Origin of the sequence: Agrococcus sp. TF02-05 (assembly GCF_017565345.1) — a bacterium.
GTDB lineage: Bacteria > Actinomycetota > Actinomycetes > Actinomycetales > Microbacteriaceae > Agrococcus > Agrococcus pavilionensis.
In genome coordinates this window covers 1-54994 of sequence record NZ_JAGEKO010000003.1, presented here as the reverse complement: position 1 = coordinate 54994, position 54994 = coordinate 1, and the positions used below count along the sequence as shown (strand labels likewise).

Annotated in this window: 58 protein-coding genes and 1 pseudogene (1 of these 59 cut by a window edge); 37 read left to right on the top strand and 22 right to left on the bottom strand. The window is 72.8% G+C overall.

The features are described 5' to 3' along the window. Positions 1-237: the start of an iron-containing alcohol dehydrogenase gene (locus JQT67_RS03675; RefSeq protein ID WP_307864194.1), read on the bottom strand. The gene continues 924 nt to the left of window position 1, outside the view; 237 of the gene's 1161 nt are visible here — the first part of the coding sequence; it begins with the start codon at positions 235-237; its stop codon lies beyond the left edge, outside the window. A gap of 135 nt (positions 238-372) precedes the next feature. Here JQT67_RS03675 and JQT67_RS03670 point away from each other — a divergent pair, with 135 nt between their 5' ends. Continuing rightward, positions 373-1269 carry a LysR family transcriptional regulator gene (locus tag JQT67_RS03670; RefSeq protein ID WP_208063564.1) on the top strand — a complete coding sequence of 299 codons (897 nt, stop codon included), beginning with the start codon at positions 373-375 and terminating at the stop codon, positions 1267-1269. A 7-nt stretch (positions 1270-1276) separates the two neighbouring features. On the opposite strand, the gene JQT67_RS03665 is transcribed toward JQT67_RS03670, so the two are convergent. Genes JQT67_RS03665 through JQT67_RS03640 form a run of 6 tightly spaced genes read right to left on the bottom strand, consistent with a single transcriptional unit; the run spans position 1277 to position 6822 of the window. Further along, entirely contained in the window at positions 1277-2218 is a 942-nt protein-coding gene (locus JQT67_RS03665) for a C-terminal binding protein (protein ID WP_208063563.1), read from the bottom strand. Beyond that, on the bottom strand, positions 2215-3036 hold the full coding sequence (locus JQT67_RS03660; protein ID WP_243755647.1) for a fumarylacetoacetate hydrolase family protein: 822 nt from the start codon (positions 3034-3036) through the stop codon (positions 2215-2217). The genes JQT67_RS03665 and JQT67_RS03660 overlap by 4 nt, the downstream gene beginning before the upstream one ends. After that, on the bottom strand, positions 3036-4097 hold the full coding sequence (locus JQT67_RS03655; RefSeq protein WP_208063561.1) for an Ldh family oxidoreductase: 1062 nt from the start codon (positions 4095-4097) through the stop codon (positions 3036-3038). Before JQT67_RS03655 ends, JQT67_RS03660 begins: the two co-directional genes overlap by 1 nt. Next, the gene (locus JQT67_RS03650; protein ID WP_208063560.1) at positions 4094-4375 is read right to left on the bottom strand and encodes a LysR family transcriptional regulator; all 282 of its coding nucleotides are present in this window, start codon (positions 4373-4375) and stop codon (positions 4094-4096) included. Before JQT67_RS03650 ends, JQT67_RS03655 begins: the two co-directional genes overlap by 4 nt. Continuing rightward, on the bottom strand, positions 4372-5904 hold the full coding sequence (locus JQT67_RS03645) for an NAD(P)/FAD-dependent oxidoreductase (RefSeq protein WP_208063559.1): 1533 nt from the start codon (positions 5902-5904) through the stop codon (positions 4372-4374). Before JQT67_RS03645 ends, JQT67_RS03650 begins: the two co-directional genes overlap by 4 nt. A gap of 21 nt (positions 5905-5925) precedes the next feature. Then, entirely contained in the window at positions 5926-6822 is an 897-nt protein-coding gene (locus JQT67_RS03640) for an alpha/beta fold hydrolase (protein ID WP_243755644.1), read from the bottom strand. 221 nt (positions 6823-7043) lie between these two features. On the opposite strand from JQT67_RS03640, the gene JQT67_RS03635 reads away from it, so the two are divergent. The 9 genes from JQT67_RS03635 (at position 7044) to JQT67_RS03595 (ending at position 16363) form a co-directional block, all read left to right on the top strand. Beyond that, positions 7044-7748, top strand: coding sequence for an SDR family NAD(P)-dependent oxidoreductase (locus JQT67_RS03635; RefSeq protein WP_208063557.1), 705 nt, complete (start codon positions 7044-7046; stop codon positions 7746-7748). Beyond that, the gene (locus JQT67_RS03630; protein WP_208063556.1) at positions 7745-9142 is read left to right on the top strand and encodes an MmgE/PrpD family protein; all 1398 of its coding nucleotides are present in this window, start codon (positions 7745-7747) and stop codon (positions 9140-9142) included. Before JQT67_RS03635 ends, JQT67_RS03630 begins: the two co-directional genes overlap by 4 nt. Beyond that, positions 9130-10113 (top strand): NADP-dependent oxidoreductase, encoded by a 984-nt coding sequence (locus JQT67_RS03625; protein WP_208063555.1) that lies wholly within the window; start codon positions 9130-9132, stop codon positions 10111-10113. The genes JQT67_RS03630 and JQT67_RS03625 overlap by 13 nt, the downstream gene beginning before the upstream one ends. Next, positions 10110-10763 (top strand): TetR/AcrR family transcriptional regulator, encoded by a 654-nt coding sequence (locus JQT67_RS03620; RefSeq protein ID WP_208063554.1) that lies wholly within the window; start codon positions 10110-10112, stop codon positions 10761-10763. The genes JQT67_RS03625 and JQT67_RS03620 overlap by 4 nt, the downstream gene beginning before the upstream one ends. Before the next feature lie 160 nt (positions 10764-10923). After that, complete coding sequence (locus JQT67_RS03615) at positions 10924-11937, top strand: tripartite tricarboxylate transporter substrate binding protein (protein WP_208063553.1); 1014 nt, start codon at positions 10924-10926, stop codon at positions 11935-11937. 2 nt (positions 11938-11939) lie between these two features. Next, positions 11940-12488 carry a tripartite tricarboxylate transporter TctB family protein gene (locus tag JQT67_RS03610; protein ID WP_208063552.1) on the top strand — a complete coding sequence of 183 codons (549 nt, stop codon included), beginning with the start codon at positions 11940-11942 and terminating at the stop codon, positions 12486-12488. 4 nt (positions 12489-12492) lie between these two features. Further along, the gene (locus JQT67_RS03605) at positions 12493-14187 is read left to right on the top strand and encodes a tripartite tricarboxylate transporter permease (protein ID WP_208063551.1); all 1695 of its coding nucleotides are present in this window, start codon (positions 12493-12495) and stop codon (positions 14185-14187) included. Beyond that, entirely contained in the window at positions 14184-15386 is a 1203-nt protein-coding gene (locus JQT67_RS03600) for an MFS transporter (RefSeq protein ID WP_208063550.1), read from the top strand. Before JQT67_RS03605 ends, JQT67_RS03600 begins: the two co-directional genes overlap by 4 nt. A 5-nt stretch (positions 15387-15391) precedes the next feature. Then, the gene (locus tag JQT67_RS03595; protein ID WP_208063600.1) at positions 15392-16363 is read left to right on the top strand and encodes an NAD(P)H-quinone oxidoreductase; all 972 of its coding nucleotides are present in this window, start codon (positions 15392-15394) and stop codon (positions 16361-16363) included. Between the two features lie 9 nt (positions 16364-16372). Here the strand turns inward: JQT67_RS03595 and JQT67_RS03590 are convergent, their stop codons facing one another. Continuing rightward, complete coding sequence (locus tag JQT67_RS03590) at positions 16373-17251, bottom strand: LysR substrate-binding domain-containing protein (RefSeq protein WP_208063549.1); 879 nt, start codon at positions 17249-17251, stop codon at positions 16373-16375. 75 nt (positions 17252-17326) lie between these two features. Between JQT67_RS03590 and JQT67_RS03585 the strand changes: the two genes are divergently transcribed. Genes JQT67_RS03585 through JQT67_RS03565 form a run of 5 tightly spaced genes read left to right on the top strand, consistent with a single transcriptional unit; the run spans position 17327 to position 22484 of the window. Further along, positions 17327-18733, top strand: a complete 1407-nt coding sequence (locus tag JQT67_RS03585; protein WP_208063548.1) for an aldehyde dehydrogenase family protein — start codon at positions 17327-17329, stop codon at positions 18731-18733. After that, complete coding sequence (locus JQT67_RS03580; protein ID WP_208063547.1) at positions 18730-19122, top strand: carboxymuconolactone decarboxylase family protein; 393 nt, start codon at positions 18730-18732, stop codon at positions 19120-19122. Before JQT67_RS03585 ends, JQT67_RS03580 begins: the two co-directional genes overlap by 4 nt. Next, positions 19119-20009, top strand: coding sequence for an NAD(P)-dependent oxidoreductase (locus JQT67_RS03575; protein ID WP_208063546.1), 891 nt, complete (start codon positions 19119-19121; stop codon positions 20007-20009). Before JQT67_RS03580 ends, JQT67_RS03575 begins: the two co-directional genes overlap by 4 nt. Continuing rightward, positions 20006-21097 carry a zinc-binding dehydrogenase gene (locus tag JQT67_RS03570; protein ID WP_208063545.1) on the top strand — a complete coding sequence of 364 codons (1092 nt, stop codon included), beginning with the start codon at positions 20006-20008 and terminating at the stop codon, positions 21095-21097. The genes JQT67_RS03575 and JQT67_RS03570 overlap by 4 nt, the downstream gene beginning before the upstream one ends. Positions 21098-21125: 28 nt before the next feature. After that, positions 21126-22484: an MFS transporter gene (locus JQT67_RS03565; RefSeq protein WP_208063544.1), complete on the top strand. Its 1359-nt coding sequence runs from the start codon at positions 21126-21128 to the stop codon at positions 22482-22484. A 60-nt stretch (positions 22485-22544) separates the two neighbouring features. On the opposite strand, the gene JQT67_RS03560 is transcribed toward JQT67_RS03565, so the two are convergent. The 6 genes from JQT67_RS03560 to JQT67_RS03535 all read right to left on the bottom strand — a co-directional run bounded on the left by JQT67_RS03560 (position 22545) and on the right by JQT67_RS03535 (position 27279). Then, the gene (locus JQT67_RS03560; RefSeq protein WP_208063543.1) at positions 22545-23804 is read right to left on the bottom strand and encodes an alpha-hydroxy acid oxidase; all 1260 of its coding nucleotides are present in this window, start codon (positions 23802-23804) and stop codon (positions 22545-22547) included. 46 nt (positions 23805-23850) lie between these two features. After that, entirely contained in the window at positions 23851-25182 is a 1332-nt protein-coding gene (locus JQT67_RS03555) for an MFS transporter (protein ID WP_208063542.1), read from the bottom strand. A 124-nt stretch (positions 25183-25306) separates the two neighbouring features. Beyond that, the gene (locus JQT67_RS03550) at positions 25307-26008 is read right to left on the bottom strand and encodes a FadR/GntR family transcriptional regulator (RefSeq protein ID WP_208063541.1); all 702 of its coding nucleotides are present in this window, start codon (positions 26006-26008) and stop codon (positions 25307-25309) included. Between the two features lie 53 nt (positions 26009-26061). Continuing rightward, the gene (locus JQT67_RS03545; protein WP_307864193.1) at positions 26062-26241 is read right to left on the bottom strand and encodes a type II toxin-antitoxin system RelE/ParE family toxin; all 180 of its coding nucleotides are present in this window, start codon (positions 26239-26241) and stop codon (positions 26062-26064) included. A gap of 74 nt (positions 26242-26315) precedes the next feature. Further along, positions 26316-26576 (bottom strand): type II toxin-antitoxin system prevent-host-death family antitoxin, encoded by a 261-nt coding sequence (locus tag JQT67_RS03540; RefSeq protein ID WP_208063539.1) that lies wholly within the window; start codon positions 26574-26576, stop codon positions 26316-26318. 55 nt (positions 26577-26631) lie between these two features. Beyond that, positions 26632-27279 carry a hypothetical protein gene (locus JQT67_RS03535; protein ID WP_208063538.1) on the bottom strand — a complete coding sequence of 216 codons (648 nt, stop codon included), beginning with the start codon at positions 27277-27279 and terminating at the stop codon, positions 26632-26634. A gap of 151 nt (positions 27280-27430) precedes the next feature. Between JQT67_RS03535 and JQT67_RS03530 the strand changes: the two genes are divergently transcribed. The 6 genes from JQT67_RS03530 to JQT67_RS03505 all read left to right on the top strand — a co-directional run bounded on the left by JQT67_RS03530 (position 27431) and on the right by JQT67_RS03505 (position 34495). Beyond that, positions 27431-28363: an SDR family oxidoreductase gene (locus JQT67_RS03530; protein ID WP_208063537.1), complete on the top strand. Its 933-nt coding sequence runs from the start codon at positions 27431-27433 to the stop codon at positions 28361-28363. 124 nt (positions 28364-28487) lie between these two features. Further along, positions 28488-28886, top strand: a complete 399-nt coding sequence (locus JQT67_RS03525) for a VanZ family protein (protein WP_208063536.1) — start codon at positions 28488-28490, stop codon at positions 28884-28886. Positions 28887-29008: 122 nt separating this feature from the next. After that, the gene (locus JQT67_RS03520) at positions 29009-30037 is read left to right on the top strand and encodes a 3-oxoacyl-ACP synthase III (RefSeq protein ID WP_208063535.1); all 1029 of its coding nucleotides are present in this window, start codon (positions 29009-29011) and stop codon (positions 30035-30037) included. Then, the gene (locus tag JQT67_RS03515; protein WP_374222115.1) at positions 30034-32853 is read left to right on the top strand and encodes an alpha/beta fold hydrolase; all 2820 of its coding nucleotides are present in this window, start codon (positions 30034-30036) and stop codon (positions 32851-32853) included. The genes JQT67_RS03520 and JQT67_RS03515 overlap by 4 nt, the downstream gene beginning before the upstream one ends. Then, on the top strand, positions 32850-33818 hold the full coding sequence (locus JQT67_RS03510; protein ID WP_208063534.1) for an NAD-dependent epimerase/dehydratase family protein: 969 nt from the start codon (positions 32850-32852) through the stop codon (positions 33816-33818). The genes JQT67_RS03515 and JQT67_RS03510 overlap by 4 nt, the downstream gene beginning before the upstream one ends. Positions 33819-33907: 89 nt before the next feature. Then, the gene (locus JQT67_RS03505; RefSeq protein WP_208063533.1) at positions 33908-34495 is read left to right on the top strand and encodes a cysteine hydrolase family protein; all 588 of its coding nucleotides are present in this window, start codon (positions 33908-33910) and stop codon (positions 34493-34495) included. Between the two features lie 11 nt (positions 34496-34506). Here the strand turns inward: JQT67_RS03505 and ctlX are convergent, their stop codons facing one another. Together ctlX and JQT67_RS03495 are read right to left on the bottom strand one after the other, a co-directional pair. Beyond that, a complete protein-coding gene (ctlX, locus tag JQT67_RS03500; protein WP_208063532.1) occupies positions 34507-35505 on the bottom strand; it encodes a citrulline utilization hydrolase CtlX in 999 nt (332 codons plus the stop codon). A 76-nt stretch (positions 35506-35581) separates the two neighbouring features. Continuing rightward, positions 35582-35980: a cupin domain-containing protein gene (locus JQT67_RS03495; RefSeq protein ID WP_208063531.1), complete on the bottom strand. Its 399-nt coding sequence runs from the start codon at positions 35978-35980 to the stop codon at positions 35582-35584. Between the two features lie 55 nt (positions 35981-36035). Here JQT67_RS03495 and JQT67_RS03490 point away from each other — a divergent pair, with 55 nt between their 5' ends. The 4 genes from JQT67_RS03490 to JQT67_RS03475 all read left to right on the top strand — a co-directional run bounded on the left by JQT67_RS03490 (position 36036) and on the right by JQT67_RS03475 (position 39300). Further along, the gene (locus tag JQT67_RS03490; protein WP_208063530.1) at positions 36036-36365 is read left to right on the top strand and encodes a LuxR family transcriptional regulator; all 330 of its coding nucleotides are present in this window, start codon (positions 36036-36038) and stop codon (positions 36363-36365) included. Between the two features lie 4 nt (positions 36366-36369). Then, complete coding sequence (locus JQT67_RS03485; RefSeq protein ID WP_307864192.1) at positions 36370-37350, top strand: NAD(P)H-quinone oxidoreductase; 981 nt, start codon at positions 36370-36372, stop codon at positions 37348-37350. Between the two features lie 110 nt (positions 37351-37460). Next, positions 37461-37607 (top strand): hypothetical protein, encoded by a 147-nt coding sequence (locus JQT67_RS03480; RefSeq protein ID WP_021011530.1) that lies wholly within the window; start codon positions 37461-37463, stop codon positions 37605-37607. 151 nt (positions 37608-37758) lie between these two features. Then, the gene (locus JQT67_RS03475) at positions 37759-39300 is read left to right on the top strand and encodes an SPFH domain-containing protein (protein WP_307864190.1); all 1542 of its coding nucleotides are present in this window, start codon (positions 37759-37761) and stop codon (positions 39298-39300) included. A 67-nt stretch (positions 39301-39367) separates the two neighbouring features. Here the strand turns inward: JQT67_RS03475 and JQT67_RS03470 are convergent, their stop codons facing one another. Both JQT67_RS03470 and JQT67_RS03465 read right to left on the bottom strand, forming a co-directional pair. After that, the gene (locus JQT67_RS03470) at positions 39368-40078 is read right to left on the bottom strand and encodes an SRPBCC domain-containing protein (protein ID WP_208063597.1); all 711 of its coding nucleotides are present in this window, start codon (positions 40076-40078) and stop codon (positions 39368-39370) included. 2 nt (positions 40079-40080) lie between these two features. Next, positions 40081-40437, bottom strand: a complete 357-nt coding sequence (locus JQT67_RS03465) for a helix-turn-helix transcriptional regulator (protein ID WP_021011526.1) — start codon at positions 40435-40437, stop codon at positions 40081-40083. A gap of 100 nt (positions 40438-40537) precedes the next feature. Here JQT67_RS03465 and JQT67_RS03460 point away from each other — a divergent pair, with 100 nt between their 5' ends. From JQT67_RS03460 to JQT67_RS03435, 6 genes are all read left to right on the top strand, one after another. Beyond that, the gene (locus tag JQT67_RS03460; protein ID WP_208063528.1) at positions 40538-41314 is read left to right on the top strand and encodes an SseB family protein; all 777 of its coding nucleotides are present in this window, start codon (positions 40538-40540) and stop codon (positions 41312-41314) included. 68 nt (positions 41315-41382) lie between these two features. Continuing rightward, positions 41383-42447 (top strand): 2,3-butanediol dehydrogenase, encoded by a 1065-nt coding sequence (locus JQT67_RS03455; protein ID WP_208063527.1) that lies wholly within the window; start codon positions 41383-41385, stop codon positions 42445-42447. 174 nt (positions 42448-42621) lie between these two features. Beyond that, entirely contained in the window at positions 42622-42762 is a 141-nt protein-coding gene (locus JQT67_RS03450; protein ID WP_208063526.1) for a hypothetical protein, read from the top strand. A gap of 2 nt (positions 42763-42764) precedes the next feature. Next, on the top strand, positions 42765-43394 hold the full coding sequence (locus JQT67_RS03445; protein WP_021011522.1) for a helix-turn-helix transcriptional regulator: 630 nt from the start codon (positions 42765-42767) through the stop codon (positions 43392-43394). A 171-nt stretch (positions 43395-43565) separates the two neighbouring features. Then, positions 43566-44852, top strand: a complete 1287-nt coding sequence (locus JQT67_RS03440) for an MFS transporter (RefSeq protein WP_208063525.1) — start codon at positions 43566-43568, stop codon at positions 44850-44852. A 133-nt stretch (positions 44853-44985) separates the two neighbouring features. After that, on the top strand, positions 44986-45477 hold the full coding sequence (locus JQT67_RS03435; RefSeq protein WP_021011520.1) for a glutathione peroxidase: 492 nt from the start codon (positions 44986-44988) through the stop codon (positions 45475-45477). Between the two features lie 99 nt (positions 45478-45576). Here the strand turns inward: JQT67_RS03435 and JQT67_RS03430 are convergent, their stop codons facing one another. From JQT67_RS03430 to JQT67_RS03420, 3 genes are read right to left on the bottom strand one after another with little or no spacing between them, the layout of a single operon-like run. Next, positions 45577-46758 carry a thiolase family protein gene (locus JQT67_RS03430; protein WP_021011519.1) on the bottom strand — a complete coding sequence of 394 codons (1182 nt, stop codon included), beginning with the start codon at positions 46756-46758 and terminating at the stop codon, positions 45577-45579. 30 nt (positions 46759-46788) lie between these two features. Further along, positions 46789-47949 (bottom strand): acyl-CoA dehydrogenase family protein, encoded by a 1161-nt coding sequence (locus JQT67_RS03425; RefSeq protein WP_208063524.1) that lies wholly within the window; start codon positions 47947-47949, stop codon positions 46789-46791. Between the two features lie 6 nt (positions 47950-47955). Beyond that, positions 47956-48714 (bottom strand): SDR family NAD(P)-dependent oxidoreductase, encoded by a 759-nt coding sequence (locus JQT67_RS03420; protein ID WP_208063523.1) that lies wholly within the window; start codon positions 48712-48714, stop codon positions 47956-47958. A gap of 241 nt (positions 48715-48955) precedes the next feature. Here JQT67_RS03420 and JQT67_RS03415 point away from each other — a divergent pair, with 241 nt between their 5' ends. The 3 genes from JQT67_RS03415 to JQT67_RS03405 are packed head-to-tail and all read left to right on the top strand — an operon-like array spanning position 48956 to position 51979. After that, complete coding sequence (locus tag JQT67_RS03415) at positions 48956-50134, top strand: acyl-CoA dehydrogenase family protein (protein WP_307864189.1); 1179 nt, start codon at positions 48956-48958, stop codon at positions 50132-50134. After that, positions 50131-51210 (top strand): 3-hydroxyisobutyryl-CoA hydrolase, encoded by a 1080-nt coding sequence (locus JQT67_RS03410; RefSeq protein ID WP_208063521.1) that lies wholly within the window; start codon positions 50131-50133, stop codon positions 51208-51210. The genes JQT67_RS03415 and JQT67_RS03410 overlap by 4 nt, the downstream gene beginning before the upstream one ends. Further along, positions 51203-51979, top strand: coding sequence for an enoyl-CoA hydratase-related protein (locus JQT67_RS03405; RefSeq protein WP_208063520.1), 777 nt, complete (start codon positions 51203-51205; stop codon positions 51977-51979). The genes JQT67_RS03410 and JQT67_RS03405 overlap by 8 nt, the downstream gene beginning before the upstream one ends. A gap of 90 nt (positions 51980-52069) precedes the next feature. Here the strand turns inward: JQT67_RS03405 and JQT67_RS03400 are convergent, their stop codons facing one another. Next, the gene (locus tag JQT67_RS03400) at positions 52070-52603 is read right to left on the bottom strand and encodes a MarR family winged helix-turn-helix transcriptional regulator (RefSeq protein ID WP_031224257.1); all 534 of its coding nucleotides are present in this window, start codon (positions 52601-52603) and stop codon (positions 52070-52072) included. A gap of 63 nt (positions 52604-52666) precedes the next feature. On the opposite strand from JQT67_RS03400, the gene JQT67_RS03395 reads away from it, so the two are divergent. The 3 genes and pseudogenes from JQT67_RS03395 to JQT67_RS03385 all read left to right on the top strand — a co-directional run. After that, positions 52667-53458: an electron transfer flavoprotein subunit beta/FixA family protein gene (locus JQT67_RS03395; protein ID WP_208063519.1), complete on the top strand. Its 792-nt coding sequence runs from the start codon at positions 52667-52669 to the stop codon at positions 53456-53458. Then, positions 53455-54420 (top strand): electron transfer flavoprotein subunit alpha/FixB family protein, encoded by a 966-nt coding sequence (locus tag JQT67_RS03390; RefSeq protein ID WP_208063518.1) that lies wholly within the window; start codon positions 53455-53457, stop codon positions 54418-54420. The genes JQT67_RS03395 and JQT67_RS03390 overlap by 4 nt, the downstream gene beginning before the upstream one ends. 14 nt (positions 54421-54434) lie before the next feature. Beyond that, positions 54435-54994 (top strand): annotated as a pseudogene (locus JQT67_RS03385) (cytochrome b/b6 domain-containing protein); the annotation flags it as partial.

Below are 54994 nucleotides of genomic sequence, written 5' to 3'. Positions count from 1 at the left end.
CCCGGTCTCGAGAGAGTCGGTCGTCGGGTCGGGGATCGTGCCGTCGTAGACCGCGGCCTCCAGGCCCGCCGCCGTGAGCGCATCCGCCACCCTCGCCGCGAGGCCCGTCGAGACGAGGAAGCCGTCGGTCACGACGATCGGCCGCTCGGCCCCGAGGGTCTGGAGCAGCTCGCCGATGCTGTCGACGCCGCCCGCGCCGAATCGGAGGATGGGAGGGGTGTTGATGTCGATGCTCACCGGTTGCACGCCTTCGTGGTCGGACCCGTCAGAGGGTGTGGATGCGTCCAGCATCGCTTGGCACGGATGCAGGCGTCAACGACTAAGCGCGCAGGCGAGACTGCAGAAGTGCAGGGCGGCGGGCACAATGGATGCGTGGATGCCGAGAACCTGAGATTCCTGCTCGAGGTCGCGCGAACCGGACGCTTGCGAGACGCCGCGGCGCGCCTGGAGGTCGACGAGACGACGGTCTCGCGCCGCATCAGCCGGCTCGAGCAGGAGCTCGGTGTGCGCATGTTCGACCGCACGCCGCAGGGGTGGCGCGTCACCGACTCGGCGCGGCTGATCCTGCCGCACGCGGAGGCGGTCGAGTCGAGCGTCGCGCGCGCGCTCGAGGCTGTCGTCTCGCGACCGGGCGAGCTGAGCGGCACGGCGCGGCTCCTCGCGCCGGACGGATTCGGGGCGAACGTGCTCGTGCCGGGACTGCGGCCGCTGCTGGACGCGCACCCCGGCCTCTCGCTCGAGGTCATCACCGCGACGAGCCACGACCTCATCACCGCGCGCGACTTCGATGTCGCCGTCACGCTCGAGAAGCCCTCGCCGCGGGCGGCGGCGGTGCGGCACCTCGCCGACTACGAGCTGCGCGCCTACGCGTCGCGCGACTACCTCGAGCGGCACGGCACCCCCAGCTCGGTCGACGAGCTGCGGCGCGACCACGACCTCATCTGGTACGTCGAGGCCTTGCTCGATGTCGCGCCGCTGCGGATCCTCGACGAGCTGCTGCCGCGCGGCCACGCCCGGCTGCAGACGAACAACATCACCGGTCAGCACAGCGCGACGCGCGCCGGCCTCGGCGTCGGGATCCTGCCGACCTACATCGGCGGCGCCGACCCGGAGCTCGTCGGCGTGCTGCCCAAAGAGTTGCGCATCCAGCGCACCTACTGGCTTGTCGTGCCGCGCGACCTCACCGAGCTGCTTCGCGTGCGGGTGATCACCGAGGCGATCGATGCGCTCGTCGCGGAGCACCCGCACCTGACGTCGGGGGAGCGCTGACCGGCCGTTAGGCCACCCGGTCGAGCACCGGCTCGCCCTGCAGCAGCTGCCTCGCGCGCAGCACCGCGCCGGACTGCAGCGCCGCGAGCGAGCTGCGCGACTTCCACGCGGAGTGCGGCGTGAGCACCGAGTTCGGCGCGTCGCGCAGCGGGTGGTCGACGGGCAGCGGCTCCTGCTCGAACACGTCGAGCGCTGCGCCGCCGAGGTGGCCGCGCTTGAGCGCGTCGGCGAGCGCCGCCTCATCGACGAGGCCACCGCGCGAGACGTTGACGACGGACGCGCCTCGCGGCATGCGCGCGATCGTCGCGGCCGAGAGCAGGTGGCGGGTCGCCTCCGTGAGCGGGACGTGGAGCGAGAGCACGTCGCACTCCTCGATCAGCCGGTCGAGCGGGGCCGCGGGCACCGTGTCGAAGACGGCGATCGGATCGTGCGCGCGCACCTGGGCACCCACGTCGCGCCACCAGGTGGCGACCCGCCGCCCGATGCGCCCCATCCCGACGACGCCCACGCGCAGCTCGCTGAGCACTGGGCTGTCGAACGGCACGCTGCTGGCCCACTCGCCGCGGGCGATCGCCGCCTGCCCCTGGGGGATGCGCCGGCTCAGCATGAGCCCCATGGCGAAGGCATGGGATGCGACCTCCTCCGACGACGCATCCGGCACGATCGAGACGGGGATGCCGTGCTTCTCCGCCGCGCGGACGTCGATGTTGTCGTAGCCGATGCCGTACCGCACGACGCCGAGGCACCGCTGCATGCGGGCGAAGTCGTCGTGCCCGAGGCGCACGTAGGGCGTGACCATGGCGACCGATGCGCGCTCGAGCGCCCCGGCGAACTCGCGTGCGTCGCGCGCGACGACGAGGCGCAGCCCGAGCTCGTCGGCGGGGGCCTCCTCGCGCGCGAGGTCGGGGAACTGGTGGGGCGCGATGAGGAGCGTGTGCTCGGAGCTCACTGCTGCCGTGCTTCCGCTCCGTCGCGCACGCGGTTGCACAGCGTCTCGATCGAGGATCCGCCGCGACCGAGCTCGGTCTCGAGCAGCTGACCGGGCTGCAAGTGGCGCGGCGGCTGCATGCCGTGGCCGACGCCGCCGGGCGTGCCGGTCGCGATGACGTCGCCGGGGCGCAGCCGCACGATGCTCGAGCAGTAGGCGATGAGGTCGGCGACGCCGAAGACGAGCTCGTCGAGCCGTCCCTGCTGCACCGTCTCGCCGTCGACCCGCGTCTCGATCGTGAGGTCGTCGCGCAGCGGCGCGACCATCGAGCCGATGGGCGAGAGGCTGTCGAGCGCCTTGCCCTGCAGCCATTGCGTCGTGCGGTACTGATGGCCTCGCGAGGTGACGTCGTTGAGCGCGACCGCGCCGAGCGCGGCGCCAGCCGCGCCGTCGACGGATGCGCTGCGCACCTCGGTGCCGATGATGACGCCGATCTCGCCCTCCCAGTCGAGCTGGTCGACGTCCGCCGGCCGCACGATGTCGTCGGCCGGGCCCACGAACGAGTCGACGAACTTCGCGAACAGCGTCGGGTACTCGGGCGCCTCGCGTCCCATCTCCTCGATGTGCGGTCGGTAGTTGAGCCCGACGCAGAGGATCTTCGCGCCCTCGCGGAGGAACGGCAGCGGCGTCGTGCCGGCCGCGTCGAGGCGCTCGGCGGCTGCGTCGGGCACGGCGTCGAGGATCCGCCCGCCGTCCCACGGGCCGAGCACCGCCACGGCGTCGCCCTCGCGCCGCACGAGCAGATCGCGGCCGTCGGCGGCCTGCACGCGCTGCAGCATCACGCCGCCTCCTCGATGAACGGGGATGCGACGCCCGCCTCGGCGGCGAGCGCCTCGAGCTCGCTCACGGTCGCGTCGGCGAGCGACAGGCCGGCGCGGTTGCGCTCCGCCGCCGCGCGCTCGAGATCGCCGGGCGCGTAGATCGCGTCGACGCCCGGCGCCTTGCGGCTCGAGCGGATGCGGTCGGAGAAGCGGTCGACGCGCTCGGCGACCGGCGCCTCCGCGGCCGACTCGAAGCGGCTCGCGTCGATCGCGAGGAAGACGTGCGAGCAGTCGTTCGGCTCGTCGACCTGCTTGTAGAGGCTCCGCGCCTCGCCGCCCTCGCCGCCGCCGAGGATGCTCGTGAGCACCTCGATGAAGAACGCGAGCCCGAAGCCCTTCGCGCCGGCGGCCGGCAGCAGCAAGCCCCCGCGCGCCGCGCTCGGGTCGGTCGTCGGCGCACCCGCGGCATCCGTCGCCCAGCCCGCCGGGATCTCGCGCCCAGCGCGCTCTGCCTCGATGATCTTGCCGAGCGCGACGGCCGAGAGCGCCATGTCGGCGAAGGGAGCGCCTGCGCCGCCCGGGGCGGCGATCGAGATGGGGTTGTTGCCGATCACCGGCTCGGCGCCGCCGACGGCGGGCATGAGGGGCGCCGTGCTCGCCGCGACGATCGCGACCAGACCGGCCTCGGCCATCCGCTCGCTGAACGCGGCCGCGCGGCCGAAGTGGTCGGCGTGCCGGGTGACGACGACCGCCATGCCCGACTCGTGGGCCTTCTCGATCACGAGGTCGGTCGCGCGCGACGCCGACCAGGCTCCGAACGAGTGCCCGGCGTCGAGCACGGCACCGGTCGGCCACTCCGACACGACCGAGACCGCGTCGTCGCCGCGCACCGCACCCGAGCGCAGCCGCTCGAGGTAGATGCCGAGTCGTGAGACGCCGTGCGACGCCACCCCGTGCAGGTCGGCGTCCACGAGCCCGTGCGCCACCGCATCCGCCACGTCGTCGGCACAGCCGGCGGCGACGAGGATCTCGCGCACCGCCCGCTCGAGCCGCTCGGGCGAGACCGCGCTGGCCGTCATGCCGCCTGCAGCCTGCCGCGCAGCGCCGCGGCGCTCGCGAACGACTCCGCCGCCGCGAGCACCTGGCGCGCGTAGGGCAGCAGCCGCCGGCCCTCGTCAGTGAGCGTCACCTGCCGCGCGCGGCAGACGAGGTCGTAGCCGAGCGAGAGCTCGAGCTGCTTGATCTGCAGCGAGAGCGCCGGCTGGGTGATGAACAGCCGCGTCGCCGTGCGGCCGAAGTGCAGCTCCTCGGCGAGCGCGACGAAGCACTCGAGCCGCCAGAGGTTGACGCCGCTCACGCAGGCACCTCCGCGAGCTCCCGCTCCTTCGCCGGCACCCCGTCGAAGACGTACTCGTCGGGGCGGAAGGTGCCCGCCTCGCGGCGGAACTTGTGCATGAAGTCGGGCCACACGGTCGTGAGCCGGCCGTAGCGGTGGTCGACGTACCAGGAGTGGCAGCCGCCGTTGAGCCACACGGTGTCCTCGGCGCGCGCGTCGACCGAGTCGATGAAGGCGTCCTGCGCCTCCTGCGTGATCTCGATGACGGATGCGCCGGTGTCGGCCATGTGGTCGAGGGCACCGAGGATGTAGCGGATCTGCGACTCGATGATGAAGATGATCGAGCCCGCGCCGAGGCCGGAGTTCGGCCCGTTCATGATGAACAGGTTCGGATAGCCCGCGACGGTCGAGCACGCGTAGGCGGCGCCGCCCCGCGTCCACGACTCGGCCATCGAGCGGCCGTCCTCGTCGAAGATGCGGTGCGTGATGGGCAGGTCGGCGGCCTCGAAGCCCGTGCAGAGCACGAGCGCGTCGAGCTCGACCTCGCCGTCGTTCGTGACGATGCCCGTCTCGGTCACCTCGACGATGCCGCTCGTCTCGAGCGCGACGTTGTCGCGCAGGAACGTCGGGTAGTAGTCGTTCGAGATGAGGATGCGCTTGCAGCCGATCATGTAGTCGGGCGTGAGCTTGTCGCGCAGCTCGCCCGCCGGCACCTGCGCGTGCAGGTGGTCGCGCGCGGTCGCCTCGATCTTGGCGATGAAGTCGGCGATGCCGCGGCGCTGCGGGAAGCGCGCCTCGTTGCCCCAGTAGAGCTCATCGCGCAGCGCCTGCGCCGTCTCGGGCATGCGGCGGAACATCGACTTCTGCGCGTCGCTGTACTCGTGGTCGACGCGGGGGATGATGTAGGGCGCCGAGCGCTGGAAGACCGTGAGCTGCTCGGCGGTCTTCGCGAGCTCTGGCACGATCTGGATGCCCGAGGCGCCCGAGCCGATCACGCCGACGCGCTTGCCGGCTGGGTCGAACGTGTGGTCCCACTGCGCCGAGTGGAACATCGGGCGCGAGAAGCGCTCGAGCCCCTTGATCGCGGGCAGCTTCGGGTCGGAGAGGTGCCCGGCCGCGGTGACGACGAAGTCGGCCGTGAACGAGCCCGCGGTCGTCTCGAGCGCCCAGCGCTGCTCCTCCGGCTGCCACGTCGACTCGAGCAGCTCGGCGTCGAACGTGATGTGCGGCATGACGCCCTCGTCGATCGCCGCCTCCCGCAGGTACGCGTGGATCTCGGGCTGCGTCGCGTAGACGCGCGACCAGTCGGGGTTGGGGCGGAACGAGTAGGAGTAGAGGTGCGACTGGATGTCGCACGCGGCGCCCGGGTAGGTGTTGTCGCGCCAGGTGCCGCCGACGTCGCCCGCGCGCTCGAGCACGATGAAGTCGTGCTCGCCGCGGCGGCGCAGCTGGATGGCGAGGCCGAGGCCGGCGAAGCCCGAGCCGATGATGGCGATCTTCGCGTGGGTGGTCGAGCGCTCGGCGGCCTGGGGGGCGGATGCGGTGGTCATGTCGTGCTCCTGCTTCTGCATTCAGGCGTGGTCGACGGGGATGATGGTGCCCGCGGGGTGCTCGCGGGGGTCGACGGTGAAGTCGTCGATCGCGACCGCGAGCTGCGCGGGTCGCTCGACCGAGACGGCGTGGCCCGACTCGATCTCGAGGTAGCGCGCGTCGGAGATCGCGCCGAAGAGCACCCGCGAGTGGTGCAGCGGCACCATCGCGTCGTGCGTGCAGCCGATCACGAGCGTCGGCACGTCGATGCGGCTGAGGCCCGAGGTGATGTCGATCTCGCGGTTGAGGCGCATGATCTGGGCGGGGTAGGGGCGCGTGACCGCCTCCTGCAGCTCGGCCCAGTCGCGCGCGTTGCGGCCGATGACGAAGCCGGGGGAGTAGGCCATGAGCAGCGTGAGGCGCTGCAGGCTCTCGGGGTCGCTGTCGTGCAGGCGCTGCCAGAGGTCGTTGCGCACGAGCTGGTGCCGGTCGGTCTTCGACCAGCCGGCGACGAGCGCGAGCGAGGCGAGCGTGCCCGGCTGCTCGGAGGCGTAGGCGGCCGCGACGACCGCGCCGAACGAGTAGCCGACGAGCGCGACGGGGCCGTCGGCGGATGCGTGCTCGACGACCGCGCGGAGCTGGTCGACGGCGTCGGCGAGGGTCAGGTCGCCGTCGTCGGCGGGCAGCTGCAGGTCGAAGGCGACCACGCGGCGCGTGAAGGTCAGGATCGGGTAGACCGCCCAGAAGCTGCCGCGCGCGGTGCCGGAGCTGCCGTGCACGAGCACGATCGTCGCGGCGTCGGTCTCGTTGCCGCTGTCGTAGATCGGGATCGACCGGCCGTCCTGCTCGACGTGCCCCGTCGGCTGCACCAGCAGCGGCTCGCGCAGCGTGCCGTCGACATGCCAGGCGCTCTGACGCTCTGCCTGCTCCGTGACCATTGCCACCTCACTCCATCGTGATCAAGATTCTGAGAGCGCACTATCAAAATGTGCTCTGCCGCGAGCGTACACGGCGCGGCGAGCGGTGCCAATAGGCGGATGTGATTGCCCGCTCTCACTTCTCTTCGTACGATCGGCGCAGCGGCGACGGCGCCTCCTGCGCTGCCGTCCGGCAGGTGCAGAGAGCTGATCGCGGCCGCGGGCCGCAGACGGAGGGGTCCATGGCCGAGTCGAAGGAGCGCGTGCTCGTCACGGGCGGAGCGGGCGGCATCGGCGCCGCGATCGTGGAGCAGCAGCGCGGGCTCGGCCGCGACGTGGTCGTGATCGACAAGCAGCCGGGCGGCATCCAGGCCGACCTGTCTGACGCGGAGCAGGTCGCCGCCGCGCTCGAGGAGGCGCTCGCGGGCGGGCCGATCCACCGCCTCGTCAACAACGTCGGCTACATCCGGGTCGCGAACCTCGAGGACCTCGAGATCGAGGATGCGCTGCGCACCTACGAGATCAACGTCGTCGCGGCCATGCGGTGCGCGCAGGCCCTGCTGCCCGGCATGCGCGACGCGCGCTTCGGCCGCATCGTCAACATCGCCTCGCGCGCCGCGCTCGGCAAGGCCGGCCGCTCGGCCTACTCCGGCTCGAAGGCCGGCATCATCGGCGTCACGCGCACGTGGGCGCTCGAGCTCGGCCAGCACGGCATCACGGTCAACGCCGTGAGCCCCGGCCCGATCCGCACCGCGATGTTCGAGGCGGCGAACCCGGCGGGCGAGCCGCGCACGCAGGCGATCATCGACGCGATCCCGGTCAAGCGCGTCGGCGAGCCCTCCGACGTCGCCGCCGCGGTGAGCTTCCTGCTTGACGAGGCCGGCTTCATCACCGGGCAGAACCTCAACGTGTGCGGTGGCATGACCATCGGCGCCGCGCCGCTGTGAGCGCCGAGCCGGTCACCGCGACGCTCGTCGACCGCGCCGAGCAGCGCGGGGCCGGCGCCGCCGCGATGCTCGCGGACCACGTCGTCGGCGCTGCGCGGGCGCCGCTCGCCGAGCCCGTCCGCCGTGCCGCGAAGGCGGTGCTGCTCCACAACCTCGTCGTCGGGCTCGCCGCGCACGGCATGCCGCTCCCCGGCCTGCCGCGCTCGCACGCGCTCCCGTGGGCTGAGCGGCCGGCGACCGCGCCCGACCTGGCCTTCGCGACCGCGCTGCGGATGGGCGCGCGGGCGCAGCACGACGAGCACCCGCGCTCCGTCACCCATCTCGGCAGCGCGGTGACGCCCGCGGTGCTCGCGGTCGCGCCGCGCGACGTCGACGGCGGGCGGCTGCTCGCCGCGATCGCGGCCGGCTACCAGGTCGGCGGCGGCCTCGGGGTCGCGCTGCTGCCCCACGTCCGCGCTCGCGGCATGCGCGCGACGGGTGTCGTCGGGCCGATCGCCTCGGCCGCCGCGGTCGCCGCCGTGCTGCGGCTCGACCCGGCCGCGGCCGCCGATGCCATCGCGCTCGCGGCGAACCGCGCCGCGGGCTACACGGAGGTGTGGCTCGAGGGCACCGACGAGTGGCGGCTGCAGACCGCGGCGGCCGCGCGCGACGGGCTCGAGTCGGCGCTGTGGGCGGCGGGCGGCGCTCGCGGCGCGACGGCCGCGATCGAGGGCCGCTCCGGGTTGCTGCACGCGCTAGGCGTCGATGACGAGCGCGGCGCCGCGATCGTCGGCGAGCTGCCCGGAGCGCTCGGCGGCGAGTCCGTCATCGCCCAGATGCTGCTGAAGGCCCACCCGGTCTGCGCCATCAACCAAGCGGCGGTCGAGGTCGCGATCGGCTTGCGCCGGGAGCTGTCCGACGCCGACCTCGCGACGGTCGAGCGCGTCGTCGTGCGCTTGAGCGACGCCGACGCCGCCTACCCCGGCATCGACCTCGCGCATCCGCCCGCGTCGTGGGCGCAGGCGATGATGGATGCGCGCCAGGGCGTCGCGATCGCGCTCGCCGACGGGCGCGTGGACGCCAGCGCGCTCCACCCCGGCTCCGCCGAGGCGCTCCGCCTCCGCGCGCTCGTCGACGTCGTCGGCGGCCTGCCGTCGACCGCCGCGCACGGGGCGGCGGTCGAGGTCGAGCTCGCCGACGGGCGTCGCCTCGAGGGTGCGTGCGACGGCGTCGAGGTCGACGCCGAGCGCTCGGCGCGCATGGCGCTCGAGCTGCTGCCCGCCGCCGGGCTGCCGCTCGCGCTCGCGGAGCGGCTGCCGGCGCTCGTGCACTCCATCGACGAGGCCGGCGGCGTCGCGCGGCTCGTCGACGCGCTCGCGGGCATCGCGCCCTGGGAGGCGCTGTGCCGCGCGTGATGCAGGCCGTCGCGGCCACCGCGTGGGGCGAGCCCGACGTGCTGCGGCCGGTCGAGGTGCCGGTGCCGTCGCTGCTGCCGGGGGAGATGCTCGTGCGCGTCGAGGCGGCGGGCGTCAACCCCACCGACTGGAAGTCGCGCGCGACGGGCGGCCGTGGCTACTGGCGCGATCCCGCCATCCTGGGCTTCGACGTCGCCGGGGTCGTGGAGGAGGTCGCCGACGGCTCGCACCGCTTCGCGGTCGGCGACCACGTCTTCGGCATGCCGCGCTTCCCGCTGCCGGCCGAGGCCTACGCGCAGTACGTCGCCGCTCCCGCGCGCCAGCTCGCGCGCATCCCGGAGGGGATCGGCTTCGCGGAGGCGGCGTCGCTGCCGCTCGCCGGGCTCACCGCGCTGCAGGCGATCGAAGACGCCGGCCGCTGCCTGCCCGGGCAGTCGGTGCTCGTCTGCGCAGCCGGCGGCGGTGTCGGACGGCTCGCCGTGCAGATCGCGCTCGCGCTCGGCGCCGAGGTCACGGCGTGCGCCCGACCGGCCCGGCTCGAGGAGGCGGCCGCCGCGGGCGCCGCCGTCGTGGCTGTCAGGGACGACGGGCTGCCCGTGGTGACCTCGCGGCACGACGTCGTCATCGATCCTTTCGGCGGGGATCGCACGGCTGCCCTGCTCGACTGGTGCGCGCCGGGCGGCACCCTCGTCTCGCTCATCCCGCGCACGGCGCCGACGGTCGAGGAGGCCGCGCGAGCGCGGGGGATCCCGCTGCGCCGCGTCGTCGTCGAGGCCTCCGAGGTCGGCATGCAGCGCATCGCCGGCTGGGTCGCCGAGGGGCGCGTGCGGCCGCGCGTCGCGCTCGAGCTGCCGCTCGCCGCGGCGGCGGACGCGCACCGGGCGGGGGAGCGCGGAGGACTCGATGGCAAGATCGTGCTGCGACCGTGGCAGCGCGGCCAGGGCGCGACCGACGAAGAGGTGACGCCGTGACCACTGCACCCGAGATGACCGCGCGCCAGCTCGGCAAGCAGCGCAAGCGCGACGCGATCCAGGCCGCGGCCGCCGAGCTCATGCACGAGAAGTCCTTCGACGACATCACCATGCGCGAGATCGCGCAGCTCGCCGGCGTCGGCGAGGCGACCCTCTTCCGCTACGTGCCCAACAAGCACGACCTGCTGCACATGGTCTTCGGCGACGAGCTCGACGCGGTGCTCGACCGCATCGACGAGCAGGATGCGGCGCTCGTCGCCGCGCAGGGCGACGAGCCGACGGGCACGCACTTCGTCGAGCGCATCCGCGCGATCTACCTCGAGCGCTCCGCCTTCTACCGGCGGAACCCCGAGAACGCCTCGCGCTACCTCCGCGAGGGCTTCAGCATGAGCCCGCTGAGCGCCCGCAACGTCGCGCAGGGCGACCGCACGATCAGCATGACGCGCGCCATCGTCGAGGACGGGCAGCAGCGCGGCCTCCTCGACGTCCGCGCCGACGCGCTGCTCGTCGGCCAGAACTGCCACGCGATCTACATGCACGAGATCGACCGCACCCCCGTGCGCGGCTTCGACCCCGACCGCATCTGGGAGCGGCTCGGCCCGCGGCTCGACGCCCAGCTGCGGCCGCTCGTGCTGCGTCCGCGCGACTGACGCGAGCCCGCCGACGGCCGGTCCGCCGGCCGATCGATCGCCGATGCTTATCGCCGCTTGACGACTCGCCGAGGTCGCCAATAGCGTCGCGTCAGGTCATACTGAGAGTGCACTCTCGAAAGTTGCACTCCTTCACTAACAACGAGGTTAGGAGCTCGCCATGCGCAGCATGAGCAGGAAGCAGAACCGGGCGCTCGTCGCCGCCGGCGCCATGATGGGGGTCGCGCTGCTCGCAGGCTGCAGCAGCGCCGCGGGCACCGACAGCTCGGCCGCCCCCGACGGTGAGGCCGCCTCGTTCCCGTCGGGCGACATCCGCTTCGTCATCCCCTACTCGGCCGGCGGACCGACCGACGTCACTGCCCGCGCTCTCGCCCCGTGCCTCGGCGAGACCCTCGGCACGAACGTCATCGCCGAGAACATCACCGGCGGCTCCGGCTCGGTCGGCCTGCAGGACATGATCTCGAAGCCGGCCGACGGTCAGACCATCGCGATCGTCTCGCCCGGCATGGTCGCGCTCTCGCCGATCGCCAACGGCCTCGACTACTCGCGCGAGGACGTGACGTCGATCGGCGTCATCTCCTACTCGCCGATGATCCTCGCCGTGCCCGGCTCGTCGCCCTACGCGTCGGCGGAGGAGTTCTTCGCCGCCGCCGAGGACGCCCCCGGCACGCTCACGGTCGGCGTCTCGGGCGCATCGACGCCGCAGGCGATCGAGCTGCAGCGCCTCGCCGACGAGTACGGCGTGCAGGTCACGGTCGTGCCCTTCGACGGCAGCTCTGGCGCGATCACCGCCCTGCTCGGCGGCCACGTCGACTCGGTCTTCGTCAACGACCAGGAGGACGTTGTCCAGCGCATTGAGTCGGGCGACTTCAACGCGCTCGCCGTCTCGTCGCCCGAGCGCCAGGCGCACCTCGAGGACGTGCCGACGCTCGCCGAGCTCGGCTACGAGGACCTCACGCTCGCGGTCACGATCTACGCGCTCGCCGCTCCCGCCGGCACGCCCGAGAACGCGGTCACCGCGCTCTCGGACGCGCTCCAGGGCTGCCTGACCGACGAGGCCACGATCGACGCGATCGGCGAGGACTACGTGCCGGCCGAGTACCAGGACGGCGCCGACTTCGACGGCTTCCTCGCGGAGGCCGAGGAGGTCTACTCGACCATGCTCGGAGGCTGACGATGACCGACGTCACCGACCGCATCGAGCCGAGCGCTGAGCCCATGACCGAGCCGAACGCATCCGCACCCGAGCCCCTCGAGGGCATCCGCGGACGCCAGATCGCGCGGTGGAGCGCCGTGGTCGTGCTCGCGGCGGTCGGTGTCGTCGCCATGATCCTCAGCATCGGCTACGGCCTCGGCACCGGCATCCGCCCGGGGCCGGGGCTGTGGCCGTTCATCGCCGCCGTCATCATGGTCGGCTGCACCGTGGTCGTCGCGATCACCGACACCCTCGAGGACTACGAGCCGTGGGGCACGGATGCGGTGCGCACGCTCGTCGCGATCGGCTCGCTCGCGGTCTTCGCCGTGCTCTTCACGCTGCTCGGCTTCACCGTGCCGGCGCTGCTCCTCATGCTCCTGTGGCTGCGGCTGTTCGGCCGCATGCGCTGGGTGACCGCCGCGGCGCTCGCCGCGGGCGGCGCGATCGCCCTCTTCCTGCTGTTCGACGTCGTGCTCGGCGTCCCGCTGCCGCGGGACGTGCTCATGACGCCGCTGACGTCCTGGATGTGATCCCATGTTCGACGGCCTGCTCCATGGCTTCGGCGTCGCGTTCGACCCGATCAACCTGCTCTACGTCTTCGTCGGCGTCGTCATCGGCACCGCGATCGGCGTGCTGCCGGGCCTCGGCCCGACCGCGACGATCGCGCTGCTGCTGCCGCTGACCTACGCGCTCGACCCCGCCACGGCGATCATCATGCTCGCCGGCATCTACTACGGCTCGATGTACGGCGGCACGATCACCTCGGTGCTGCTGCGCATGCCGGGCGAGGCCGCGTCGGTCGTCACGACCTTCGACGGCTACCAGATGGCGAAGCAGGGCAGAGCTGGGCCCGCGCTCGGCATCGCCGCGATCGGCTCGTTCATCGGCGGCATCATCTCGGTCATCGGGCTCGCGATCTTCGCGCCGATGCTCGCCAACTGGGCGCTCGCCTTCGGCCCGGTCGCGATGGTCGCGCTCATGGTGCTCGGCCTGCTGCTCGTCACGTCGCTCGGCACCGGCTCGACCTGGAAGGCGCTCGTCATGGCCGCCGTGGGCTTGCTGCTCGCGAGCGTCGGCCAGGACCAGATCAGCGGCATGCCGCGCTTCAACTTCGGCTCGGCCTCGCTGCTCGACGGCTTCGACTTCGTCGCGATCGCGATGGGCCTGTTCGGCGTCGGCGAGATCCTGCACAACCTCGAGCAGGGCGGCCACCTGCACCAGGTGGCGAAGAAGGTCACGAAGATCCTGCCGACGCGCCAGGACGCGAAGCAGTCGGCGCTGCCGATCGCGCGCGGCTCGATCCTCGGTTTCTTCATCGGCGTGCTGCCGGGCGGCGGCGGCGTGCTCTCCTCGCTCGCGAGCTACGCGCTCGAGAAGCGGGTCGCGAAGGACCCGAGCCGCTTCGGGAAGGGCGCGATCGAGGGCGTCGCCGGCCCCGAGACCGCCAACAACGCATCCTCGACGTCGGCCTTCGTGCCGCTGCTCGTCCTCGGCATCCCCTCGAACGTCGTGCTCGCGCTCATCTTCGGAGCGCTGCTCGTGCAGGGCATCACGCCGGGGCCGAGCCTCATCCCGCAGCACCCCGACATCTTCTGGGGCGTCGTCGTCTCGATGCTCATCGGCAACGCGATGCTGCTCATCCTCAACATGCCGATGGTCGGCGTCTTCGTGCAGATGCTGCGCGTGCCCATGGGGATCCTCGTGACGTTCGCCGTCGCGATCGTGCTGATCGGCACCTTCTCGATCGCGAACGACCCGTTCGACATCTGGATCGTGCTCGGCTTCGGCGTGCTCGGCTGGCTCATGAAGCGCACGGGCTTCGACCCGGGCCCGCTCGTGCTCGCGTTCGTGCTCGGTCCGATCCTCGAGGCCTCGGTGCGGCAGTCGCTCCTCATCTCCGGCGGCGATCCGTCGATCTTCGTCAGCGACCCGATCGCGCTCACGATCTACTCGGCGATCGCGCTCGGCATCGTCGCGGTGATCGTGCGCAGGATCGTCAAGGGGCGCGCCCGCCCGGCGCTGTTCGACCAGGCGCGGCACATCCCGCCTGCCACCGGCCTGCTGACGATCCGCCGCGCGAAGCGCGCGAAGGCCGAGGCGACGGATGCGTCGAGCGGTCCCGCGCCGGCCGACGAGACGTCGTCGGCCGCGGGCGGCGAGGCCGAGGTCCGCGACGGTTCGGCCGAGCTGAGCGAGGAGGAGCGCGCGACCGACGCGCGCAAGCCGTGAGCGCCGACGGGCGGGAGCGACGGCTCGTCGTCGCCCTGTTCGTCTCGGGATTCGCGACCTTCGCGCAGGTCTTCGACGCGCAGGCGATCCTGCCGAGCCTCTCGCGCGACCTGGGGATACCGAGCGCGACCGCGGCGCTCGCGGTGTCGGCGACCACGCTCGGCATCGCCGCCTCCGTGCTCGCCTGGGCGTGGCTCTCCGACCGCATCGGCCGCACCGCCGTCATGCGCATCAGCCTCGTCGCGACGACCGTGCTCGCGCTCCTCGCGCCGGCCGCGCCTACGCTCGAGGTGCTCATCGGGATGCGGGCGCTCACGGGCGTCGCGCTCGGCGGCATCCAGGCGGTCGCGATGGCGCTGCTCGTCGAGGTGCTGCCGCGGCACCGGGTGCCGCCCGCCGCGGCGATGTACATCATGGGCAACACCGTGGGCGGCGTCACCGGCCGCGTGATCGCCGGCCCGGCGAGCGAGCTGCTGCACTGGCGGGTCGGCCTGCTGGTCGTCGCGGCGATCGGCGCCGTCGCCTGCCTGCTGTTCTTCGTCCTGCTGCCGCGGGGGCTCGAGGATCGCGCCGTGCGCACCGCCCCGTTCCGGATCGCGCTCGCGCACGTCGGCCATCACCTGCGCCGCTGGACGACGCTGTCGGTCTACCTGCAGGGCTTCCTCATCATGGGGTCGTTCACCGCGATCTACAACTACCTCGGCTTCCACTTGACGCGCGAGCCGTTCTCGCTGCCCGTCGCCCTCGCGAGCCTGTTCTTCCTCGTCTACTTCGTCGGCGCCGCGAGCGCGCGCATCGCGGGCGGCCTCGCCGTCCGCATCCCGCCGTGGTCGGTCGTCACGTGCGGCGGACTGCTCGTCGGCGTCGCCGCCCTGCCGATGCTGGCGGGCCAGCTGTGGGTGCTGTTCGCCGGCGTCACGCTGCTGACGATCGGCACGTTCATGTCGCATCCGCTCTCGAGCACGCTCTCGGGGATGGACGCCGATCGAGGCCGCGCGCAGTCGACGGCGCTCTACCAGCTGAGCTGGCTGACGGGTGCGGCGCTGTGGGGCTGGTTCGGCGGCGTGCTCTACGACCGCTTCGACTGGACGGGCGTCGTGGCGATGTCGACCGCGCTCGCGCTCATCGCCGTGGCCATCGCGGCGAGCCGGGCATGGGCGACGAGGACAGGATGGACGGGAGAGGGGAGGGCCGCGTGAAGGCGATGAGGTTCGAGGTCGAGGGGCCGATGGAGTGGGCGGATGCGCCCGACCCGGTCGCGGGGGAGGGCGAGGTGGTCGTCGAGGTCGCCGCCGCCGCCGTGAACCGCGCCGATCTCATGCAGCGGGCCGGCAAGTACCCGCCGCCCGCGGGGGAGTCGGAGGTGCTCGGCCTCGAGTGCTCGGGCACGATCGTGGCGCTCGGCGAGGGCGTCGAGGGCTGGGCCGTCGGCGACGAGGTGTGCGCGCTGCTCGCGGGCGGCGGCTACGCCGAGCGGGTCGCGGTGCCCGCGACGCAGCTGCTGCCGGTGCCCGAGGGCGTCACGCTCGTCGAGGCGGCGGCGCTGCCCGAGGCCGCGTGCACGGTGTGGAGCGCGATCCGCGATCTGCCGGAGCCCGAGCCGGGTGAGCTCGCCCTCGTGCACGGCGGCTCGGGTGGCATGGGCACGATGGCGATCCAGCTGCTGCGCGCGCTCGGCTGGCGCGTCGCGGCGACCGCGAGCGCGCGCCACCGCGAGCTCTGCGCATCGCTCGGGGCGGAGCTCGTCATCGACTACCGCGGCGAGGACTTCGTCGACGTGGTGCTCGGCGCGACCGACGGCCGCGGGGCGGGCTTCGTGCTCGACGTCATCGGCGCGAGCTACCTCGACCGCAACCTCCAGGCGCTCGCGCTCGACGGCGCGATGACCGTCATCGCGGTGCAGGGCGGCACGAAGGCCGAGGTCGACCTGCGCCGGCTGATGCAGCGGCGCGTGACGCTCCGCGCGATGACGCTCCGCGCGCGCCCTCGCACCGGTGGCCGAGGCTCGAAGGCGGAGGTCGTGCGGCAGGTGCGCGAGGTCGTCTGGCCGCTCATCGCGGCCGGGGAGGTGAAGCCCGTGATCGGCGAGCGCGTGCCGCTCGCGGAGGCGGCCCGCGCGCACGAGCTCATGGGCTCGCCCGAGGCGCCGGGCGGCAAGCTGCTGCTCGTGCGCTGAGGATGCTTCCTACGCGGCGACGCGAGCCGGAGCGGTCGCTTCAGCGACGTGGCTGACGAAGGCACGGAGGTTCGCCGAGCCGGCGTCCTTCCGCCAGGTCAGCCACGTCTCGGCCCTGCCGAGGTCGCCGATCTCGCGGATGTGGACGCCGGCTGCGCCCGGCAGCGATTCGAGCAGCGACTGCGGGATCATCGCGATGCCGGCACCCGACGCGACGCACGCGACCATCGAGTAGTACGAGGAGATCTCGACGGCCCTCGACGGGACGACTCGTGCAGCCGCAAGCCAGTCCTCGAAGCGCTGGCGGTAGGAGCAGTGGAAGCCGAAGACGAAGGCGGTCGGGTTCGAGTCCCAGTACGCGTCGTCGTCACCACGAGTGCTGGGGGGTGCGATCACGACGAGCTGCTCGTCGAACGCCTTCCGGCCGACGAGCAAGGGGCTCGCGGGCGCCCCGTCGGTGAAGACCGCGCTGAGCTTGCCCGACATCACCTGGTCGAACATCCGGCCCGACGGGCCAGCCTCGAGCTCGACGTCCACGTCGGGGTAGGCCAGGTGGAAGTCGGCGAGGATCGATGGGATGCGCACCGCCGCGGTGCTCTCGAGCGCGCCGATCCGGAATCGTCCTCGCGGCCGCTGGCCGCTCGCGACTCCCTTGGCCTCATCGACGAGCTCCAGGATGCGCCTCGCGTAGTCCAGGAAGACCATCCCGTCGGCCGACAGCGACGACTGGCGCTTGTCGCGGACGAGCAGCTGCAGCCCGAGCTCCGCCTCGAGCTGCCGGATGCGCGTCGAGACGTTGGACGGCGCTCGCAGCATCGCGTCGGCCGCTCGGGTGACGCCGCCGTGGTCCGCCACTGCGACGAAGGTCTCGAGGTGGACGAGCTCCATCGTTCTCGCTTTCAGAAGTGATCGTTCGGAAGATGCTACTTCATCGAACAGTCCGAGCCTCGTACGGTCGATCGCATGGCATCGACGACGATCACTGAGCGCGTCCGCGGCGCGCTGACCAACCCGGCCACCGGCGAGCCGCTTCCAGAGCGGCCGCGACTGGACGATGCCGCACTCGACGCCCTCATCGAGCGTGCCGTGGCGGCCCAGCGGACCTGGGCCGCCGTGCCGGTCGCCGATCGCGCGGATGTGTTCCTGCGCATGGCGTCGCTCATGCGACGCGATGCGCGCGTCATCGCCGAGACCGTGACGACCGAGATCGGGAAGCCGATCACCCAGTCGCTCGCGGAGGTCGAGAAGGCGGCGTCGGCTCTCGACTGGTACGCCGAGCGCGCCGAGCGGCTGCTCGCGCCCGATGCGACCGAGGTCCCGGAGGCCGTGATCGAGCACCGACCGCTCGGCGTCGTGCTCGCGGTCGAGCCGTGGAACTTCCCCGTCTGGCAGGTCCTGCGCGGCGGAGCGGGCATCCTGCTCGCCGGGAACGCGCAAGCGCTCAAGCCGGCGCACACGACGGTCGGCTCAGCCGAGCACCTCGAGCGGCTCTGGTCGGAAGCCGGGCTCCCGGCCGGCGCGTTCTCGGTGCTGAACATCGCTTCCGAGCAGACGCACCGGTTGATCGCCGACGACCGAGTCGCTGCCGTCACGCTCACGGGCGGAGGCGCGGCGGGCGCTGCGGTCGCCGAGTCCGCCGGTCGCCACCTCAAGCGGGTCACGCTCGAGCTCGGCGGCAACGATGCGCTCATCGTCATGCCGGACGCCGACCTCGCGGCTGCCGCGCAGGCGGCTGTCGACAGCCGGTACGCCAACACGGGCCAGGTGTGCATCGCCACCAAGCGCATCATCCTGCACCAGCAGATCGCCGAGGAGTTCCTCGCGGAGTTCCTGCCGCGAGTCCGCTCGCTGGTCGTGGGCGATCCGATGGAGCCCGCGACGCAGATCGGACCGCTCGCGCGCGCCGACATTCGCGACGACGTCGTCGACCAGATCGAGCGATCGCTCGAGGGCGGTGCGACGCTGCTCCTCGGCGGCACGCAGAGCGACCACGGCCGGAACTACGTCGAGCCGACGGTCCTCGGGGACGTGCGTCCCGGCGTCGTCGCCTTCGACGAGGAGATCTTCGGGCCGGTCGTCGCGGTGGTGGTCGCGGAGAGCGCCGAGGAGGCCGTCGCGCTCGCGAACCGCTCGCCGTGGGGTCTCAGCGCCTCGCTCTGGACCGCGGATTCCGCCGCAGCCCGAGCGATCGCGGCGCAGCTGGAGGTGGGCAGCGTCTTCGTCAACAAGGGCACCGTGTCGGACGTACGCGTGCCGATCGGCGGAGTGAAGGCGAGCGGCTTCGGTCGCGAGCTCGCCGAGCACGGCGTCAAGGAGTTCACGAACCCGCAGACGGTGTGGGTGGTCGAGACCGAGGGAGGTCGGCGGTGAAGGACGAGCTGTTCGAGCGGGGGCTCGCGACCCGCAAGTCCGTGCTGGGCGAGGCCCACGTCGAGAAGAGCCTCGGCAGTTCCGACGAGTTCTCGATGCCGATGCAGGAGATGGTGACCTGCTACTGCTGGGGCGACATCTGGAACCGGCCCGGCCTCGAGCGAGCAGAGCGCAGCCTCATCAACCTCGCCATGATCTCGGCGCTCAACCGTCCGCACGAGCTCAAGGTGCACGTGCGCGGCGCCATCAACAACGGCGTCATGAAGGAGCAGATCCAGGAGGTCTTCCTCCAGGTCGCGATCTACTGCGGCGCGCCCGCGGCACTCGAGTCGTTCCGGCTCGCTCGCGAGGTCTTCGCCGAGATGGAGCGCGAGGCGGCCGACTCATGACTCGCATCCGCTTCATCGGACTCGGCAACATGGGCACGCCGATGGTGCGCCGCTTGGCCACGGCAGGGCACGAGGTCGCCGTCGACGACATCGATCGCGACCGCGTCGCCCAGCTGGCGGCAGCGACGCCCGGTGTGCACGTGGCCGCCGACCTGGCACGCGACTGGGCGTCGGTCGTCATCACGATGCTCCCGACCTCTGCGATCGTCGAGTCGGCGCTCGAGGCGACCGGCCTCGTCGACGAGCTCGAGCGCGGGACGCTCGTGATCGACATGTCGTCCTCCGAGCCCGCTCGCTCTCGATCGCTCGCTGAGCGACTCCGGGCGAAGGGCCTGCGCTACCTCGACGCGCCGGTCTCCGGCGGCGTCCGGGGCGCGGAGGCCGGCACGCTCGCCATCATGGTCGGCGGCGACGCGGAGGCGCTCGAGTCGGCGATGCCGATGCTGGAGGCGATGGGCCGCCGGATCGTGCACGCAGGCGGCGCGGGCGCCGGACACGCTGCCAAGGCGCTCAACAACCTCGTCTCCGCCGCATCGATCGTCGCCACCGTCGAGGCGATGCGCGCTGCGGAGGCGTTCGGCATCGATCCCGCGACCTTCGTCGAGGTGCTGAACGGCTCGTCCGGGCGCAGTGTGACGAGCGAGCAGAAGGCCGCGCAGTTCATGCTCTCGGGCTCGTTCGGCTCCGGCTTCCCGATCGGCCTCATGAGCAAGGACGTCTCGATCGCGGTCGACCTGGCTACGTCGCTGGATGCGCCGATCGAGCTCGGCGCGCACGTCGCCGGGCTCTGGCGTGCCGCCACAGAGCGCTTCGCCGATGAGGACCACACCCGCATGTACGAGCTCCTCACCGAGGTGGAGCTCGCCGCACAGGAGGCAGGGCGATGACCGAGACAGGACGCGTCGCGGTGATGACCGCGCCGGGCGAGCTCGCGTACCAGGAGTATCCGGTGCCCACGGCAGCGCCCGACGAGCTCGTGCTCGAGATCGCGCGCGCCAACGTGTGCGGCAGCGAGCTGCACATCTGGAACGGGAAGCACCCGGTGAAGAAGCGGGGCGGGCTCGGGCACGAGATGCTCGGCGTCGTCCGAGAGCTCGGTGCGCGCCGCCAGGTCGACAACCGTGGTGAGCCGCTCGCGGTCGGCGACCGCGTCGTGGTGACCTACTTCCAGACCTGCGAGGAGTGCTTCCAGTGCCTGCAGGGCGACCGGAACCTCTGCGATCGCGCCTACGAGTTCTTCGCGAAGCAGCCCGAGGAAGCGCCGCACTTCCACTCGGCGTTCGCGACGCACTACGTCGTGCACCCGAAGCAGCACGTGTTCAAGGTGCCCGACGCCATCCCCGATGCGGTCGCCGCCGGTGCGAACTGCGCGCTCTCGCAAGTGATGTTCGGCATCTCCAAGACGCCCCTCGGCTACGGCGCGACCTTCCTGATCCAAGGGGCGGGCGGGCTCGGCCTCAACGCGATCCCGGTCGCGAAGGAGCTGGGTGCACGCGTCATCGTCATCGACGGAGTCGCCTCGAGGCTCGAGCAGGCGAAGGCGTTCGGCGCCGACCACACGATCGACATGTCTGAGGTCACCGACGTGGATGCTCGGGTCGAGCTCGTGCGGTCCCTCACCGACGGGCGCGGACCCGACGTCGCCCTCGAGGTGACCGGCGTGCCGGCCGCCTTCGGCGAGGGGCTGGAGCACGTGCGCCGCGGCGGTACGTACCTGGTGATGGGCAACCTCTCGCCGGGTGCGACCGTTCCCTTCGACCCGGGCTACGTCACCCGCAAGGCGCTCACGATCCGCCACGTCGACCGCTACGAGGGCCGCTGGCTCGCGAAGGCGATCGACTTCCTCGCCGCCAACCTCGAGCGGTACCCCTTCGACCACCTGGTCGACGCCGAGTTCGGCTTCGACCGGATCCAGGATGCGCTCGACCAGTCCCTCGCGCGCACCGTCACCCGCGCAGCCGTCGTGCTGCGCTAGTCCCACCACCACACAGATCGGAACAACGATGTCCCAGACCATGTCGGCACCGCCGGCGCAGTTCAGCGAAGCGGAGCTCAAGACCGCGCGTCGCAAGAGCCTCTTCTCCGGCACGATTGGCGCCGTCATCGAGTGGTACGAGTACACCGTCTACGCGACCGCGGCGGCGCTCGTGTTCGGCACGCTCTTCTTCCCGAGCGACCAGCCGGGCGTCTCGCAGATCGCGGCCCTCGCGAGCTTCGGCGTCGGATTCCTCGCCCGCCCCGTCGGCGCGTTCGTCGCTGGCCACCTCGGCGACCGGATCGGTCGCAAGGCGACCCTCATCCTGACGTTCCTCATCATGACCGGCGCGACCGCCGCGATCGGGCTGCTGCCGACCTACGCGACGATCGGCATCTGGGCACCCCTGCTGCTGTGCATCCTGCGGCTCGCGCAGGGCTTCGCGATCGGCGGCGAATGGGGCGGCGCGGCGATCATCGCGGTCGAGAGCGCCGAGAAGGGTCGCCGAGGGTTCTTCGGCGCGTGGCCGCAGATCGGCGTCTCGTGCGGATTCCTGCTCGGCACCGCCGCGGTCGCGCTCTCGCAGTGGATCTCGGGCGACGCATTCAGCGACTGGGGCTGGCGCATGCCGTTCCTCATCAGCATCGTGCTCGCGGCAGTCGGCATGTACATCCGCCTCAATGCGATGGAGAGCCCGGCCTTCCTCGCCGCGAAGGAGGAGGCTGAGCGCCGCCAGGAGAAGATGAAGGCACCGATCCCGGAGCTCTTCAAGCACCACCGCAAGCCGCTGTTCATCGCGCTCTTCTCGCGCTTCGCGGAGGCGGGCAACTACTACCTCTTCACGGTCTTCCTGCTCTCGTACGTCGCCACGACGCTCGAGCTGCCTGCGCACTACGGGCCGATCGCGGTCATGGTGGGCTCGGCCCTCAACATCATCGCGATCCCGTTCTTCGGTCACCTCTCCGACCGGATCGGCCGCAAGAAGACCTTCCTGTTCGGTGCCGCGGTCATCATCGCGAGCGCGTGGCCGATCTTCGAGCTCGTGCGCACTGGCGAGCTCTGGGCCATCGTGCTCGGCGTCGCCATCTTCCTCGCCGTCGGCCACGCCGCCGTCTACTCGGTGCTGCCCGCGTTCTACAGCGAGCTGTTCCCGACCGAGGTGCGCTACACGGGCATCTCTGTCGGCTACCAGACGGCGGCGATCCTGCTCGCCGGCTTCACCCCGGCGATCGCGGCCTGGCTCGTGCAGGTCTTCGGCGGCACGTGGCCACTCGTCGTGATCATCATCGTCACGACGGTCATCGCGGCGATTGCCGTCATGGCGGCCCGGGAGTCGAAGGACTTCGACCTCGACCGGATCGGCCAGGCCGACCCGTACGAGCGCTGATCGACAGCAGAAGGGCCCGGGTGCATACCCGGGCCCTTCTGCATGCGTGCGATCGTGAGGTCAGCGCACCGACGGCACCGACGCATCCGTCTGCACCGGCATCAGCCGGCGCAGCTGCGTGACGTGACGCGGCTCGAGCTCCTCGAGCGACGAGACGCCGAGCAGCGCCATCGTGCGCGCGATCTCGGAGCGGAGGATCGCGATCGTGCGGTCGACGCCCTGGCGGCCGCCGGCCATGAGGCCGTAGAGGTAGGCGCGGCCGATGAGCGTGAACTTCGCGCCGAGCGCGACCGACGCGACGATGTCGGCGCCGTTCATGATGCCCGTGTCGATCATGACCGTCGCATCCTTGCCGACCTCGCGCACGACCTGGGGCAGCAGGTGGAACGGCACGGGGGCGCGGTCGAGCTGGCGGCCGCCGTGGTTCGACAGGATGATGCCGTCGACGCCGAGGTCGATGAGCTTCACCGCGTCGGGCACGTTCTGCACGCCCTTCACGACGAGCTTGCCCGGCCACATGCTGCGGATGACGTCGAGGTCCTCGTACGAGATCGTCGGATCCATCGCCGAGTTCAGCAGCTCGCCGACCGTGCCGCCGGTCGTCGAGAGCGATGCGAACTCGAGCTTCGGCGTCGTGAGGAAGTCGAACCACCACCACGGCCGCGGGATCGCGTTCGCGATCGTCTTGATCGACAGCTGCGGCGGGATCGAGAAGCCGTTGCGGGTGTCGCGCAGGCGCGCGCCGGCGATCGGGGTGTCGACCGTGAACATGAGGGTGTCGAAGCCCGCCGCCGCCGCGCGCTCGACGAGGCCGTAGGAGATCTCGCGCTGGCGCATGACGTAGAGCTGGAACCAGTTGCGGCCGTGCGGGTTGACCGCCTTGACGTCCTCGATCGTCGTCGTGCCGAGCGTCGAGAGCGTGAAGGGGATGCCCGCGGCGGCCGCGGCGCCGGCGCCGGCCGTCTCGCCCTCGGTCTGCATGAGGCGCGTGAAGCCCGTCGGGGCGATGCCGAAGGGCATCGCGCTCGGGCCGCCGAGCACCTCGGTCGACATGTCGACGCGCTCGGCCGGGCGCAGGATGTCGGGGTGGAACTCGACGTCCTCGAACGCCTGCCGGGCGCGGGCGAGCGAGACCTCGCCGTCGGCGGCACCGTCGGTGTAGTCGAAGGCGGCCGCGGGGGTGCGGCGCTTCGCGATCGCGCGCAGGTCGTCGATCGTGAGCGCGGCGTTCAGGCGCCGGCGGCGACCGTCGAAGTCGGGCTTCTTGAACTGCATGAGCTCCATGAGCTCGAGCGGCTTGGGCAGTTGGCGCTTCACCATGGTGTGCCTGCTGTTCCTTCCGGGATGAGTGGATGCGTTCGGTCGCTCAGCGCGCGTCGGCGTCGGCGGGCACGTCGAGGTCGCTCGGCTCGTGGTGCGCGACGTGCTTGATGAAGAACGAGGCGATCACCGAGAGGCCGGCGCACGCGGCGACGTAGACGGCGATCGGCCACCACTGGCCGCCACTCGCCTCGAGCAGCCACGCGGCGATGAGCGGCGCGGTGCCGCCGAAGATCGCGGCGCCCACCTGGTAGCCGAGGGTCGCGCCGGTGTAGCGCACCTCCGGGCTGAAGCTCTCGGCGATGAGCGTGCCGAGGATCGCGTTGACGCTGCCCCACAGGATGCCGAAGGCGACGATCGTCGCGGCGAAGACCGCCCACGTCTCGCCGATGTTGAGCACCCAGTAGTACGGCACGACGAGCACGATCGTGGTGATCGCCGAGAAGCGGTAGAGCACCGCGCGACCGACCTTGTCGGAGAGGTGGCCGAAGAACGGCATCCAGATGGTCGCGACGAGCGCGGCCGCGGCGACCGCGAGCAGCACCGTGTTCTGCCGCACGTCGAGGATGTTCGTCGCGTAGGCGATCACGTAGGTGCCGAAGATGTAGAACGGGCCGGTCTCGGCGGCCTTCGCGCCGATCGAGACGAGCACAGCGCGCCAGTGCTTCGTCAGCACCTCCTTGATCGGCAGGCGCAGGCGCGCGCCGGTCTCGCGGATGCGCTTGAACTCGGGCGTCTCGTCGAGGCCGTTGCGGATCCACAGGCCGATGAAGACGAGCACGATCGAGCCGACGAACGGCACGCGCCAGCCCCACGAGAGGAACTGGTCCTCGGGCAGGAGCGTGAGCAGCGCGACGACGGCCGAGGCGAGCAGGAGGCCGAGCGAGATGCCCATCTGCGGCACGGCGCCGTACAGGCCGCGGCGGTGCTTCGGCGCGTACTCGTAGGCGAGCAGCAGCGCGCCGCCCCACTCGCCGCCGATGCCGATGCCCTGCAGGATGCGGAACAGCAGCAGCAGGATGGGCGCCGCGATGCCGATCGCGGCGTAGTCGGGCAGCAGGCCGATCGCGACCGTGCCGCCGCCCATGAGCATGAGCGTGAGGAAGAGGGTCTTCTTGCGGCCGATGCGGTCGCCGATGTGGGCGAAGACGATGCCGCCGACGGGGCGGAAGAAGAAGGTGAGCGAGAACGACGCGTAGGCGAGCATCGTCGACAGGAACGGGTCGTCGGTCGGGAAGAAGGTCTTGTTGAAGACCAGCGCCGCGACGGTGCCGTAGACGAGGAAGTCGAACCACTCGATGACGGAGCCGGAGAGGCTGCCGATGAGGACGCGGTAGTTGAGGCGCTCCGGCGGGGCCGCCGTAGTCGTGCTGGACAAGAGTTCTCTCCCTCGAGAAGGTGCACGGGATGTGGTCAGACCATGTGGTCGAACCACAGAGACAGTACGCGCACGGCGTTGCGGCGGTCAAGCGGCGGATGCGTCGGCCCGCGCGCCGCTCGGATCACGCGTCGGGCGTCGGCGCGCTCTGCGAGGTCTCGCGGTAGTAGCCGCGGATGTGGGCCCGGATGCGCTCGGCCGCGCCGTCGGGGTCGTCGGCGCGCAGCCGCTCGAGGATCCCGCGGTGCTCGCTCCGCAGCCGCACGGCGGTCGACGGCCAGTCGGGGAGGGCCTCGGCGCGCTCCCGCGTGTGGTCCGCGATCGAGGTGCGCAGCGCATCCATCAGTGTCGACAGGAGCGGGTTGTGCGCGGCGCGCGCGATCGTGACGTGGAACTCGGCGTCGAGCTCGAGGAAGTCGGGCACGGCGAGCGCCGGGTCGTCCATGCGGTCGAGCAGCGCCTCGGCGGCGGCGACGTCGCGCTCGTCGAGCTGCGCGTGCTCGGCGCTCCACGTCTCGAGCAGCAGCCGCGCCTCGTAGATGTGCGCGTGCTCGACGTGCCGGGTCGCGAGCTGCATGCTGAGGGCGAGCGCGAGGGCTTGCTCGGGCGCGGCGGTGAGGATCGTGCCGGAGCGCGGGCCGGAGCCGGTCGACGTGCGGATGGTGCCGAGCGCCTCGAGCACGCGCAGCGCCTCGCGCAGCGACCCCCGCGAGATGCCGAGCGCCTCGGCGAGCGCGCGCTCGCCGGGCAGGTGATCGCCGATCGTGAGTCGGCCGCTCTGCAGCTCCTCGGTCACCCACGCCATCACGCGCTCGTGCGTCTTCATCGCTCCCGAGTATCCCAGCGGTGCTGCGCTGTGCTCGCCGTGCCTCGCCTCGCTCAGCGGTAGACGGTGTCGCGCCTGCCCAGTGTCACGACGATCACGAGCAGACGATCGTCCTCGATCGCGTAGATCACCCGGTAGTCGCCGCTGCGAACCCGCCACTCCGGCCGCCCGGTGAGCTTCTTCGCGGCCGGCGGCCGCGGATCGTCGGCGAGCAGCTCGAGGATCGCCTGCACGCGGCGCTTGCCGTCCGGTGGCAGCTTCCGAAGGGCGCGAGCCGCTGCGCCAAGCAGCTCGACGCGGTAGCGACTCACGAGAGGCCGAGGTCGCGCTTCACCTCGTCCCACGGCACGGGCACCTCGTCGAGGCGCTCGGCCTCGTCCTCTGCTGCCGCCGCCGCCCTGATGTCGGCCAGCTCCTCCGCGTCGTCGAGCAGCCGTCGCAGCACGTCGGCGTCGACGATCGCGGCGACCTCGCGATCGCGGCGCGTGAGGTAGACGGGTGCGGTCCGCGCCCGGTCGACGAGTGTCGAGAGCCGGTCACGCGCGGCGGTGATGGTGACCCGATCCATGGCGCGAGGGTAGCGCCGCTGCCCGAGAATGGGAAGAAAAGCCGGTCTTGCCATGTCAGCCCACGAGGCCGGACGGGAGCATCGGCTTGGCGGAGAGCTCGCCCGGGCGCATGCCGACCGAGAGCAGCAGCGCCATCATCACCTCTTCCGCGACGGTCCACACCGAGCAGCCCGGCACCAGCGAGACCGCTGGGTTGCCGTGCTCGCACCGCTCCCACTCGAGCTGGGCGAAGCGCTGCGGGAGCGGTGTGAAGTGCATCAGGCGCAGCTCCCAGCCGCCGTCCTCCTCGACGCAGACGGTGACTCCGGCGGGCGCATCGACCGGCACCCGGCCGTCCGGCCACGGCTCGTGCTCGTGCTCCGAGCACGGTTGGATGCCGCGCGCGGCGATGTCCTCCGGGAGGAGCGCGGCGACAGGGACGACCGAGGCGGCACCACCGCACATGCGCACGTGGTCGAGCACTTGCACGAGCTCGTGCAGATCGTGCTTCCAGACCGGGTTGCCGAGGCGCGAGCCTCTCAGCATCCGCCTGGCCGCCGCATCGCCCTCGCGCGGGCCGAGCGGCGTCTGTGCTCGCAAGCGCACCGGTGCGCCGGCGTGCCGCGCGACCTGCTCGGCCTCGGAGCGCGTGCGCGCGATGCACTCGAACGAACCGCCTCCCGTGACGTCGAAGGTGAACCGGTGGGTCGCATCCGCTCTCATGTCCGCAGGATGCGCGCGGTGGGCGCGGCTTCGTGCGACCCGGACGACTGCCTGTGGAGAACTGCCACCTCCACACGCGCTGTGCGCGAGCCGGACGCCGCGCTCAGCCCCGCTGGTTACCGTGCTGACCCCCGACGCGAAGGAGCCAGCCATGACCGACCAGACGCACGCCGACGACGCGCACCTCGAGACCACCGACCAGCTGACGTTCCAGAACCCCGTCGACCGCTACCCCGCGATCGAGCCGCCCGAGCAGCACCAGGAGGAGCCGGGGCTCGACTCCGAGATGACGCCCAAGAGCGACCGCGGCGAGCACTCCTACCGCGGCACCGGCCGCCTGCAGGGCCGCAAGGCGCTCATCACCGGCGCCGACTCCGGCATCGGTGCCGCGGTCGCGATCGCCTTCGCGCGCGAGGGCGCCGACGTCGCCATCAACTACCTGCCCGCCGAGGAGTCCGACGCGCAGTGGGTCAAGGGCATCATCGAGGCTGAGGGCCGCACGGCCGTCCTCCTCCCCGGCGACCTCACCGACGCATCCTTCTGCGAGACCCTCGTGACGGATGCGGTGCAGGGCCTGGGCGGGCTCGACATCCTCGTGAACAACGCGGGCAAGCAGATCGCGCGCGAGAGCCTCGAGGAGCTCCCCGACGAGCAGCTCGTCGAGATTTTCCAGGTCAACATCCTCGCGATGTTCCGCATCACGAAGGCGGCGCTCAAGCACCTCAAGCCCGGCTCGACGATCATCAATACGACGTCGATCGTCGCCTACATGGCGCCGCCCGTGCTGCTCGACTACGCGTCGACGAAGGCAGCGATCAACAACTTCACGAAGGGGCTCGGGCAGCAGCTCGCGCCGAAGGGCATCCGGGTCAACGCGGTCGCGCCGGGCCCGATCTGGACGCCGTTGCAGCCGACCGACGGCCAGCCGAAGGAGGAGCTGCCGGAGTTCGGCAAGTCGACGCCGCTCGGCCGCGCCGGCCAGCCGACCGAGCTCGCGCCCGCCTACGTGTTCCTCGCCTCGCCCGAGTCGAGCTATGTGATCGGCGAGACGCTCAACGTGAACGGCGGCATGCCGACGCCCTGACGCTGCGACAGGTATGTGGCGGTCGGCTGCCATCCGCTCCGGATGAGCGCCGATCGCCATATGTCTGTGCTGCGGAGAAGCGCGATGGGCGGGCGCGGCGCTCGCGGGATGCGACGATCGACGCATGAGCGGACGGGGGTGGCGGCGCGCGGCGGCGGTGCTCTTCGCGCTCGCGCTCGTCGCGCAGCTCGTCGTGCTCTACGTGCCCGACCCGCCGTCCGACATCCCGGCGCCGCCCGGCTCCGACAAGCTCGTCCACTTCGCGGTGTTCGCCGCGCCGGCGCTGCTCGGCGTGCTCGCGGGGCTCCGGCCGCTCTGGCTCGGCGCGGCGCTCGTGGCGCACGCCGTGCCCTCCGAGCTCGTGCAGCACGTGCTGCTGCCGGGCCGCTCTGGCGACGCGTGGGATGCGGTGGCCGACGTCGCCGGCGTCGCCGTCGGCCTCGCGGTCGGCTGGCTCGCGCGCCGCGATGCGCGCGGCACGATCCGCACGGCGGATCGCGACCCGATGCATCCCCCGTCCTGACGCGTCCACATCCCGACGCCGGATGCGGCGATCCCGACGCACCCATGCAGATCGACCACAGGTCGCGTCGATACCGTTATCGATGCGCGACCGCGCCCAGCCGCCTCCCACGGAGACCCCATATGACAGGCAACGCGACCACCCGCTTCGACAACGTCGCCCTGCTGTCGGTCGCGAGCACCCTGCCCAGCCGGGTGACGACCTCCGAGGACATCGAGCACCGCCTCGGTGACGCGCTCTCGCGGCTGCGCCTCAAGGGCGGGCTGCTGCGCCGGGTCGCTGGCGTGCTCGAGCGCCGCAACTGGGATGCGACGGCGGGGGAGTCCGCTGACGCCGCGACCGTCGACGCGGGTCGCCGCGCGCTCGCCGAGGCGGGCGTCGAGCCGGGCCAGGTGGGCCTGCTCATCAACACGAGCGTCACACGCAAGCACCTCGAGCCCTCCGTCGCCGTGCGCCTGCACCACGAGCTCGGGCTGCCGACGAGCGCGATCAACTTCGACGTCGCGAACGCGTGCCTCGGCTTCGTCAACGGCATGAGCCTCGCGAGCGGCATGATCGAGTCAGGTCAGATCGACTACGCGATCGTCGTCAACGGCGAGGATGCCGACGACATCCAGGTCAACACGATCGACCGGCTGCTGCGCGACGACGTCGACCGGACGAGCTTCTTGAGCGAGTTCGCCACTCTCACGCTCGGCTCCGGCTCCGCCGCCGCCGTGCTCGGCCGCGCCGACAAGCACCCGGACGGCCACCGCATCCTCGGCGGCGTCACGCGCGCCGCGACGCAGTTCCACGACCTGTGCGTCGGCAGCGTCGACGGCATGTACACGAACGCGAAGGAGCTGCTGAAGGGCGGCCTCGACCTCGTCGTCTCCGCCTGGCGCGAGGCGGCGCCCGAGTGGAACTGGTCGAAGATGGACCGCTACATCACGCACCAGGTCTCCTCGGTGCACACGAACGCGATCATCAAGGCGGCGGGCCTCGACCCCGCCCGCGTGCCCACGACCTTCCCGCGCCTCGGCAACGTCGGCCCCGCATCCATCCCCATCACGCTCGTCGAGGAGCGGAAGCACCTGCAGCGCGGCGATCGCGTGCTGCTCATGGGCGTCGGCTCGGGCCTCAACACGGCCATGATGGAGCTCGCCTGGTGACTGCTCCCGCCGCCCCCGCCGCGCTGCCGCCGACGGGGCTGCCGGGGCTCGAGCCCGCCTGGAGCCGGCTCGTCGCCGTGCCGGGCACGGGGGCGGATGCGGGACGCACCCGCACGTGGCACGTCCTGGACTCAGGCGCCGAGCTCGAGCGCCTCGGAGCAACGCCCGTCGGCACGATCCTCGCGGTGCACGGCAACCCGACGTGGAGCTACCTGTGGCGATCGATGCTCGCCGCGTCGGTCGCGGCGGCGTCGGCCGGGGAGCCGGCGTGGCGCGTCATCGCCGTCGACCAGCTCGAGATGGGCTACTCCGAGCGCACCGGGATGCACCGCCCGCTCGCGCAGCGCGTCGCCGACCTCTCGGGGCTGACGGATGCGTTGGGGCTTGAAGGCCCGGTCGTCACCCTCGGGCACGACTGGGGCGGCGTCGTCTCGCTCGGCTGGGCGGTCGACCACCCGCAGCTGCTCGCGGGCGTGGCGCTGCTCAACACGGCGATCCACCACCCGGAGGGCGTGCCGATCCCCGCGCCGCTGCGGCTCGCCGGCGCTCGCGGCGTGCTCGCCGCATCGACGGTCGCGACGACCGCGTTCCTCGACACGACGCTCACGCTCGCGAGTCCGCCGCTGCCGGCCGAGGTGAAGGACGCGTACCGTGCCCCCTATCGCTCGGCCGACCGGCGCGGCAGCATCGGTGGCTTCGTCGCCGACATCCCCGCCGACGCCTCGCACGAGAGCCGACCGGAGCTCGACCGCATCGCCGCTGGCGTCGCCGCGCTCGAGGTGCCGGCGCTCATGCTGTGGGGGCCGAAGGACCCGATCTTCGGCGACCGCTACCTCGACGACCTCGTCGACCGGCTGCCGCACGCCGACGTGCACCGCTTCGAGGGCGCGAACCACCTCGTCGCGGAGGAGCGCCCCTACGCGGCCGCGATCCTCAACTGGCTCCCCACCGGCCCCACCCCCGCTCGTCGAGTAGGCGCCCCCATTCCCGCTCGTCGAGTAGGCGCCGAAGGCGCCGTATCGAGACGGGAGGGACAGGTCTCGATACGTCGTCCTGCGGACGACTACTCGACCAACGGGGGACTGCCGGACGACTACTCGACCAACGGGGGACTGCCGGACGACTACTCGACCAACGGGCCGGACGCGTTCCGCCCCCTCTGGTCCGGCCTCGACGCCCGCGCCACCGACGACGACGTCGCCGTCATCGACATGGCCACGAAGCGCGGCCCCGCCCGCCGCGTCACCTGGCGCCAGCTCCACGACCGCGTGCTCGACCTCGCTGCGGGCCTCGCCGAGCTCGGCGTGCAGCGCGGCGACCGCGTCTCGCTCCTCGTCCAGCCCGGGCCGACCCTCACCGCCGTCATCTACGCATGCCTGCGCATCGGCGCGGTCGTCGTCGTGGCCGACGCCGGCCTCGGCGTCAAGGGGCTCACGCGCGCCGTCCGCGGCGCGTGGCCCGACGTCATCATCGGCGAGCGGCTCGGCCTCACCGCCGCCCGCACGCTCGGCTGGCCGGGCATGCGCATCTCCGCCGAGCGGCTGCCCTACGCCGCGAAGGCCGCGCTCGACGTCTCGCACAGCCTCGGCCAGGTCGCCGCGCTCGGCGCCGCGATCCGCTCGAGCGGTGAGGCGCCGCCGCCCGAGCCCGGCCCCGACGACGACGCCGCGATCCTCTTCACCTCCGGCTCCACGGGCCCCGCGAAGGGCGTCGTGTACCGCCACGGCCAGCTGAGCGCGCTCCGCGACGTGCTCGCCCGCCACCTCGAGATCACCCCCGAGACCGGCCTCGTCACGGGTTTCGCCCCCTTCGCGCTGCTCGGGCCCGCGCTCGGCACCCGCTCGGCGACGCCCGACATGGACGTCTCCGCGCCCCGCACCCTCACCGCGACCGCCGTCGCCGCGGGGGTCCGCGCGTCCGAGGCGGGCATCGTCTTCCTCTCGCCCGCGGCGGTGCTCAACGTCGTGGCGACGGCGGATGCGCTCGGTCCCGACGAGCGCGCCGCGCTCGCGCGCGTGCACACGTTCCTCTCCACCGGGGCACCGATCGGCGAGGCACTGCTCGCCTCGGCCGCCGAGGTGATGCCGAACGCGACGCCGCACACTCCCTACGGCATGACCGAGTGCCTGCTCGTGACCGACGTGACGCTCGACGGCATCCGGGCCGCCGCATCCGCACCCGACGCCGGCGTGTGCGTCGGGAAGCCCATCGGCGACAACCGCGTGCTCGTGAGCGCGCTCGACGCCGACGGCCTCGCGACCGGTGAGCCGAGCGCCGAGCCCGGCGTGCTCGGCGAGATCGTCATCGCCGCGCGGCACCTCAAGGACCACTACGACCGCCTCTGGCTCACCGACCGCATGGCGGCGCGCGACACCGAGGCGCTCGTCGACGCGGACGCGCCCCGCTGGCACCGCACCGGCGACCTCGGCCACCTCGACGCCGAGGGGCGCGTGTGGATCGAGGGCCGCACGCAGCATGTCATCGTCGCCGCCGACGGCCCGATCGCGCCCGTCGGCCCCGAGCAGGACGCCGAGTCGGTCGACGGCGTGCGCCGCGCGGGCGTCATCGGCGTCGGCCCGCACGGGCTGCGGCAGGCCGTCGCGGTCGTCGAGACCATCCCGCCCGTCGCGCGCCCCGGCCTCGCCGAGCCGGAGCTCGCCGCCGCCGTGCGCGAGCGCTCCCGCGTGCCGCTCGCCGCCGTGCTCGCGGTGCCGCAGCTGCCGACCGACATCCGCCACAACTCCAAGATCGACCGCTCCCGCCTGTCGGGCTGGGCCGAGCGCGTGCTCGCGGGCGAGAAGCCGAGCGCGCCGTGATCGTCGTCGTCACCGGCGCATCCGGCTTCCTCGGCCGCGCCGTCGCCGCAGAGCTCGTCGCCGCCGGCCACGAGGTGCGCACCCTGCAGCGGCGCGCGTCGCAGGTGCCCGAGGCGACGGATGTCCTGGGCTCCGTCACCGACGCATCCCTCGTCGCGCGCGCCCTCGAGGGCGCCGAGGGGGTCGTGCACCTCGCCGCGAAGGTCTCGCTCGCCGGCGACCCGGCCGACTTCCGCCGCGTGAACGTCGACGGCACCCGCACGATGCTCGACGCCGCCGAGCGCGCGGGCGTCTCGCGCTTCGTGCAGGTCTCGTCGCCCTCGGTCGCGCACGCGGGCGCGGCGCTCGCGGGCGTCGGCGCCGAGCCGGCCTCGCCCGAGCACGCGCGCGGCGACTACGCGCGCACCAAGGCGGAAGCCGAGCTGCTCGCGCTGTCCCGCGACTCCGCCTCGATGCGGGTCGTCGCCGTGCGGCCGCACCTCGTGTGGGGCCCGGGAGACCCGCAGCTCACCGAGCGCATCATCGACCGCGCGCGCCGCGGCACGCTGCCGCTGCTCGACGGCGGCACCGCGCTCATCGACTCGACCTACGTCGACAACGCCGCGAGCGGGATCGTCGCGGCCCTGGGGCGCGCCGACGCCGCCCACGGCAACGCCTACGTCATCACGAACGGCGAGCCCCGAGCGGTCGGCGACCTCATGGCCGGCATCTGCCTCGCCGCGGGCGTGCGGCCGCCGCGCTTCAGCGTGCCGGCCGCGCTCGCGAAGGCCGCGGGCAGCGCGATCGAGCGGGCGTGGGCGGTCCGGCCGGGGCAGGACGAGCCGCCCATGACGCGCTTCCTCGCCGAGCAGCTCTCGACCGCCCACTGGTTCGACCAGCGCGACACGCGCCGCGACCTCGATTGGACGCCGAGCGTCTCGATCGACGAGGGCCTCCGCCGCCTCCAGGCGCACTACCGCCGCTGACCGCGCTGATCGCCGCCTGGCGGGATCTTGCGCGAGATCGGCAGTCCCGCCGCTGGCCCCTCCGGCCCGCCGACCCCCACACTCGGAGCATGAACACCGCCCTCATCGTCATCGACGTGCAGGAATCGTTCCGCCGCCAGTCGCGGTGGGACCGCATCTCGAACCCCGGCATCGCCGCCGACGTCGCCCGGCTCGTCGAGCACGCCCGAGCCGTGGGCGACCCGGTGCTGTGGGTGCTGCACGCCGAGCCGGGCTCGGGCGGCGCCTTCGATCCGGAGTCGGGCGCGGTGCGCCTGCTCGACGGGCTCGAGCCGGCCGCCGGAGAGCCCGTGCTCGTCAAGCGCGTGCACAACGCCTTCACGACCACCGACCTCGAGCAGCAGCTCGAGCGGCGCGGCATCCGCTCGGTGCGGCTCGCCGGCATCCGCACCGAGCAGTGCGTCGAGACGACCGCCCGGCTCGCGAGCGACCTCGGCTACCGGGTCGAGGTCGTGCTCGACGCGACCGCGACGCATCCGCTCGCCCTGCACGACGGCTCGGGCGAGCTCTCCGCCGACGAGGTGATCGCCCGCACCGCCGCCGCCCTGGCGGGGAGGTTCGCGACGATCACGACGATCGCCGAGGTGCTCGGCGCCGCCGTCCCCGTCGAGCCCGCGGGCGCGCCCGGCGCCGCGTAGCGCCCGCAGACTCAGCCGAGCGCGGTCGCCTCGGCGGCGAGCGCGTCGTCCGCCGCCGCGTGCCCGGGCCGCACGCCCGGCCGCGGGTCGAGGTGGATGCCGGCGATCATGCAGCGCACCGAGCCGCCCGAGAGCTCGAGCGTCGGGATGTCGACCGCGACGATCTCGGCCGAGCGCTCGATCGCGGCGACCTGGTCATCGCGCAGCGAGCGCCGCGCGCGCGCCGACATCGCCACGATCGGCCGCCAGCTGCCGTCGGCGTGCCGACCGGTCAGCTCGATCGCGTTGCCCGCGAACTCGCCGACCTGCGCCTCGGTGAGCTCGACGACCTGCCGACCGTGCACCGACAGGCGCTCGCGGAGCGCTTCACGACGCGACGCATCCGGCACCATCTCGAGCGCGAACATCGCCATGCGGGTGCCGATCCAGCCGAGCACGTTGGTGTGGTAGACCGGCAGGCCGCCCGAGTCGAAGGCGTCGAACGCCATCGGCTCGTAGGCGAAGTCGGCGCAGAAGCGCTCGAGCGCGACCTGGTCGGCGCGGTGGCTGCGCGCCATGTAGGCGACGCGCGAGTCGTGGTCGATCACCATCGCGCCCGTGCCCTCGAGGAAGATGCCGTCGGCCTCGAGGCCCGAGTAGTCGACGATCGTCTGCACCCGGTAGTGCGCCTTGAGCATCTCGAGCACGTCGCCGCGGCGCTCGTGCCGCCGGTTCGCGGCGAACATCGGGAAGACGCCGACCATGCCACCCGGATGCGTCGAGATCCAGTTGTTGGGGAAGACGCTGTCGGGGCGCGTGGGGTCGTCGTCGTCGAAGACGTGCACCGTCACGCCCGCCGCACGGAGCGCGTCGGCGACCGCGTCCATCTCGCGCGTCGCCTGCGCCGACAGGGCCGCGGGGTCGACCGCGGGCGGGTCGGCCTGGAAGGCGTTGTCGGCGGCCGTCGCGGGGTTCACGCGGAACCGGCGCGAGCGTACGAGGATGACGGCGGAGGGGGCGACGTTGCTCACGAGAGCCGAATGTAGCGCGCGCCGACGCCCCAGGCGGGCACCGGGCGAGCGATCTTGATCGAGGGCTGAGCGCGCGTCAGTCGGCGGGCCGCGCGCCGATGCCCAAGCCGCCCTTCCGCCGGTGCACCGAGAGGTAGCGGAGGCCCTCCTCGCCCGCGGTCACCGCGCGCCGCGAGCCGCGCGGCAGCCACACGATCGCGCCCGCTCGCAGCGCGACCGGCTCGCCGTCGGTCTCGAGCGTGCCGGCGCCCGCGAGCACGTGCCACAGCACGTCCTCGGCCGGCCCGTCGTGCGGCTCGATGCGCCCGAGCGGCGGGAGCGCGATGACGTTCGCGTCGAGGTGCCGCTCGGGCTCCGCGAGCCGCCACACCGCGCCGCGCTCGTCGGCCGCGCCGGTGCGCGCGGCGAGCGCTGCGCCGTCGGCCACGACGCGAGGCGCGCCGAGCGCGCCCTCGTGACCCACCGCATCCGCCATGTCCGCCTCCGCGGCCAGGCTAGAGCCCCGGCGCGATCCCCGGCATGCTGGGGGCATGGACGCCGTGCACCTGCCCACCCTCGCCGACGAGCTGCTCGCGACCGCGCGCGAGGCCTCGAGCGGCCGCGCCGGGCGGTCGACCCGCTCGGGCCGCGGGCTCTCGCTGCGGCAGACGGTGCTCGCGCTCACCGAGGGCAACGGCATGGACGACCACTCCGCGAACGGCGAGGGCACGCTGCACGTGCTCGTCGGCCGCGTGCGGCTGCGGTGGGGGAGCGCGTCGGTCGAGCTCGCGGCGGGCGACCTCGTCGACATCCCCGACGAGACGCACGCGGTGGATGCGCTCACCGACGCGGTGCTGCTGCTCACGATCGCGGTGCGGTGACGACGTGAAGGCGATCCGGCAGCGCGCGGCGGGCGCGCCGCTCGAGTGGGCGGATGCGCCCGATCCCGTCGCGGGGCACGGCGAGGTCGTCATCGACGTCGTCGCGACCGCCGTCAACCGGGCCGACGTCATGCAGGCGGCGGGCAAGTACCCGCCGCCGCCCGGCGCCTCCGAGATCCTCGGGCTCGAGTGCTCGGGCACGATCACGGCGCTCGGCGAGGGCGTGGAGGGAATCACGCTCGGCGAGCCGGTGTGCGCGCTGCTCGCAGGCGGCGGCTACGCCGAGCGGGTCGCGGTGCCGGCGACGCAAGTGCTGCCCGTGCCTGCCGCCATCGCGCTCGACGAGGCGGCGGCGCTCCCCGAGGCGGTCCTCACCGTCTGGACCGCGATCCGCGACGTGCCGCCGTCCTCGCCCGACGGCCTCGCGCTCGTGCACGGGGGCTCGGGCGGCATCGGCACGATGGCGATCCTGCTGCTGCGCGCCCGCGGCTGGCGCGTCGCGACGACCGCGAGCGCGCGCCACCACGACCTCGTGCGATCGCTCGGCGCCGAGCTCGTGATCGACTACCGCTCGGAGGACTTCGTCGAGGCGGTGCTCGGCGCGACCGAGGGCCGCGGCGCCGAGCTCGTGCTCGACGTCATCGGCGCCGACTACCTCGACCGCAACCTCGACGCCCTCGCGCTCGACGGCGCGCTCACGATCATCGCCGTGCAGGGTGGCTCGAGGGCCGAGGTCGACCTGCGACGGCTCATGCAGCGCCGGGTGACGCTCCGCGCCATGACGCTCCGCGCGCGCCCGATCGAGGGGCGCGGCTCGAAGGCGGATGCGGTGGCCCAGGTGCGCGAGCACGTCTGGCCGCTCTTCTCGACCGGCGAGATCCGCCCCGTGATCGGCGCGACGATGCCGCTCGCCGAGGCCGGCCGAGCGCACCAGCTCATGGGGTCGGCGGACGCCCCTGGCGGCAAGATCCTGCTCGTGCGGTAGGGGCCTCGCGGGCCGTCCGCACCGCCGCGACGGCGCGTCGCAGCGCCTCTCCCATGTGGGTGGCCGGTGGTGGGATCGAGCCCAAGGGTTCGATTCGAGGAGGCATCACCATGGCACGCAGCGAGCGCAGCACGCGCTTCGGGACGGCGAAGACATCGTGGCTCCAGCGCCACACGGTCGCGGTGGAGGCCGAGCACCAGCTGCTCGAGCACGACCGACTGCGAGCGCAGGTGCAGGCCACGCGCGGCCTGCTCTAGCAGCGCGGCACACCATCGGCGAGCGGCGGCCGGGCCGCCCGCCGCGCCTCGCGGTCTGAGGTCTTCTCACGAGACCGCCGCGCCGTGCGAGCACGAGCGCCGCGCCCCCGTACGGTGCGAGTGTCACGCACCACGCACCTAGGGAGCCTCCGTGCCCGATCTGCTCAGTCCCGTCGTCATCCTGATCGTCATCGCGGTCGTCGTCATCGCGATCCTCATCGCCGCTGCCGTCCGCCGCTACCGCATCGCCGAGCCCGACGAGGCCATCATCGTCACCGGCCGGAAGGGCAAGACGACCGTCGACGCATCCGGCCACTCCTTCACCGACCTCTCGGGCCAGAAGGTCGTCACGGGCGGCGGCGTCTTCGTCATGCCGTTCGTGCAGAAGTCGTTCAAGCTCTCGCTGCGCTCGCGGCGGCTGCTGTTCAACACGACCGCGCAGACCAAGAACGGCATCACGATCCACGCGCAGGCGGTCGCCGTGATCAAGGTCGGCGGCACCGAGGAGATGATCCGCAACGCCGCCCAGCGCTTCCTCTCGCAGCAGGAGGAGATCGAGTCGTCGACGCAGGAGGTGCTGTCGGGCTCGCTCCGCGGCATCATCGGCCAGCTGACGGTGCTCGACATCATCCACGACCGCAAGGCACTCGCGGATGCGGTGCTGCAGGCCGCCGAGGACGCCCTCACGAAGCAGGGCCTCGTCGTCGACACGCTGCAGATCCAGGAGATCAACGACAACCAGAACTACATCTCGAACCTCGGCGTGCCCGAGTCGGCCGCCGTGCAGCGCGCCGCGGCGATCGCGAACACCGAGGCGCAGAAGGCCGCCGAGCAGGCGTCGATCGAGGCGAAGAAGCAGATCCTCGAGGCCAACCGAGTGCTGCAGCTGCAGGAGGCGGCGGTGCGGGCCGAGACCGACAAGGCCGTCGCGCAGGCCGCGGCGGCGCAGCCGCTCGAGGAGGCCGTGCAGCGGCAGGCGATCGTCGCGCAGGAGGAGATCACCGCCCAGCGCGAGGCCGAGCTGCGCGAGCAGCAGCTCAACGCCGAGGTGCGCAAGGTCGCCGACGCCGAGGCCTACCGCATCCAGGTCACCGCCGAGGCGAACGCGAAGGCGAAGGCCACCGAGGCGAACGCCGAGCGGGCAGCGCGCGAGGCGCGCGCCGAGGCCGTGAAGGCGGAGGGCAACGCCGAAGCGGCCGTCACCGAGGCGCGCGGCGCCGCGCAGCGCACCGCGCGCATCGCAGCGGCCGAGGCCGCGAAGGCCGAGGGCGAGGCCGAGGGCGTCGCGACCGCCGCGCGCGGCCGCGCCGAAGCCGAGTCGATCGGCGCGAAGGGCCTCGCCGAGGCGCAGGCGATCGAGGCGCGCGCGAAGGCGCTCACCGAGAACGCGCAGGTCGTGCTCGCGCAGGAGCTACTGAAGGTCATGCCCCAGGTGGCGGATGCGTTCGGCAAGGCCTACGCGTCGTCGCAGATCACGGTCGTCTCGGCCGACGGCACCGGCAAGCTCACGGGCGACATGGTCGGCAACATGGCCTCGATGACGCAGATGATGAAGGACGCGACCGGCATCGACCTGCAGGCGATCGTGAACGCGACCGCGCAGGGCCAGGCGGCCGGCTCGGCGATGGCCTCGAAGGGGCAGGCCGGTCCGCTCCTCGCGCCGGGGCACCCCTCGGCGCCCGAGTCGGCGTAGCGCCGAGCACGACAGCGGCCGAGCCGGCACCGCGCCGGCTCGGCCGCTCCGCGCGTCGGGGCGAGCGTCAGCCCGCCGCGTGCGCCGGGTCGCCGCCCGTCGGATCGGCGCCCTCGCCGCTCGTGCCCGGCTCGCCGGCGTAGAAGCCGAAGGTCGCGGCGGCTTGCCGACGCGCGGTCTCGCGGTCGGTGCCGGCGAGGATCGACGCCTCGGCCCACGCGTCGGCCGCGCCGCGGTTGAAGGCCATGCCCTCGTCGCTCAGCGCCCACGCCTGCCCCTGCTCGGGCGTCATCGCCGTGTCGGGCGCGGAGAGGTGCAGCGCGAGCCCGAGGAGTCCGCCGTCCCAGCCGACGCCGGTGGCGCCCGGGCCGAAGGTCTCCCACATCTCCGCCGGCACGTCCGCCTCGCGCGCGACGTGCTCGAGCTCGAAGCGGGTCGAGTCGCCCTCGCCCGTCAGCCGCACCTCGAGCCACGACATCCCGCCGCCGAACTCCCACGTCACGCGGTAGCGCGCGCGGTCGCCGGCGGGCGGATCGCACTCGAGGATCTCGCCGCCCGCGTTGCCCTCGGTCTGGTAGCGGCCGCCGAGCCGCAGGTCCCCCGAGACCGGCAAGAACCACCGCGCGATCCGCGCGGGATCCGTCACGGCGCTCCACACGTCGTCGATCGGGGAGGGGTAGCGCTGCGCGAGCGACTGCACGCGCGCGGGCGCGCCGTCGACCTCCGTGCTCCCCACCGTGCGCTCGACCGCGCCGAGCTGCGCCTGCACATCCACCATGGTCATCCCTCACTTGTGTCGCGCTCCGCGTCGAGCCGCCGCTGCCGGCGCCCCCGCGCGAGCTCGGTGTCGAGCGCCGCGAGCCGCGGCGCCCAGTAGCGGTCGAACGCGCTGAGCCACTCGCTCGCCTCGCGCGGACCGGCCGCATCGACCGCGTAGAGGCGCCGTCGCCCCTCGGGCCGCACGCTCGCGAAGCCGTGCTCGCGCAGCACCCGCAAGTGCTGGCTCACCGCCGGCTGGCTGATGCCGAACTCCTCGCCGATCGCCTGCGCGAGCTCGCCCGCGCTCGACTCGCCGTCGGCGAGCAGCTCGAGGATGCGTCGCCGCACCGGGTCGCCGAGGACGTCGAGCGCATGCATGCGAGCACTGTTGCACCGTCGCTTATATAAGTCAAGAGTGAAGTGTGCGTCTTCTGCAGATTCTCGGCCGAGGAGGGCGCGTCGTCGGTAGCGTGGGCGCATGGCAGAGCTCGTGGACAACGACCGGGTGCGGCGCGCGGCGGCGGCCTTCGCCGCCGAGCCGAAGCACGAGACGATGCTCGACGTGCTGCGGGCATGCCTCACGGGGGAGCTGCTGCTCGACGTGACGGGCTCCGAGCTCAACATCTCGGAGGGCCGGCTGCACACGGGATCGAAGCTGCGCATCAACCAGCGCGTGGGCCCTGACGGGCAGCGGGCCCTGCTCGCCTTCACGAGCAACGACGAGATCGCGCGGATCCACCCGGAGGGCACGCGCTACCAGTCGATCGGCCAGCCCGCGGCCGCGGTGCTCGAGCTCGCGCGGCGCCAGGGCGCGGCGTGGCTCTACATCGACCCCGCCGAGAAGACCGCGGCGCTCTCGGCCGCCGACATCGACTTCGCGCTGCGGCACCCGCGCAACGACCGGCTGAGCGCCGCGATCGCCGCGGTCGATGCCGGGACGGCGCCGCGCGCCGAGGCGATCACCGCGCTCGTCGCCGAGGGGCCGCTGCTGCTCGCCGGTCAGCGCGCCGAGGGGCAGGGTGACGACGAGCCGCCGCAGCTGCGCGTGACGCGCCGCGACGACGGGAGCATGGCGCTGCTCGCCTTCACCTCCGCGCCCGAGATCCTAGCGCGCGACCCGGAGGACGGCATCGTCACGACCACCACGACCCACGTGCTCGAGCAGCTGCAGCAGGGGCCGTTCGCCTCGATCGTCATCAACCCCGCTGGCCCGTGGATCGAGCTGCGCCGCGAGGAGCTCGTCGCCGCGGGCTGAGGTGCGTCCAGCGCGCTCGGATGCGCGCGCGCCATGGTGGAGGCTCCATCGACGAAGGGAGTCGCACCATGAAGGCAGCGATGTACTACGGCAAGGAAGACATCCGGGTCGAGGAGGTGGACGAGCCGGAGACGCGCCCCGGCACCGTCAAGATCGCGCCCGCGTTCAACGGCATCTGCGGCAGCGACCTGCACCTGTACCACGACGGTCCCATCCCGCCCGCGCCCTCGGCCGACCAGCCGCATCCGCTCTCGAAGGAGACGCTGCCGGTGGTCATGGGCCACGAGTTCTCGGGCGTCGTCGAAGAGCTCGGCGAGGGCGTCGACGGCCTCGAGGTCGGCGATCGCGTCGTCGTCGAGCCGCTCATGGTCGACGGCACGTGCCCGGCGTGCGTGGCGGGCAAGTACAACCTGTGCGAGCAGATGGGCTTCATCGGCATCTCGGGCCTCGGCGGCGGGCTCAGCGAGCGCATCGTCGTCGACCGCCGGTGGGTGCACCCCGTCGGCGACCTGCCGCTCGACCAGGCCGCGCTCATCGAGCCGCTCGCCGTCGCGCTGCATGCCGTGAAGCACGCGGGCGCCGAGGAGGGCCAGACGGCCGTCGTCGGCGGCGCGGGCCCGATCGGCCTGCTCCTCGCCGCGGTGCTCAAGGCGAGGGGCCTCCGCGTCATCGTCTCCGAGATGTCGACCGCGCGCCGCGAGAAGGCGCGCGACACGGGGGTCGCGGATGTCGTGGTCGACCCCGCGAAGCAGGACCTCGCCGAGGTCGTGCGCACCGAGACCGAGGGTGCCGGTGCCGACGTCGCGTTCGACGCGGCGGGTGTGGGTGTCGTCGTGACGCAGCTGCTCGACGTGCTCGGCCCCGGTGGCCGGCTCGAGATCGTCGCGATCCACACGAAGCCCTACGAGCTCGACATCACCGCGGGCCTCACGATGCAGGATCGCGTCATGGGCGCGTCGATCGGCTACGCGAACGACCACGGCGAGGCGATCGAGCTCGCGCGCAGCGGCGCGGTCGACCTCGCGCCCTTCATCACCGGGCGCATCGTCGTCGACGACATCGTCGAGCAGGGGTTCCGGCAGCTCATCGACAACAAGGAGCACGAGGTCAAGATCCTCGTCTCGATGCGCTGACGCGCAGCGCCCGAAGGCCCTCGCCCGCTCGGCGAGGGCCTTCTCCATGCCCCGCGACACGCCGAAGCAACCTTTTCGAAAGAACTCTTGCGAAGCGATCCCTTTGAAAGTAGTCTTTCGGATGTCGGCACCCGAAGCCATCGCACCGCCGACACCGACCGAGGAGGGAATCCCATGGGACGCACCGAACGCATCCGCCACCGCATCGGCGTGCGCGTCGAGGAGCGGCACCGCGCAGGCCTCGAGGCCGAGCGCGCGCAGCGCCGCTTCGAGCGCATCCGCGCCCAGGCCATGAGCCAGCGTGGTTGGATCTGATCGTGGCTGAGGAGACCGACGTGCAGGGAGCGGCCGAGCAGGCCGCCCGGCGGAAGGCGGACATGCCCGACCTCCGCTCGAGCGACCCCGCGCTGCTGCGGGCGCTCGCGCACCCCCTGCGCGTCGAGATCCTCTCTGTGATCGACGAGCTCGGCGAGGCGACCGCGACCCAGATCGCGGAGCGCGTGGGCGAGAGCCCCTCGAACTGCTCGTTCCACCTGCGCACGCTCGCGAAGGTCGGCTTCATCGAGCGCTGCGAGGCGCAGGGCACGTCGAAGCCCTGGCGCGCCGTGCACCGCAGTCGCGACCTCCGGCCCGACCCGGCCGACCCCGCATCGATCCGCACGTCCGCGACCATCGGCGCGCTCTACGTGCAGCACGAGGCCGCGCGCGTCGTCGACTTCTTCACGAAGCACGGTGCCGAGGGGGAGTGGATCGAAGGGACGACCGTCAACCTCTCGACCTTCTGGGCGACGCCGGCAGAGCTCAAGGAGCTCGCCGAGGCGATCGCGAAGGTCACGGAGCGGTTCCACGGCCGCGAGGCCGACCCGGCGACCCGGCCCTCCGGCAGCCGCAAAGCCCACTTCTTCGCCACCCTCAACCCCGACCTCGACGGCGAGCCGACGCCGTAGCGGCGCGCTCCCGTCGAGCAGTCCACGCCACCCCACGTCCGTCGAGCAGGCGCGCACCTCCCGTTCGTCGAGCAGGTCCGCACCTCCCGTTCGTCGAGGAGGCCCGAAGGGCCGTATCGAGACGCCTCTCCGGCGCGCGATGGCGCGCGCCCGCCCCCAAGGAGCCCCGCGATGACGACCACCGCATCCGCCCCCGCCGCCCGCAAGCCGCCGTCGCCCATTCGGCGCCCCGCCTACCGCCGCCTCATGGTCGGCTGGGTCGCGACGAACCTCGGCGACAGCGCCCTCTACCTCGTGCTCGCCATCTGGGTGCGCGAGCTCACCGGCTCCGATGCCGCGGGCGCGCTCGTGTTCCTCTTCATCGGCCTGCCGGCGCTGCTCGCGCCGTTCGCCGGCCAGCTCGCCGACCGCGTGCACCGCCGGCCGCTCCTCATCGGCACGAACCTCGGCACCGCCGCCGTCGTGCTGACGCTCCTGCTCGTGCAGGGCGCCGAGCAGGTCTGGCTCATCTACGCCGTGACCTTCGGCTACGGGCTCGCCGCCTACCTGACCGCCGCGGCGCAATCGGGGCTCCTGCGCGACCTGCTGCCCGACGAGGAGCTCGCGGGCGCCAACGGCATCTTCACCTCGATCGACAACGGCATGCGCATCGTGAGCCCCGCGCTCGGGGCCGCGCTCTACGTCGCCGCCGGACCCGCCGCGGTCGTCGTGCTCGCCGCCGCCGGCTTCCTCACGATGGCGGTGCTGCTCACGACGATCCGCATCCGGGAGTCGGAGCCCGAGCCGCGCCTCGAGGGCGAGACCTACTGGCACGAGCTCTCTGGCGGCTTCCGCGCGCTGCTCGCCGACCCGCTGCTGCGGCTGCTGACGATCGCGACAGCGCTCGGCTTCGGCATCACGGGGCTCCTGAACGCGACGATCTTCCCGCTCGTCGAGCACGGCCTGCAGGAGGGGCCGGCTGCGCTCGGTCCCGCGCAGGCGATCCAGGGCGTCGGCGCGCTGCTCGGCGGCCTGTGCTCGGCGGCGGTGCTGCGGCGGCTCGGCGAGCGACGGCTCGTCGCGGCGGGGCTCGCGCTCCTCGGGCTCGGCACGGTCGTCGCGTTCGTCGCGGTGCAGTGGCCGCTCGCGGAGGCGTGGATGCGCTGGGGCGCGATGGGCGGCGCGCAGGCCCTCATCGGCTTCGGCGTGCCGTGGATCATCGTCGGCGTCGTCACGCTGCGCATGCGGCTCACGCCGCCGCGGCTGCAGGGCCGCACGTCGGCGGCGCTCAACGTCTCGATCAACGTGCCGCAGATGCTCATGCTCGCGCTCGGCAGCGCGCTGCTGACGGTCGTCGACTTCCGCTGGCTCGTCGCGGTCGCTGCCGCCGGGGTGCTGGTCGCGGCCTTGGCCGCGTGGTCAGGCCGGCGCCTCGACGCACCAGCCCCGCCCACCGCATCCGCCACCCCGCCCGCCTGAGCCGGCCGGGTCGCAGAGTTCCCGCACTCTGCCGTCCTGAGGCCCGGAGATCGCAGAGTTCCGGCACTCTGCGGGGAGCGAGCGGGTGCGCGGCTCTCGGGGCGCGCATAGCAACGCGCGGCAGAGTGGCGGCATGACGACGCTCAGCGACTTCCAGGCAGAGGCCCTCACCGGCGAGCAGGTCGACCTCAAGGACTTCGAGGGCAAGGTCGTGCTCGTCGTCAACACCGCGAGCCAGTGCGGGCTCGCGCCGCAGTTCGAGGGGCTCGAGCAGCTCTACCGCGAGCTGCAGGACGAGGGCCTCGTCGTGCTCGGCTTCCCCTCCGACACCTTCAAGCAGGAGCACGACTCGGCCGACCAGATCGCCGAGGTGTGCCAGAAGAACTACGGCGTCAGCTTCCCGATGTTCGCACCGATCGAGGTCAACGGCCCGTCGACGCATCCCGTCTTCCAGTGGCTCAAGGACGAGAAGAAGGGGATGCTCGGGGGCGCGATCAAGTGGAACTTCACCAAGTTCCTGGTCGGGCGCGACGGCCGCGTGATCGAGCGCTTCGCCCCGACGACGACGCCCGACGAGCTGCGGCCGCAGGTGGAGCAGGCGCTCGCCGCACCGTCGGTCGAGTAGCCGCCGGAGGCGGCGTATCGAGACCGGTCTGCTCCGTCTCGATACGCGGGCTGCGCGCGCTACTCGACGAGCGGGGGCGCGCGCTGCTCGACGAGCGGGTCAGTCGAGGCGCTCGATGATCGTCGCGTTCGCCATCCCCGCGCCCTCGCACATCGTCTGCAGGCCGTAGCGGCCGCCGCTGTGCTCGAGCTCGTTGACGAGCGTCGCGAGCAGCCGCGTGCCGGATGAGCCGAGCGCGTGGCCGAGCGCGATCGCGCCGCCGCGCGGGTTGAGGCGCTCGAGGTCGGCGCCGGTCTCGCGCAGCCACGCGAGCGGCACCGACGCGAACGCCTCGTTCACCTCGAACGCGTCGATCTCGTCGATGCGCATCCCGGCCCGGTCGAGCACCTTCGCCGTCGCCGGGATCGGGCCGGTGAGCATCATGATCGGGTCGTCGCCCACGACCGAGAACGCGACGAAGCGGGCGCGCGGTCGGAGGCCCAGCGCATCCGCCTTCTCGCGCGACATGATGAGCGCCGCCGAGGCGCCGTCGGTGAGCGGCGAGGAGTTGCCGGGCGTGATGCTCCACTCGATCTGAGGGAAGCGCTCCGCGTAGCGCGGGTGCTCGAACGAGGGCTTGAGCTCGGCGAGCCCCTCGCGCGTCGTCGAGGCACGCACGGTCTCGTCGCGCACGTGCTCGCCCGCCGGGGTCGCGATCGGCACGACCTCCCCGTCGAAGCGGCCATCGGCCGCGGCCGCCGCCGCGAGCTCGTGCGAGCGGGCGGCGAGGTCGTCGAGCTCGGCGCGGCTGAAGCCCCACTTCGCGGCGATGAGCTCGGCCGAGATGCCCTGGTGCACGAGCCCGTCGGGGTAGCGCTCGGCGAGCCTGGCGCCGTGGATGTCGCGCTCGATCGCGGCGGTGCCGAGCGGCAGCCGGCTCATCGACTCGACGCCGCACGCGATCACGACGTCCTGCGAGCCGGCCATGATCGCCTGCGCCGCGAACGTCGCGGCCTGCTGGCTCGAGCCGCACTGCCGGTCGATGGATGTGCCGGGCACGTGCTCGGGGAAGCCGGCGGCGAGCAGGGCGTTGCGCGTCACGTTGCCCGACTGCTCGCCGACCTGCTGCACGCAGCCGCCGATGACGTCGTCGACGATCGCGGGGTCGATGCCCGTGCGCGCGACGAGCTGCTCGAGCACGCTCGCGAGCAGGTCGACCGGGTGCACGCCGTGCAGCGCGCCGCCCGGCTTGCCCTTGCCCGACGCGGTGCGCACCGCGTCGACGATCACTGCCTCACGCATCCGTCATCCCCTCCGCCGCCGCTGCATCGCTCACGCCTTCGAGCGCTTCGCGATGTCGCGCGCGATGATCTCCTTCATGATCTCGGTCGTGCCGCCGTAGATCGTCTGCACGCGCGAGTCGCGGAACGCGCGCGAGATGGGGAACTCGTCCATGAAGCCGTAGCCGCCGTGCAGCTGCAGGCTGCGCGTGATGACGCGCTGCTCGAGCTCGGTCGCCCACCACTTCGCCTTCGAGGCGTCGACGGTCGTGAGGTGCTGCTCGTTGAGGGCCAGGATGCAGCGCTCGACGTAGGCGCGCGTCACGTCGAGCTCGGTCTCGAGCTCGGCGAGCGTGAAGCGCACCGTCGGCAGGTCGCCGACCGCGCCGCCGAACGCCTGCCGCTGGAAGACGTACTCGCGGCCCCAGTCGTAGGCGGCCTCGGCCGACGAGAGCGCACCGCACGCGATCGACAGCCGCTCGCGCGGCAGCCGCTGCATGAGGTAGACGAGGCCCTGGCCCGGCTCGCCGACGACGTTCGCGGCGGGGATGCGCACGTCCTTGAAGAAGAGCTCCGCCGTGTCCTGCGCGTGCAGGCCGAGCTTCTTGAGCTTGCGGCCGCGCTCGAAGCCCGCCATGCCGTCCTCGACCAGGAAGAGCGTGAAGCCGCGCGAGCCGGCCGCCGGGTCGGTGCGCGCGAAGACGAGCACCTTGTCGGCGTGGAAGCCGTTCGTGATGAAGGTCTTCGAGCCGTTGAGGATCCAGTCGTCGCCGTCGCGCACGGCGTTCGAGTGGATGCCCTGCAGGTCGCTGCCCGCGCCGGGCTCGGTCATGCCGATCGCGCCGATCGAGGTGCCGTTGGCCATCGGCGGCAGCCAGCGCTCGAGCTGCTCGGGTGTGCCGAGGTCCATGAGGTAGGGGAGCACGATGTCGTCGTGCACGCCGAGCGTCGCGTTGACCGAAGCGGCGCCGATGCGGGCGAACTCCTCGCTGATGACCATGCGGAAGCGGTAGTCGTCGACGCCCATGCCGCCGTGCTCCTCGGGCACGGCGATGCCGATGAGCCCCGCCTCGCCCATGAGCGGGTAGAGCTCGTCGCCGATCATGCCCGCCTCCTCCCACTGCGCGTAGTGGGGCGCGATGTGGCGGGCGGTGAACTCGCGCACGCTCTCGCGGAACGCGTCGTGCTCGTCGTCGTAGAAGCTCGAGCGCATCGTGACCTACCTCGCTGCCATTCGGATGGAGCCGTCGAGCCGGATGGTCTCGCCGTTGAGCATGGGGTTCGCGACGATCTGCGTGACGAGGAGCGCGTACTCCTCGGGCTTGCCGAGCCGGGCGGGGTGCGGCACCTGCTGGCCGAGCGAGACCTGCGCGGCCTCGGGCAGGCCCGCGAGCATCGGCGTCTCGAACAGGCCCGGCGCGATCGTCATGACGCGGATCTGCAGCGCCGCGAGCTCGCGCGCGAGCGGGAGCGTCATGCCGGCGACGCCCGCCTTCGACGCGGAGTAGGCGGCCTGCCCGATCTGGCCGTCGAAGGCGGCGACGGATGCGGTGCTCACGATCACGCCCCGCTCCTCACCGATCGGCTCGAGCGCGGCCATGCGCTCGGTGGCGAGGCGGATGACGTTGAACGTGCCCACGAGGTTGATGTCGATGACGCGCTGGAAGGTCTCGAGCGGGAAGACGCCGCGCTTGCCGAGCACCTTCGCGGCGTCGGCGACGCCGGCGCAGTTGACGACGAGGCGGAGGTCGCCGAGCTCGGCGGCGACGTCGAGCGCCGCGGCGACCGCGCCCTCGTCGCGCACGTCGGTGGCGGCGAAGCGCGCGCCCTCGAGCTGCTCGATGGCCTGGGCTTGCGGAGTGCCGCCGAGGTCGGCGACGACGACCTTCGCGCCTGCGGCGAGCAGCGCGCGCGTGGTCGCGAGGCCCAGCCCCGATGCTCCGCCGGTGACGAGGGCGACCTGCCCGGTGATGTCCATGCGCACCCTTCGCGGCGCCGCCATCGGCACCATCGCCCCTGAACCTAGCGAGCGCATCCGCCCACCTCAACTGAGAGGTCTTCAACCGGATAGCCGGTGGGGCGCGACACATATCTCCTCGCCCCACCGCCTGTCCGGTTGAAGACAGCGCGGGGTGGCGCGTCGGGCGCGGCGAGTGGTAGATATGTGGACGTCCATCGAACTGAGTGGACGCGCAAGCATGCGACGAGGAGGTCGTGCCGTGAGCACCGCCAGCCTGACCCATCCCGCCGAGACGACCTCGGCGATCAGCGCGGAGGAGCGCGCGGCGCTCGTCGAGGCGGTGCGCGACTTCGCCGACGCCCGCCTCGCGCCGTTCGCGAACCAGCGCGACGCCGAGCACGAGTTCCCCGTCGAGACGCTCCGCGAGGCGGGCTCGCTCGGCCTCGGCGCGATCGTCGTGCGGGAGGACGTCGGGGGATCCGGCCTCGCCCGCGTCGACGCATCCGCGATCTACGAGGAGCTCGCGCGCGGCGACATCGCGATCGCCGCCTACATCTCGATCCACAACATGGTCGCGTGGATGATCGACACCTTCGGCACCGACGAGCAGCGCCGCGCGTGGCTGCCGGGGCTGTGCTCGATGGAGCAGCTCGCGAGCTACTGCCTCACCGAGCCCGGCGCGGGCTCCGACGCCGCGGCGCTCGCGACGAGCGCGGTGTGCGACGGCGACGACTACGTGCTCACCGGCACGAAGCAGTTCATCTCGGGCGCGGGCACCTCAGCGGTCTACGTCGTCATGGCGCGCACGGGCGAGCCGGGCGCGCGCGGCATCTCGGCGTTCATCGTGCCGGCCGACGCGCCGGGCCTCTCGTTCGGGCCCGACGAGCACAAGATGGGCTGGAACGCGCAGCCGACGAAGCAGGTCGTGCTCGACGGCGTGCGCGTGCCGGCCGCCAACCGGCTCGGCGAGGAGGGCGACGGCTTCGGCATCGCGATGCGCGGCCTCAACGGCGGTCGGCTCGGCATCGCCGCGTGCTCGATCGGCGGCGCGCAGTTCGCGCTCGAGCGCACGATCGCCTACGTCAAGGACCGCTCGACCTTCGGCGCCCCGCTCGCGACGCGGCAGCACGTGATGTTCCAGCTCGCCGACATGGAGACCGAGCTGCAGGCGGCGCGGGCGCTGCTCCTGCAAGCGGCGGCGAAGCTCGACGCGAAGGCGCCCGACGCCCCCGCCGCGTGCGCGATGGCGAAGCGATTCGCGACCGACGCGGCGTTCAAGGTCGCCGACGAGGCGCTGCAGCTGCACGGCGGCTACGGCTACCTGCACGAGTACGGCATCGAGCGCGTCATGCGCGACCTGCGCGTGCACCGCATCCTCGAGGGCACGAACGAGATGATGCGCATGATCGTCGGCCGCTCGCTCCTGGGTGCCCGATGACGGGCGGCGTCGCGAGCGAGCACGTCCGCACCGAGGTGCGCGGCGCGCTCGGCGTCGTCGAGCTCGACCGGCAGGCGGCGCTCAACGCGCTCACGCACGACATGGTGCTCGAGATCGCGGATGCGCTGCGGCAGTGGGCGGACGACCCGCGCGTCGAGCGCGTGGCGATCACGGGCGCGGGGCGGGCGCTCTGCGCGGGCGGCGACGTCGTCTCGCTCGTCGACGACATCCGCGCGACGGGCGGCGAGGGCGCCGGCCGCTTCTGGCGCGACGAGTACGCGCTCAACGCCGCGATCGCCCGCTACCCGAAGCCCGTCGTCGCGATCCAGCACGGCATAGTGCTCGGCGGCGGCGTCGGCCTGTCGGGGCACGCGAGCCACCGCGTGGTCACCGACTCGACGCGCATCGGCTTCCCCGAGGTGACGATCGGCTTCGTGCCCGACGTGGGCGCGACGTGGCTGCTGACTCGCGAGCCGGGCGAGCTCGGCACGCGCGCCGCCCTCACGGGCGATCACTTCGGCGCCGCCGACGCGATCCTCCTCGGCCTCGCCGACACCTACGTGCCGGAGGATCGGCTCCCCGCGCTCCTCGCGGCGCTCGAGACCGCCGAGCCCGACGAGGCGATCGGCCGGTTCGCGACCGAGGCGCCGGAGGGCCGGCTCGAGGGCGAGCGGGCGATGCTCGACGAGGCGCTCGCCGGCGGCGACGTGACGGCCCTGCTCGAGCGGCTCGACGCATCCGGCCCCGAGGGGCAGGCGATCGGGGCCACGATCCGCAAGCGCTCGCCCTTCGCCGTGACCGTGACGCTCGCGGCGCTGCGCCGCGCGCGCGAGCTGCCGAGCCTCGAGGCCGCGCTCGCGGAGGAGTACCGCGTCTCGCGCGCGACGACCCTGCAGCCCGACTTCGCCGAGGGGGTGCGCGCCCAGATCATCGACAAGGATCGCGCGCCGCAGTGGCGTCCCTCCTCGCTCGCGGACGTGACGCCTGCCATGGTGGAGGCGAGCTTCGCAGCGCCGCCGGAGGGCGACCTGCAGCTGCCCGCCGTCACCGAGCGCTCGAGGAGCACGCATGACTGAGCACGAGACCATCCGCGTCGAGCGGCAGGACCGCGTCGCCTGGATCCACCTCGACCGGCCCGAGGCGCTCAACGCGCTCAACGCGCAGCTCATGCGCGAGGTCGTCGCGGTCGCGAAGGAGCTCGACGCCGACGACGGCGTGGGCGCGATCGTCGTGACCGGCTCGGAGCGCGCCTTCGCCGCCGGCGCCGACATCAAGGAGATGGCGGGCAAGTCGACCGCCGAGATGCGCGCCGACGGCCACTTCGACGCGTGGCTCGAGTTCGCGGCCGTCGAGAAGCCCGTCATCGCGGCGGTGTCGGGCTACGCGCTCGGCGGCGGCTGCGAGCTCGCGCTCATGTGTGACATCATCCTCGCCGCCGACACCGCGACGTTCGGCCTGCCCGAGGTCGGCCTCGGCGTGATCCCGGGCATCGGCGGAACGCAGCGCCTCGTGCGCGCCGTCGGCTACCCCAAGGCGGCCGAGATCATCCTCACCGGGCGGCGGGTGGGCGCCGAGGAGGCCGAGCGCATCGGGCTCGTCTCGCGCGTCGTCGCGGCGGATGCGCTGCTCGAGGAGGCGGGGAAGGTCGCCTCCGGCATCGCGGCGAAGTCGCTGCCGGCGCTCCGCGCCGCGAAGGCGGCGATGGATGCGGCGCTCGAGGTGCCGCTCGCCGAGGGGCTCGCCATCGAGGCCGAGCGCTTCACCGGCCTGTTCGACACGGCCGACCAGAAGGAAGGGATGGCGGCGTTCAGTGAGAAGCGCGAGCCGAGGTTCCAGCACCGCTGAGCTGCTCCCGAGCCGCTCCGCGGACCCCTTCGACCGAACCGGACCCGGTGCACCGGGTCCCGCTAGGCAGAACGGGTCCCGGTGGCGTGCTCACAGCGGCTCCGCCACCGGCCGCGGGTCCTCGAAGTCGCCCGCGCGCTTCCGCATCCGCGCGATGAGCCGCACGAGCTCCGCCGCGTCGTCCTCGTCGATGTCGAGCCCCGTGAAGGCCCGCTCGTTGAGCGCGACCGTCGCCCGCTCGACGAGCTCGCGCCCCGCATCCGTGATCGCCAGCACCGTCGCCCGACCGTCGGTCGGGTGCTGCTCGCGCATCACGAGCCCGTCGCGCACGAGCCGGTCGACCGTGCTCGTCACGCTCGTCGAGTGCACCTGCAGGCGCTTGACGGCCGACTTCATCGGCAGCCGGCCGTCGCGCGTGAACGCGAGCAGCCGCAGCACCTCGAAGCGCGCGAACGACAGCGAGAAGGGGCGCAGGGTCGCTTCGACCGGCGCGACGAGCAGCTGCTGCGCGCGGTTCACGGAGGTCACGAGCGTCATGCCCGGGACGGCATCCGTCCAGCCGTGCTCGATCCACTGGCGGCGGGCCTCGGCGATCGGATCCATCGGCATCGGCCTGTGCGGCATCGGCTCCTCCTCCTCGATCACCGTACCGTTGCCTCAGCACCCCACCATGAAGGGAACCGCTCGATGAAGATCGTCGTGCTCTTGAAGCCCGTCCCCGACACGTACGGGCAGCGCGTGCTCGACCTCGAGACCGGTCTTGCCGATCGCGCGGCGAGCGAGACGGTCATCGACGAGATCGGCGAGCGCGCCCTCGAGGCCGCGCTGCAGCACGCCGAGCAGGCAGGCGACGCCGAGGTCGTCGTGCTGTCGATGGCGCCGACCGAGTCGCAGTCCGCGCTCCGCAAGGGGCTCGCGATGGGCGCCGCCTCCGCCGTGCACGTCGCCGACGAGCGGCTCGCGGGCGCCGACTACGTGCGCACCGCCGAGGTGCTCGCCGCGGCCCTGCGCAAGACGGGCTTCGACCTCGTCATCACGGGCGACGCATCCACCGACGGCACGGGCGGCGTGATGGCCGCGATGCTCGCCGAGATGCTCGACGCGCCCGGCATCACGCGGCTCGAGTCGCTCGAGATCACGGCGGATGCGGTGCGCGGCACGCGCGCGACCGACGGCGGGACGATGGTCGTCCAGGCGGCGCTGCCGGCCGTCGTCTCGGTGACCGAGGCGCTGCCCGACCCGCGCTTCCCGGCGCTGCGGGGCATCATGAACGCCAAGAAGAAGCCGGTCGAGCAGCTCACGCTCGACGACCTGCCGCTCGACGAGGTCGGCGCGGCGCTCGACGAGACGGCCGCGCCGCGCTCGATCATGACCTCGGTCGCCGAGCGGCCGCCGCGCTCGGCGGGCACCATCATCACCGACGAGGGCGACGCGGGCGAGCGCATCGCGGCCTTCCTGGCCGAGCGGAGGCTCGCGTGAACCCCATCCTCGTGCTCCTGCCCGCCGCTCCCGCGGGCGGGCTCATCGCCGGTACCGCCGAGGCCATCGGCGCCGCCGCCTCGATCGGCACACCCATCGCGGTCGTGACCGGACCTGCGGATGCGTTGCCCGGCCTCGCCGAGCAGGCCGCGTCGTTCGGCGCGGCGCGCGTGCACACGGCCGTCGTCGAGGGCGCCGAGCTCGGCGCGCCGGCGGCCGACGCGTTCGAGGCGGCCGCGCGGCTCGTGCAGCCAGAGCTCGTGCTCGTGCCCGCGACGGTCGAGGGCCGCGAGGCCGCCGGCCGGCTCGCGGCGCGCCTGCGCGCGCCGATCGCCGCCGACATCGTCGGCGTCGCGCGCGACGAGCAGGGCGTCGTCGTGCGCCACTCGGTCTACGGCGGCGCGTACGACGTCGAGTCGGCCGCAACCTACGGACCGCTCATCGCGACGATGCGGCTCGGCTCGATCGACGACCGCGCTGAGGCCGTCACGGCCGACGTCCAGCCGCTCGAGGTCACGGCATCCGGTCGGCGCGCCGCGACGATCGAGAGCTTCGAGCCCATCGCGCAGGTCTCGACGCGACCCGACCTCCGCACGGCGAAGCGCATCGTCTCGGGCGGTCGCGGGCTCGGCTCGAAGGAGCAGTTCGAGCTCATCGAGCAGCTCGCCGACACGCTCGGCGCCGCGGTCGGCGCCTCGCGCGCCGCCGTCGACGCCGGCTACGTCGAGCCGAGCGCGCAGGTCGGGCAGACCGGCACGTCGGTCTCGCCCGACCTCTACCTCGCGGTCGGCATCTCCGGCGCCATCCAGCACCGCGCCGGCATGCAGACGGCCAAGACGATCGTCGCGATCGACCGGGATGCGTCGGCGCCGATCTTCGAGATCGCCGACCTCGGCGTCGTGGGCGACCTGTTCACGATCGTGCCGCAGCTCACCGCGGCGCTCGAGGCGCGGAAGGGCTGACGATGGAGCGAGCGGTGGCGGTGCGTCGCGGGCTCCCGCGCGTGCCCGGCGGCGAGCCGTGGCCGCCGGCGTCGGCCGTCGCCGCGGCCGACGTGCCGGCCGGCGCGACGGCCGCTGCGCCGATCGCGGCCGACGCGCCGCCGCAGCCGCGCGACGACGCGGCGACCGCCGTCGAGGCGGTGCCGGTCGAGCAGCCAGAGGCCGCGGCTCCCGCTCCCGCTCCCGCTGCCGCGCAGCCGACCCCGCCCGGCGCGATCCGGCGCGGCCTGCCGCGCGTCGCCGGCGGAGAGCCGTGGCCGCCTGCGGCCGGTGCGGCCGCGGCCGTCGCGGCGCCCGTCGAGCAGCCGACCGCCGAGCCCGCTTCGCTGGGTGGTACCGATTCGTCGCCTGCCGCCCCCGCCGAGCGACACATCGGTACCACCGCCGCCCCGGAGGCCGCGCCGGGTGGTACCGATTCGCCGCCTGCCGCCCCCGCCGAGCGACACATCGGTACCACCGCCGCCCCGGAGGCCGCGCCGGGTGGTACCGATTCGCCGCCTGCCGCCCCGGTCGAGCGACCGATCGGTACCACTCA

Coding starts and splice junctions, on each gene's coding strand:
- JQT67_RS03570 (WP_208063545.1), top strand. CDS start 20,006: ATGACCGAGACAGGACGCGTCGCGGTGATGACCGCGCCGGGCGAGCTC.
- JQT67_RS03610 (WP_208063552.1), top strand. CDS start 11,940: ATGACCGACGTCACCGACCGCATCGAGCCGAGCGCTGAGCCCATGACC.
- JQT67_RS03410 (WP_208063521.1), top strand. CDS start 50,131: ATGACGGGCGGCGTCGCGAGCGAGCACGTCCGCACCGAGGTGCGCGGC.
- JQT67_RS03640 (WP_243755644.1), bottom strand. CDS start 6,822: ATGGTCACGGAGCAGGCAGAGCGTCAGAGCGCCTGGCATGTCGACGGC.
- JQT67_RS03470 (WP_208063597.1), bottom strand. CDS start 40,078: ATGGTGGATGTGCAGGCGCAGCTCGGCGCGGTCGAGCGCACGGTGGGG.
- JQT67_RS03575 (WP_208063546.1), top strand. CDS start 19,119: ATGACTCGCATCCGCTTCATCGGACTCGGCAACATGGGCACGCCGATG.
- JQT67_RS03590 (WP_208063549.1), bottom strand. CDS start 17,251: ATGGAGCTCGTCCACCTCGAGACCTTCGTCGCAGTGGCGGACCACGGC.
- JQT67_RS03455 (WP_208063527.1), top strand. CDS start 41,383: ATGAAGGCAGCGATGTACTACGGCAAGGAAGACATCCGGGTCGAGGAG.
- JQT67_RS03560 (WP_208063543.1), bottom strand. CDS start 23,804: ATGGTGAAGCGCCAACTGCCCAAGCCGCTCGAGCTCATGGAGCTCATG.
- JQT67_RS03425 (WP_208063524.1), bottom strand. CDS start 47,949: ATGCGCTCGAGCTTCTACGACGACGAGCACGACGCGTTCCGCGAGAGC.
- JQT67_RS03395 (WP_208063519.1), top strand. CDS start 52,667: ATGAAGATCGTCGTGCTCTTGAAGCCCGTCCCCGACACGTACGGGCAG.
- JQT67_RS03540 (WP_208063539.1), bottom strand. CDS start 26,576: ATGGATCGGGTCACCATCACCGCCGCGCGTGACCGGCTCTCGACACTC.
- JQT67_RS03655 (WP_208063561.1), bottom strand. CDS start 4,097: ATGACGGCCAGCGCGGTCTCGCCCGAGCGGCTCGAGCGGGCGGTGCGC.
- JQT67_RS03480 (WP_021011530.1), top strand. CDS start 37,461: ATGGCACGCAGCGAGCGCAGCACGCGCTTCGGGACGGCGAAGACATCG.
- JQT67_RS03495 (WP_208063531.1), bottom strand. CDS start 35,980: ATGGCGGATGCGGTGGGTCACGAGGGCGCGCTCGGCGCGCCTCGCGTC.
- JQT67_RS03535 (WP_208063538.1), bottom strand. CDS start 27,279: ATGAGAGCGGATGCGACCCACCGGTTCACCTTCGACGTCACGGGAGGC.
- JQT67_RS03400 (WP_031224257.1), bottom strand. CDS start 52,603: ATGCCGCACAGGCCGATGCCGATGGATCCGATCGCCGAGGCCCGCCGC.
- JQT67_RS03585 (WP_208063548.1), top strand. CDS start 17,327: ATGGCATCGACGACGATCACTGAGCGCGTCCGCGGCGCGCTGACCAAC.
- JQT67_RS03615 (WP_208063553.1), top strand. CDS start 10,924: ATGCGCAGCATGAGCAGGAAGCAGAACCGGGCGCTCGTCGCCGCCGGC.
- JQT67_RS03550 (WP_208063541.1), bottom strand. CDS start 26,008: ATGAAGACGCACGAGCGCGTGATGGCGTGGGTGACCGAGGAGCTGCAG.
- JQT67_RS03435 (WP_021011520.1), top strand. CDS start 44,986: ATGACGACGCTCAGCGACTTCCAGGCAGAGGCCCTCACCGGCGAGCAG.
- JQT67_RS03635 (WP_208063557.1), top strand. CDS start 7,044: ATGGCCGAGTCGAAGGAGCGCGTGCTCGTCACGGGCGGAGCGGGCGGC.
- JQT67_RS03520 (WP_208063535.1), top strand. CDS start 29,009: ATGACAGGCAACGCGACCACCCGCTTCGACAACGTCGCCCTGCTGTCG.
- JQT67_RS03460 (WP_208063528.1), top strand. CDS start 40,538: ATGGCAGAGCTCGTGGACAACGACCGGGTGCGGCGCGCGGCGGCGGCC.
- JQT67_RS03490 (WP_208063530.1), top strand. CDS start 36,036: ATGGACGCCGTGCACCTGCCCACCCTCGCCGACGAGCTGCTCGCGACC.
- JQT67_RS03660 (WP_243755647.1), bottom strand. CDS start 3,036: ATGCTGCAGCGCGTGCAGGCCGCCGACGGCCGCGATCTGCTCGTGCGG.
- JQT67_RS03525 (WP_208063536.1), top strand. CDS start 28,488: ATGAGCGGACGGGGGTGGCGGCGCGCGGCGGCGGTGCTCTTCGCGCTC.
- JQT67_RS03595 (WP_208063600.1), top strand. CDS start 15,392: ATGAGGTTCGAGGTCGAGGGGCCGATGGAGTGGGCGGATGCGCCCGAC.
- JQT67_RS03405 (WP_208063520.1), top strand. CDS start 51,203: ATGACTGAGCACGAGACCATCCGCGTCGAGCGGCAGGACCGCGTCGCC.
- JQT67_RS03420 (WP_208063523.1), bottom strand. CDS start 48,714: ATGGACATCACCGGGCAGGTCGCCCTCGTCACCGGCGGAGCATCGGGG.
- JQT67_RS03530 (WP_208063537.1), top strand. CDS start 27,431: ATGACCGACCAGACGCACGCCGACGACGCGCACCTCGAGACCACCGAC.
- JQT67_RS03450 (WP_208063526.1), top strand. CDS start 42,622: ATGGGACGCACCGAACGCATCCGCCACCGCATCGGCGTGCGCGTCGAG.
- JQT67_RS03440 (WP_208063525.1), top strand. CDS start 43,566: ATGACGACCACCGCATCCGCCCCCGCCGCCCGCAAGCCGCCGTCGCCC.
- JQT67_RS03505 (WP_208063533.1), top strand. CDS start 33,908: ATGAACACCGCCCTCATCGTCATCGACGTGCAGGAATCGTTCCGCCGC.
- JQT67_RS03465 (WP_021011526.1), bottom strand. CDS start 40,437: ATGCATGCGCTCGACGTCCTCGGCGACCCGGTGCGGCGACGCATCCTC.
- JQT67_RS03605 (WP_208063551.1), top strand. CDS start 12,493: ATGTTCGACGGCCTGCTCCATGGCTTCGGCGTCGCGTTCGACCCGATC.
- JQT67_RS03645 (WP_208063559.1), bottom strand. CDS start 5,904: ATGACCACCGCATCCGCCCCCCAGGCCGCCGAGCGCTCGACCACCCAC.
- JQT67_RS03430 (WP_021011519.1), bottom strand. CDS start 46,758: ATGCGTGAGGCAGTGATCGTCGACGCGGTGCGCACCGCGTCGGGCAAG.
- JQT67_RS03565 (WP_208063544.1), top strand. CDS start 21,126: ATGTCCCAGACCATGTCGGCACCGCCGGCGCAGTTCAGCGAAGCGGAG.